52 protein-coding genes, 2 tRNA genes and 1 pseudogene (1 of these 55 only partly in view) are annotated in these 55,779 nt (G+C 71.8%); 11 read left to right on the forward strand and 44 right to left on the reverse strand.

The genetic code is table 11. The features are described 5' to 3' along the window. Window positions 1–300: 300 nt before the first annotated feature. The 11 genes from ABZZ38_RS15300 to ABZZ38_RS15350 form a co-directional block, all read right to left on the reverse strand. The gene (locus tag ABZZ38_RS15300) at window positions 301–1,080 is read right to left on the reverse strand and encodes an AAA family ATPase (protein ID WP_356739666.1); all 780 of its coding nucleotides are present in this window, start codon (window positions 1,078–1,080) and stop codon (window positions 301–303) included. Window positions 1,081–1,195: 115 nt separating this feature from the next. Next, window positions 1,196–1,636, reverse strand: coding sequence for a type II 3-dehydroquinate dehydratase (locus ABZZ38_RS15305; protein ID WP_356739668.1), 441 nt, complete (start codon window positions 1,634–1,636; stop codon window positions 1,196–1,198). After that, window positions 1,633–2,727 carry a 3-dehydroquinate synthase gene (gene aroB / locus ABZZ38_RS15310; protein ID WP_356739670.1) on the reverse strand — a complete coding sequence of 365 codons (1,095 nt, stop codon included), beginning with the start codon at window positions 2,725–2,727 and terminating at the stop codon, window positions 1,633–1,635. The genes ABZZ38_RS15305 and aroB overlap by 4 nt, the downstream gene beginning before the upstream one ends. Further along, window positions 2,724–3,242, reverse strand: coding sequence for a shikimate kinase (locus ABZZ38_RS15315; protein ID WP_356739672.1), 519 nt, complete (start codon window positions 3,240–3,242; stop codon window positions 2,724–2,726). Before ABZZ38_RS15315 ends, aroB begins: the two co-directional genes overlap by 4 nt. After that, the gene (gene aroC / locus ABZZ38_RS15320; RefSeq protein ID WP_356739674.1) at window positions 3,239–4,423 is read right to left on the reverse strand and encodes a chorismate synthase; all 1,185 of its coding nucleotides are present in this window, start codon (window positions 4,421–4,423) and stop codon (window positions 3,239–3,241) included. Before aroC ends, ABZZ38_RS15315 begins: the two co-directional genes overlap by 4 nt. A 189-nt stretch (window positions 4,424–4,612) precedes the next feature. Next, complete coding sequence (locus ABZZ38_RS15325) at window positions 4,613–5,455, reverse strand: shikimate dehydrogenase (protein WP_356739676.1); 843 nt, start codon at window positions 5,453–5,455, stop codon at window positions 4,613–4,615. Then, window positions 5,433–7,121 (reverse strand): endolytic transglycosylase MltG, encoded by a 1,689-nt coding sequence (gene mltG, locus ABZZ38_RS15330; protein ID WP_356739678.1) that lies wholly within the window; start codon window positions 7,119–7,121, stop codon window positions 5,433–5,435. The genes ABZZ38_RS15325 and mltG overlap by 23 nt, the downstream gene beginning before the upstream one ends. A gap of 101 nt (window positions 7,122–7,222) precedes the next feature. Next, window positions 7,223–7,687, reverse strand: a complete 465-nt coding sequence (gene ruvX, locus ABZZ38_RS15335) for a Holliday junction resolvase RuvX (protein ID WP_356739680.1) — start codon at window positions 7,685–7,687, stop codon at window positions 7,223–7,225. Further along, entirely contained in the window at window positions 7,687–10,356 is a 2,670-nt protein-coding gene (gene alaS / locus ABZZ38_RS15340) for an alanine--tRNA ligase (RefSeq protein ID WP_356739682.1), read from the reverse strand. The genes ruvX and alaS overlap by 1 nt, the downstream gene beginning before the upstream one ends. Beyond that, window positions 10,356–10,688 carry a DUF6167 family protein gene (locus ABZZ38_RS15345; protein ID WP_356739684.1) on the reverse strand — a complete coding sequence of 111 codons (333 nt, stop codon included), beginning with the start codon at window positions 10,686–10,688 and terminating at the stop codon, window positions 10,356–10,358. The genes alaS and ABZZ38_RS15345 overlap by 1 nt, the downstream gene beginning before the upstream one ends. A 7-nt stretch (window positions 10,689–10,695) precedes the next feature. Then, complete coding sequence (locus ABZZ38_RS15350; protein WP_356739686.1) at window positions 10,696–11,133, reverse strand: DUF948 domain-containing protein; 438 nt, start codon at window positions 11,131–11,133, stop codon at window positions 10,696–10,698. Between the two features lie 156 nt (window positions 11,134–11,289). Here ABZZ38_RS15350 and ABZZ38_RS15355 point away from each other — a divergent pair, with 156 nt between their 5' ends. Further along, the gene (locus ABZZ38_RS15355; RefSeq protein ID WP_356739688.1) at window positions 11,290–13,392 is read left to right on the forward strand and encodes a regulator; all 2,103 of its coding nucleotides are present in this window, start codon (window positions 11,290–11,292) and stop codon (window positions 13,390–13,392) included. A gap of 313 nt (window positions 13,393–13,705) precedes the next feature. Here ABZZ38_RS15355 and rpsD read toward each other — a convergent pair whose 3' ends face one another. After that, window positions 13,706–14,320: a 30S ribosomal protein S4 gene (rpsD, locus tag ABZZ38_RS15360; protein WP_356739690.1), complete on the reverse strand. Its 615-nt coding sequence runs from the start codon at window positions 14,318–14,320 to the stop codon at window positions 13,706–13,708. 194 nt (window positions 14,321–14,514) lie between these two features. On the opposite strand from rpsD, the gene ABZZ38_RS15365 reads away from it, so the two are divergent. Continuing rightward, window positions 14,515–15,216 (forward strand): DUF2470 domain-containing protein, encoded by a 702-nt coding sequence (locus tag ABZZ38_RS15365; protein ID WP_356739692.1) that lies wholly within the window; start codon window positions 14,515–14,517, stop codon window positions 15,214–15,216. Here ABZZ38_RS15365 and ABZZ38_RS15370 read toward each other — a convergent pair whose 3' ends face one another. From ABZZ38_RS15370 to ABZZ38_RS15385, 4 genes are all read right to left on the reverse strand, one after another. After that, a complete protein-coding gene (locus ABZZ38_RS15370) occupies window positions 15,217–16,575 on the reverse strand; it encodes a replication-associated recombination protein A (protein WP_356739694.1) in 1,359 nt (452 codons plus the stop codon). A 45-nt stretch (window positions 16,576–16,620) separates the two neighbouring features. Beyond that, the gene (locus tag ABZZ38_RS15375) at window positions 16,621–17,241 is read right to left on the reverse strand and encodes a vitamin K epoxide reductase family protein (RefSeq protein WP_356739696.1); all 621 of its coding nucleotides are present in this window, start codon (window positions 17,239–17,241) and stop codon (window positions 16,621–16,623) included. Window positions 17,242–17,388: 147 nt separating this feature from the next. Next, the gene (gene hisS / locus ABZZ38_RS15380) at window positions 17,389–18,651 is read right to left on the reverse strand and encodes a histidine--tRNA ligase (protein ID WP_356739698.1); all 1,263 of its coding nucleotides are present in this window, start codon (window positions 18,649–18,651) and stop codon (window positions 17,389–17,391) included. A gap of 12 nt (window positions 18,652–18,663) precedes the next feature. Continuing rightward, window positions 18,664–19,371, reverse strand: a complete 708-nt coding sequence (locus tag ABZZ38_RS15385; RefSeq protein ID WP_356739699.1) for an MBL fold metallo-hydrolase — start codon at window positions 19,369–19,371, stop codon at window positions 18,664–18,666. A 140-nt stretch (window positions 19,372–19,511) separates the two neighbouring features. Between ABZZ38_RS15385 and ABZZ38_RS15390 the strand changes: the two genes are divergently transcribed. Together ABZZ38_RS15390 and ABZZ38_RS15395 are read left to right on the forward strand one after the other, a co-directional pair. After that, window positions 19,512–20,297 carry a peptidylprolyl isomerase gene (locus tag ABZZ38_RS15390; protein WP_356739700.1) on the forward strand — a complete coding sequence of 262 codons (786 nt, stop codon included), beginning with the start codon at window positions 19,512–19,514 and terminating at the stop codon, window positions 20,295–20,297. A 184-nt stretch (window positions 20,298–20,481) separates the two neighbouring features. After that, window positions 20,482–21,711 (forward strand): DUF349 domain-containing protein, encoded by a 1,230-nt coding sequence (locus ABZZ38_RS15395; protein ID WP_356739701.1) that lies wholly within the window; start codon window positions 20,482–20,484, stop codon window positions 21,709–21,711. A gap of 137 nt (window positions 21,712–21,848) precedes the next feature. Here ABZZ38_RS15395 and ABZZ38_RS15400 read toward each other — a convergent pair whose 3' ends face one another. From ABZZ38_RS15400 to pgsA, 16 genes and pseudogenes are all read right to left on the reverse strand, one after another. Further along, the gene (locus ABZZ38_RS15400; RefSeq protein WP_356739703.1) at window positions 21,849–24,338 is read right to left on the reverse strand and encodes a bifunctional (p)ppGpp synthetase/guanosine-3',5'-bis(diphosphate) 3'-pyrophosphohydrolase; all 2,490 of its coding nucleotides are present in this window, start codon (window positions 24,336–24,338) and stop codon (window positions 21,849–21,851) included. A gap of 186 nt (window positions 24,339–24,524) precedes the next feature. Further along, entirely contained in the window at window positions 24,525–25,067 is a 543-nt protein-coding gene (locus ABZZ38_RS15405; protein WP_356739705.1) for an adenine phosphoribosyltransferase, read from the reverse strand. Continuing rightward, entirely contained in the window at window positions 25,064–26,176 is a 1,113-nt protein-coding gene (gene secF, locus ABZZ38_RS15410) for a protein translocase subunit SecF (RefSeq protein WP_356739707.1), read from the reverse strand. Before secF ends, ABZZ38_RS15405 begins: the two co-directional genes overlap by 4 nt. Before the next feature lies 1 nt (window position 26,177). Beyond that, a complete protein-coding gene (gene secD, locus ABZZ38_RS15415; protein ID WP_356739709.1) occupies window positions 26,178–27,905 on the reverse strand; it encodes a protein translocase subunit SecD in 1,728 nt (575 codons plus the stop codon). Window positions 27,906–28,054: 149 nt separating this feature from the next. After that, on the reverse strand, window positions 28,055–28,537 hold the full coding sequence (gene yajC / locus ABZZ38_RS15420; protein ID WP_356739711.1) for a preprotein translocase subunit YajC: 483 nt from the start codon (window positions 28,535–28,537) through the stop codon (window positions 28,055–28,057). A 164-nt stretch (window positions 28,538–28,701) separates the two neighbouring features. After that, window positions 28,702–29,781, reverse strand: a complete 1,080-nt coding sequence (gene ruvB, locus ABZZ38_RS15425) for a Holliday junction branch migration DNA helicase RuvB (protein ID WP_356739713.1) — start codon at window positions 29,779–29,781, stop codon at window positions 28,702–28,704. 19 nt (window positions 29,782–29,800) lie between these two features. Continuing rightward, window positions 29,801–30,409: a Holliday junction branch migration protein RuvA gene (ruvA, locus tag ABZZ38_RS15430; protein ID WP_356739715.1), complete on the reverse strand. Its 609-nt coding sequence runs from the start codon at window positions 30,407–30,409 to the stop codon at window positions 29,801–29,803. Then, window positions 30,406–30,939: a crossover junction endodeoxyribonuclease RuvC gene (gene ruvC / locus ABZZ38_RS15435; protein WP_356739717.1), complete on the reverse strand. Its 534-nt coding sequence runs from the start codon at window positions 30,937–30,939 to the stop codon at window positions 30,406–30,408. The genes ruvA and ruvC overlap by 4 nt, the downstream gene beginning before the upstream one ends. Before the next feature lie 110 nt (window positions 30,940–31,049). Then, window positions 31,050–31,802 carry a YebC/PmpR family DNA-binding transcriptional regulator gene (locus ABZZ38_RS15440; RefSeq protein ID WP_356739719.1) on the reverse strand — a complete coding sequence of 251 codons (753 nt, stop codon included), beginning with the start codon at window positions 31,800–31,802 and terminating at the stop codon, window positions 31,050–31,052. A gap of 62 nt (window positions 31,803–31,864) precedes the next feature. Continuing rightward, window positions 31,865–32,458: a pyridoxal 5'-phosphate synthase glutaminase subunit PdxT gene (gene pdxT, locus ABZZ38_RS15445; protein WP_356739721.1), complete on the reverse strand. Its 594-nt coding sequence runs from the start codon at window positions 32,456–32,458 to the stop codon at window positions 31,865–31,867. Then, window positions 32,455–33,369 carry a pyridoxal 5'-phosphate synthase lyase subunit PdxS gene (gene pdxS, locus ABZZ38_RS15450; RefSeq protein WP_031078311.1) on the reverse strand — a complete coding sequence of 305 codons (915 nt, stop codon included), beginning with the start codon at window positions 33,367–33,369 and terminating at the stop codon, window positions 32,455–32,457. The genes pdxT and pdxS overlap by 4 nt, the downstream gene beginning before the upstream one ends. Window positions 33,370–33,673: 304 nt before the next feature. Beyond that, the gene (locus tag ABZZ38_RS15455) at window positions 33,674–34,219 is read right to left on the reverse strand and encodes a hypothetical protein (RefSeq protein ID WP_356739858.1); all 546 of its coding nucleotides are present in this window, start codon (window positions 34,217–34,219) and stop codon (window positions 33,674–33,676) included. A 273-nt stretch (window positions 34,220–34,492) separates the two neighbouring features. Further along, window positions 34,493–34,840: pseudogene (locus ABZZ38_RS15460) on the reverse strand (MBL fold metallo-hydrolase); the annotation flags it as partial. 274 nt (window positions 34,841–35,114) lie between these two features. After that, window positions 35,115–36,278 (reverse strand): glycosyltransferase family 4 protein, encoded by a 1,164-nt coding sequence (locus ABZZ38_RS15465; protein ID WP_356739723.1) that lies wholly within the window; start codon window positions 36,276–36,278, stop codon window positions 35,115–35,117. Beyond that, entirely contained in the window at window positions 36,275–37,189 is a 915-nt protein-coding gene (locus ABZZ38_RS15470; protein ID WP_356739725.1) for a phosphatidylinositol mannoside acyltransferase, read from the reverse strand. Before ABZZ38_RS15470 ends, ABZZ38_RS15465 begins: the two co-directional genes overlap by 4 nt. Then, complete coding sequence (gene pgsA, locus ABZZ38_RS15475; protein WP_356739727.1) at window positions 37,186–37,845, reverse strand: phosphatidylinositol phosphate synthase; 660 nt, start codon at window positions 37,843–37,845, stop codon at window positions 37,186–37,188. The genes ABZZ38_RS15470 and pgsA overlap by 4 nt, the downstream gene beginning before the upstream one ends. Before the next feature lie 350 nt (window positions 37,846–38,195). Between pgsA and ABZZ38_RS15480 the strand changes: the two genes are divergently transcribed. Both ABZZ38_RS15480 and ABZZ38_RS15485 read left to right on the forward strand, forming a co-directional pair. Then, window positions 38,196–40,397 carry an elongation factor G-like protein EF-G2 gene (locus tag ABZZ38_RS15480; protein WP_356739729.1) on the forward strand — a complete coding sequence of 734 codons (2,202 nt, stop codon included), beginning with the start codon at window positions 38,196–38,198 and terminating at the stop codon, window positions 40,395–40,397. Between the two features lie 290 nt (window positions 40,398–40,687). Further along, a complete protein-coding gene (locus ABZZ38_RS15485) occupies window positions 40,688–42,328 on the forward strand; it encodes a hypothetical protein (protein ID WP_356739860.1) in 1,641 nt (546 codons plus the stop codon). Here the strand turns inward: ABZZ38_RS15485 and ABZZ38_RS15490 are convergent, their stop codons facing one another. From ABZZ38_RS15490 to ABZZ38_RS15505, 4 genes are all read right to left on the reverse strand, one after another. Next, window positions 42,329–42,895 carry an HIT domain-containing protein gene (locus ABZZ38_RS15490; protein ID WP_356739731.1) on the reverse strand — a complete coding sequence of 189 codons (567 nt, stop codon included), beginning with the start codon at window positions 42,893–42,895 and terminating at the stop codon, window positions 42,329–42,331. Between the two features lie 78 nt (window positions 42,896–42,973). After that, complete coding sequence (gene thrS / locus ABZZ38_RS15495) at window positions 42,974–44,956, reverse strand: threonine--tRNA ligase (RefSeq protein WP_356739733.1); 1,983 nt, start codon at window positions 44,954–44,956, stop codon at window positions 42,974–42,976. A 108-nt stretch (window positions 44,957–45,064) separates the two neighbouring features. Next, complete coding sequence (locus tag ABZZ38_RS15500) at window positions 45,065–46,408, reverse strand: hypothetical protein (RefSeq protein WP_356739735.1); 1,344 nt, start codon at window positions 46,406–46,408, stop codon at window positions 45,065–45,067. Further along, window positions 46,408–46,974 (reverse strand): DUF4365 domain-containing protein, encoded by a 567-nt coding sequence (locus ABZZ38_RS15505; protein WP_356739737.1) that lies wholly within the window; start codon window positions 46,972–46,974, stop codon window positions 46,408–46,410. Before ABZZ38_RS15505 ends, ABZZ38_RS15500 begins: the two co-directional genes overlap by 1 nt. A 159-nt stretch (window positions 46,975–47,133) precedes the next feature. Between ABZZ38_RS15505 and ABZZ38_RS15510 the strand changes: the two genes are divergently transcribed. Continuing rightward, window positions 47,134–47,862, forward strand: a complete 729-nt coding sequence (locus tag ABZZ38_RS15510; RefSeq protein WP_356739739.1) for a 3'-5' exonuclease — start codon at window positions 47,134–47,136, stop codon at window positions 47,860–47,862. 71 nt (window positions 47,863–47,933) lie between these two features. On the opposite strand, the gene ABZZ38_RS15515 is transcribed toward ABZZ38_RS15510, so the two are convergent. Next, window positions 47,934–48,005: transfer RNA gene (locus ABZZ38_RS15515), tRNA-Val, on the reverse strand. A gap of 52 nt (window positions 48,006–48,057) precedes the next feature. Continuing rightward, complete coding sequence (locus ABZZ38_RS15520; RefSeq protein ID WP_356739741.1) at window positions 48,058–48,507, reverse strand: SRPBCC family protein; 450 nt, start codon at window positions 48,505–48,507, stop codon at window positions 48,058–48,060. A gap of 91 nt (window positions 48,508–48,598) precedes the next feature. On the opposite strand from ABZZ38_RS15520, the gene ABZZ38_RS15525 reads away from it, so the two are divergent. Beyond that, complete coding sequence (locus tag ABZZ38_RS15525) at window positions 48,599–50,935, forward strand: hypothetical protein (RefSeq protein ID WP_356739743.1); 2,337 nt, start codon at window positions 48,599–48,601, stop codon at window positions 50,933–50,935. Between the two features lie 62 nt (window positions 50,936–50,997). On the opposite strand, the gene ABZZ38_RS15530 is transcribed toward ABZZ38_RS15525, so the two are convergent. Together ABZZ38_RS15530 and ABZZ38_RS15535 are read right to left on the reverse strand one after the other, a co-directional pair. Next, a tRNA-Val gene (locus ABZZ38_RS15530) sits at window positions 50,998–51,072 on the reverse strand. Between the two features lie 75 nt (window positions 51,073–51,147). Continuing rightward, entirely contained in the window at window positions 51,148–51,624 is a 477-nt protein-coding gene (locus tag ABZZ38_RS15535; RefSeq protein ID WP_356739745.1) for a TIGR02611 family protein, read from the reverse strand. Between the two features lie 190 nt (window positions 51,625–51,814). Between ABZZ38_RS15535 and ABZZ38_RS15540 the strand changes: the two genes are divergently transcribed. Beyond that, window positions 51,815–52,228, forward strand: a complete 414-nt coding sequence (locus tag ABZZ38_RS15540; protein WP_003959770.1) for an SsgA family sporulation/cell division regulator — start codon at window positions 51,815–51,817, stop codon at window positions 52,226–52,228. A 287-nt stretch (window positions 52,229–52,515) separates the two neighbouring features. After that, complete coding sequence (locus ABZZ38_RS15545; protein WP_356739747.1) at window positions 52,516–53,085, forward strand: CGNR zinc finger domain-containing protein; 570 nt, start codon at window positions 52,516–52,518, stop codon at window positions 53,083–53,085. Between the two features lie 41 nt (window positions 53,086–53,126). Here ABZZ38_RS15545 and ABZZ38_RS15550 read toward each other — a convergent pair whose 3' ends face one another. Together ABZZ38_RS15550 and ABZZ38_RS15555 are read right to left on the reverse strand one after the other, a co-directional pair. Further along, window positions 53,127–53,276, reverse strand: coding sequence for a hypothetical protein (locus ABZZ38_RS15550; RefSeq protein ID WP_356739749.1), 150 nt, complete (start codon window positions 53,274–53,276; stop codon window positions 53,127–53,129). A gap of 110 nt (window positions 53,277–53,386) precedes the next feature. Beyond that, complete coding sequence (locus tag ABZZ38_RS15555) at window positions 53,387–53,827, reverse strand: hypothetical protein (RefSeq protein ID WP_356739751.1); 441 nt, start codon at window positions 53,825–53,827, stop codon at window positions 53,387–53,389. A 183-nt stretch (window positions 53,828–54,010) separates the two neighbouring features. On the opposite strand from ABZZ38_RS15555, the gene ABZZ38_RS15560 reads away from it, so the two are divergent. Next, window positions 54,011–54,532, forward strand: a complete 522-nt coding sequence (locus ABZZ38_RS15560) for a DsbA family protein (RefSeq protein WP_356739753.1) — start codon at window positions 54,011–54,013, stop codon at window positions 54,530–54,532. On the opposite strand, the gene ABZZ38_RS15565 is transcribed toward ABZZ38_RS15560, so the two are convergent. Together ABZZ38_RS15565 and ABZZ38_RS15570 are read right to left on the reverse strand one after the other, a co-directional pair. Beyond that, window positions 54,529–55,368 carry a GNAT family N-acetyltransferase gene (locus ABZZ38_RS15565; protein WP_356739755.1) on the reverse strand — a complete coding sequence of 280 codons (840 nt, stop codon included), beginning with the start codon at window positions 55,366–55,368 and terminating at the stop codon, window positions 54,529–54,531. The two genes, ABZZ38_RS15560 and ABZZ38_RS15565, sit on opposite strands and share 4 nt — an antisense overlap. A gap of 33 nt (window positions 55,369–55,401) precedes the next feature. Next, window positions 55,402–55,779: the final stretch of an aminodeoxychorismate lyase gene (locus ABZZ38_RS15570; RefSeq protein WP_356739757.1), read on the reverse strand. The gene runs 435 nt beyond the window's last position; only the last 378 of its 813 coding nucleotides appear in the window; the start codon falls outside the window, past its right edge — the gene reads right to left on this strand; it ends in the stop codon at window positions 55,402–55,404.

A 55,779-nucleotide genomic window follows, 5' to 3' on the forward strand; every position in this document is an offset into this window, starting at 1 on the left:
GGGCACCCCCACGGAGCCGGCGGTCGCAAGAACGTTGCATTGAGTGCCCAGCCCTCGCCGCCGGCTCGCTGCGGGGACGACCCCGCACGGCCCCACCCCTGCGCCGTCTGCCGGGTGCGGGTGAGCGGTGGTGGGGGGCCGCCGGTGCCGGGAAGGGCCTGACGGCGAGTGAGCCGAAGGGGCGCGGCTGTGTCGAAAGGGATGGGGGTCCCCCCGCCGAAGGCAGGGGGGGAGCGCGGAGGGTCCCGAGGAACGAGGGACCCGAGCACTCTTTGGCGCCCCGGAGGCGAACCGAGCCCCTCAGGAGCCGGCCAGCGTCCGGGCGAGCACGTCGTCGAGGACGCGGGCGGTGGTTTCGACGTCGTACGTGGAGTTGTCGATGATCGGGAGTCCGGAGCCGTACCAGCCGGCCATGCGGCCGTGGATGCCGGCGACCTCGTCGTCGGAGAGGCGGCGGTTGCCGGTGCGTTCGGCGTTGCGTTCCAGGACGATCTCGAGTCCGGGGAGGAGCACGACGGGGAGCAGTCCGGGGCCGACGTGTCGTTTCCAGCCGCCGAGGCCGACGACGGGGCGGTCGGGGAAGACGGCGTCGTCGAGGATGCAGGAGATGCCGTTGGCGAGGAAGTTGCGGGCGGCGAAGCCACAGGTGCGGCGGGCGAGGCGGTACTGGGCCTCGGATTGGTCGTTCCAGCCGTCCTGGGGGTCGGCGAAGCCGGCGCAGACCCATTCGCGTACGTCGTCGAGGCTGATGTGCGCGGTGGGTACGCGGCGGTTCCGCGCCCAGTACCGGGCGACGGTGGTCTTGCCCGCGCCGGCCGGGCCGATGAGCAGGACGGCGAGGGTGGCATTGCCGGTGCCGGTGGGTGGTGCGGCGGGGACGGGCACGGGGCCGCCGGGGGGCAGCGGGATGTGGCCGGTGGTGTCCCGGGGAGGGGTGCTCCATCCCGGGGCGGGCGGGATGGGCGGTGGCGGCCCGTGGGGGGTGGGTGGCTGGGGAAGCGGTGGATGGGCCTGGTGGGTCCAGGTGGCCGCGTGCCCCGGCTGGTGGGGCGGCAGCGGAGCCCCCACTGCGTGCTGCATCCGGTGCCACTCCGTCTCGTCCGATTGGCGCTGGTCGGGCGGGCGTTCGGGTCGCCCGTTACCGAACCGTACCCTTACCGGCCGCCTCTGTGGGAAACGGCCGGGTGGGGTCCGGTCAGCCGTTGAGCTCGTCGGCGAGGGCGCGCAGGGCGAGGCGGTAGGAGCCGATGCCGAAGCCGGCGATGGTGCCGCTGGCGACGGCGGCGACGACGGAGGTGTGCCGGAACGCCTCACGGGTGTACGGGTTGGAGATGTGGACCTCGATGAGGGGGGCGGTGCGCTGGGCGGCCGCGTCCCTCATTCCGTACGAGTAGTGGGTGAAGGCCCCCGGGTTGAGGATGACCGGAATCGAACCGTCGGCCGCCTCGTGGAGCCAGCGGATCATTTCGCCCTCGTCGTTCGTCTCCCGTACGTCGACGTCGAAGCCGAGTTCCTTGCCGAGGGTCCGGCAGGCGGAGATGAGTCCGGTGTACGAGGTGGAGCCGTACACGTCCGGTTCGCGCGAGCCGAGGCGGCCGAGGTTGGGTCCGTTGAGGACGTACACCGTGCGGCTCACGCGGCGACCTCCCCGTAGGCGGCGACGAGGACGGCCGGGTCGGGGCCCTCGAGAACGGTCGGCTTGGCGAGGCCGTCGAGGACGATGAAGCGCAGCAGGTCGCCGCGGGACTTCTTGTCGACCTTCATGGTCTCCAGCAGCTTGGGCCACTGGTCGCCGCGGTAGGTGAGCGGGAGGCCGACGGACTCCAGGACGGTGCGGTGGCGGTCGGCGGTGGCGTCGTCGAGCCGTCCGGCGAGGCGGCCGAGTTCGGCGGCGAAGACCATGCCGACGGAGACGGCGGCGCCGTGGCGCCACTTGTAGCGCTCGTTCTTCTCGATGGCGTGGGCGAGGGTGTGGCCGTAGTTGAGGATCTCGCGCAGGCCGGATTCCCTGAGGTCGGACGAGACGACGTCGGCCTTGACGCGGATGGAGCGTTCGATGAGCTCGGCGGTGTGCGGGCCGGTGGGAGTGCGGGCGGCGGCCGGGTCGGACTCGATCAGGTCGAGGATCACCGGGTCGGCGATGAAGCCGGCCTTGATGATCTCGGCCAGTCCGCTGACGTAGTCGTGGACGGGCAGCGAGTCGAGCGCGGCGAGGTCGCACAGGACGCCGGCCGGGGGGTGGAAGGCGCCGACGAGGTTCTTGCCCTCGGCGGTGTTGATGCCGGTCTTGCCGCCGACGGCCGCGTCGACCATCGCCAGGACGGTGGTGGGGACCGCGATCCAGCGCACGCCGCGCAGCCAGGTCGCCGCGACGAACCCGGCGAGGTCGGTGGTGGCGCCGCCACCGACACCGATGATGACGTCGGTGCGGGTGAACCCGGTCTGGCCGAGCGCCTTCCAGCAGTACGCGGCGACCTCGGCGGTCTTGGCCTCCTCGGCGTTCGGCACCTGGATGGCGACCGCCTCGTACCCCTGGTCGGCGAGGTCGGCGCGCAGGGCCTCGCCGGTCTCGGCGAGCGCCTCGGGGTGGATGACGGCGACGCGCTGGGCCCTGGGGCCGACGAGGGCGGGGAGTTCGCCGAGCAGCTGCCGGCCGACCAGTACCTCGTACGGGTCGGTGCCGGCCGTGCCGCCGACCTGGATACGGGTCACTGCCTGGTCAGTCATACGTCCTTCAATTCGAGTGCGTCGAGGATCGCCTGGGCGACCTCTTCAGGGGTCCGGTCGTCGGTGGCCACGACGACCCGGGCGACTTCGGTGTACAGGTGCCTGCGGGCCTCCATCAGCTCGCGCCACTGGCGGCGCGGGTTGACGGCGAGCAGCGGGCGGGCGGTGTTGAGGCCGACGCGCCGGACCGCTTCCTCGACGTCCATCGACAGGTAGACGACCGGCAGCCCGGCGAGCAGCGCGCGGGTGGAGGGGGCGAGGATGGCGCCGCCGCCGAGGGCGAGGATGCCCGTGTGCTCGGCGACGGCGGCCCGTACGGCTTCCCGCTCCAGCGCGCGGAAGTGCTCCTCGCCGTCCTCCACGAAGATGTCGGAGATCTCGCGTCCCTGGGCGGCCACGATGTCGGCGTCCGTGTCCCGGTAGGGCGCGCCGAGCCGCTCGGCCAGCAGCGCGCCCACGGTGGACTTGCCGGAGCCCATGGGCCCGACCAGGACGATCAGCGGGCCGGTGCTCACCGGATCTGGAGGTTGTCGAGGTAGGAGCGGACGTTGCGGCGGGTCTCGGGGACGGAGTCACCGCCGAACTTCTCCGCGACGGCGTCCGCGAGGACGAGGGCGACCATCGCCTCGGCGACGATGCCGGCGGCCGGGACGGCGCACACGTCGGAGCGCTGGTGGTGGGCGGCGGCGGGCTCGCCGGTGGCGACGTCGATGGTCTTGAGCGCGCGGGGCACGGTCGCGATGGGCTTCATCGCGGCCCGTACGCGCAGCAGCTCGCCGGTGGTCAGGCCGCCTTCGGTACCGCCGGAGCGGCCGGAGGCGCGCTTGATGCCCTCGTCGGTGGCGAGGATCTCGTCGTGCGCCTTGGAGCCGGGCACGCGGGCCAGGTCGAAGCCGTCACCGACCTCGACGCCCTTGATGGCCTGGATGCCCATGAGCGCGGCGGCCAGCCGGGCGTCCAGACGGCGGTCCCAGTGGACGTGCGAGCCCAGGCCGACGGGCACGCCGTACGCGAGGACCTCGACGACGCCGCCGAGGGTGTCGCCGTCCTTGTGGGCCTGGTCGATCTCGGCGACCATCGCCTTCGACGCGTCGGCGTCCAGGCAGCGCACCGGGTCGGCGTCCAGCTTCTCGACGTCGGCGGGCGTCGGGTACACGCCGTACGGGGCCTTGGCGGCGGCCAGCTCGACGACGTGCGACACGATCTCGATGCCGGCCGTCTCCTTCAGGTACGAACGGGCCACCGCGCCCAGCGCGACGCGGGCCGCCGTCTCACGGGCGCTGGCGCGCTCCAGGATCGGGCGTGCCTCGTCGAAGCCGTACTTCTGCATGCCCGCGAGGTCGGCGTGGCCGGGGCGCGGGCGGGTCAGCGGGGCGTTACGGGCCAGTTCGGCGAGCTCGGCCGGGTCGACCGGGTCGGCCGCCATGACCTTCTCCCACTTGGGCCACTCGGTGTTGCCCACCATCACGGCGACCGGTGAGCCCATGGTCAGCCCGTGGCGCACGCCGCCGAGGAAGGTGACCTCGTCGCGCTCGAACTTCATCCGCGCGCCGCGTCCATAGCCGAGGCGGCGCCGGGCCAGGTGGTCGGCCACCATCTCCGTGGTGATCGGGACACCGGCGGGGAGGCCCTCCAGCGTCGCCACCAGTGCGGGGCCGTGCGACTCCCCCGCGGTCAGCCAGCGCAACCTGCTCAACGGTGCTCCTCATGCTTCGCGCCTCGACTGCAACGGCGCGACCGGGTGCGCGGCCTGGCCCGCCTCACCCCTGATCCTCCCACGTCCCGGCCCCGTACCTGGTGCCGGTCCAGCAGTCGGACGCCGACTTCGCCGGGAAGGGACGGTCCCGAGGCCCCCTAACGCGGGAAAGGCCCCATGGCCCGGCGCTCACCCGCCGTGCAGGGCCCGCTCTCCGGCCGTCCTCATGGCCGCGATCGGCGCGGGCGCCCATCCGGTCATCTGCTCCACCTGGAGCACGGCCTGGTGGACGAGCAGGTCGAGGCCTCCGACGACGGCCCCGCCGCGCGCCGACCAGGCGGCCGCGAGCGCCGTCGGCCACGGGTCGTACAGCACGTCGAAGAGGGTGCCGGGCCGCTCGGGGACGGCGGCGGTGAGCGCGTCGGTGGTCCCGGCGGGCGTCGTGGCGATGACGAGCGGCGCCCGCAGCGCCTCGGCGGCCCGGTCCCAGCCGGCCGTACGGACCGCCACGCCCAGCCGCTCCCCCCAGCCGCGCATCTCGGCGGCCCGGGTCTCACTGCGTACGTACGCGGTCACCGGCCCCGTACAGACTCTGGACAGCGCGGCGAGCGCGGACGACGCGGTGGCGCCCGCGCCGAGGACGGCGGCGGTCTCCACCTTCTCCACCCCCCGCTCGTACAGTGCGGCGATCATGCCGGGGATGTCGGTGTTGCCGCCGATGCTGCGGCCGTCGTCGGTGAGGACGACCGTGTTGACGGCCTCGACGGAGCGGGCCGTCGGGGTGATCTCGTCGAGCAGCGGGATGACGGCCCGCTTCAGCGGCATGGTCAGCGACAGTCCCGCCCAGGACGCGTCCAGCCTCTCGAAGAACCCGGGCAGCGCGGCCTCGTCCACCTCGTACCGGTCGTACGTCCAGTGGGTGAGGCCCAGCTCCGCGTAGGCCGTCCGGTGCAGGACCGGGGAGAGGGAGTGGGCGATGGGCGATCCGAGGACGGCGGCCCTCCGGGCGTCAGTCGCTGCCCTGGTTGTCATTGAACTTGTCCTTCAGTTTCAGGAATTCGGCGTGCGTCTTCGCGAACTCCGTCTTGTGCATGCCGTCGGTCGCGACGAAGTACATCCAGCCGTCCTTCGTCGGGTTCATGGCGGCGTTCAGCGCCTCCTCACCCGGGTTGCTGATGGGGCCGGGGGTGAGGCCCTTCTGGGTGTAGGTGTTGTACGGGTCCTGGTTGCTGTTGATCTCGGATTCGCTGATCTCGATGTTGCTCTCGCCCTTCAGATAGTTGAAGGCCGAGTCGAACTGGAGCAGCTGGTTGGTCTCCGTGTTGGTGGGCTTGAGCCGGTTGTAGACGACCTCGCCCATCTTGCGGAAGTCGTCCTTCGTCTTGCCCTCTACCTGGACGAGGCTGGCGACCGTGAGGAGCTCCCACGGGCCCTTCAGGCCCAGGGCCTTGGACTTCGCCTGGAGGTCGTGCTTCTCGTACTCCGCGTTCGCGCGGGCGACCATCTTCTTGAGGACGTCTTCCGGCTTGTTGCCCTTGGCGACCGGGTAACTGGCCGGGAAGAGGAACCCTTCCAGCGGGTCCTTGACGTCGGGATGGCCGGTGGCCCACTCCGGCAGGCCGAGGTTCTCGACCTTCGCCCTGGCCACCGACTTGGTGGTGCCGGGTTCGAGCTGAAGACGCTTGTCGATCTCCTCGTACACCCACGCGTTGCGCCGGCCCTCGGCGATGATGAGGGAGTTGTGGCTGGACGGCTTGAGCATCAGTTCGACGGCGCTCGCCGCGGACATGCCCTTCTTGAGGGTGTAGACGCCGGCCTGGATCTTCTTGCCGTCGGGGTTCCGGTCCTGGGCGGAGACGAAGGCGCCCTGGCTCTTCACGACGCCGTTCTTGACCAGGATGCTCGCGATCTCGTAGCCGCCGGCGCCCTGCGGGATCTCGACCTCGACGGTCTCGTCGGTGCCCGTGCCCTCGAAGTCGGGGGCCGCGCCGAACTGGCTCTGCCAGAACTGGTAACCGAAGTACGCCACGCCGCCCGCGCCGCCCACCAGGACGAGCGCCACGACCAGGCAGGCCACGCCGTTGCGGCTCTTCTTCTTGGGCTTCTTCGGCTTGCCGCGGCGCTCCCGCCGGGTCCCCGCCGGCTCGGCGTCGTCACCCTCGCGGTCGTCACCGCCGCCCCCGAAGAAGGGGTGATCGTCCTCCTCCGGCTCCTGGGACCGCTGCGGCTCTTCGTACGCCGGTTGCGGCTCGGCCGGCCGCCGCTGGCCCGGGGGCTGCGGCGGCGGGTAGGCATCGGGCGTCCCGTAGTGGTCGGGGCCCTGGTCGGCGTAGGGGCCGGCGGGGGCGGGCGGCGTTCCGTACGGCATCGCGGCCTGCTGGCCGGTGTCCCAGCCGCCCTCGTACTCCTGCCCGCCGTAGTGCTGCTGGGCCTGGTAGCCCGGCGAGGCGTATTCCTGCTGATGCTGCTGGTGCTGCTGGTCGCCGCCGTAGGGCTGGTCGGCGTGCTGCTGGTCGGCGTGCTGCTGCTCGCCGTACTGTCCGCCGCCGTACTGCTGCGGCGACTGCCGCTGTGACTGCTGCTGCTCGTAGTACTGCCGGCCGTCGGCTGCCTGCTGACCTCCCCATCCCGGGTCCCCGTACAGCGGGTCCTCGGGATGCCACGGTTCGGAGCCGGGGCCCCGTCCATATCCAGTCATCGATCCCCAAACGGCCGCGAGGCTTCCGGACGATCCGCCTCTACGCTGTGCGGCGGCTGTTCGAACGCCGCCGCATCGCGCGGAACGTTACCGTATCGCGATCAGATGACCACTTCGACGCTCTCTCCGGGCGGATTACCGGATACCCGTTCAGACTCAAGAGCGTTCTGAAGGATGATCACAGCGGCTGCCTGATCGATGACAGACCGTCCCTTTTTGGACTTCACACCCGAGGCGCGCAGGCCCTGACTGGCCGTCACTGTGGTCATCCTCTCGTCGACCAGCCGCACCGGCACCGGTGCGACGGAGCGGGCGAGCTCCTGGACGAAGGCCCGGACCTTGGCCGCGGCCGGGCCCTCGCCCCCGCTGAGGGAGCGAGGCAGCCCGACCACGATCTCGATCGGTTCGTACTCCTCGGCGATCTGTTTCAGCCGCCGGTGGGCGGCCGGGACGTCCCGTCCCGGCACGGTCTCCACCGGCGTCGCGAGGACCCCGTCGGGGTCGCACGAGGCGACCCCGATCCGGGCGTCCCCGACGTCGATCGCGAGGCGACGGCCCCGTCTCATCAGGCGGTTTCCTCGATGAGGCGCTCGACGGCGTCGATGGCCTCGCCGATGGCCGCGGGGTTCTGACCGCCGCCCTGGGCGACGTCCGGCTTGCCGCCACCGCCGCCCCCGAGGGTCTTGGCGGCCGTACGGACCAGCTCGCCGGCCTTCAGACCGCGCTCGCGGGCCGCCTCGTTGGTGGCGATGACCGTGAGCGGGCGGCCGTTCGCCGTGGTGAACAGGGCGACGACGGCCGGGCGGTCGCCCGGGATGCGGCCGCGCACGTCGAGGACCAGCTTGCGCAGGTCGTCGGCGGAGGTGCCGTCCGGCACCTGGCCGGTGACGACGGCCACGCCACGGATGTCCTTGGCGCCCTGGACCAGGCCGGCGGCGGCCTGGAGCACCTTCTCGGCGCGGAACTTCTCGATCTCCTTCTCGGCGTCCTTCAGCTTGCCGAGCATGGCGGAGATCTTTTCGGGCAGCTCCTCGGGGCGGCCCTTGACCAGCTCCTGGAGCTGGGCGACGACCGTGTGCTCCCGGGCGAGGAAGTTGTACGCGTCGACGCCGACGAGGGCCTCGATGCGGCGCACGCCGGAGCCGATCGACGACTCGCCGAGCAGCTTCACCAGGCCCAGCTGGGCGGTGTTGTGGACGTGCGTACCGCCGCACAGCTCCTTGGAGAAGTCGCCGATGGTGACGACGCGGACCTTCTCGCCGTACTTCTCGCCGAACTCGGCGATGGCGCCCTGCCGCTTGGCCTCGTCGATCGGCATGACCTCGGCGTGGACGTCGAGCTCCCGGGCGAGGACCTCGTTGATCTTCTGCTCGACGTCGGTGAGGACCGTGCCGGGCACGGCGGACGGCGAACCGAAGTCGAAGCGGAAGCGGCCCGGGGCGTTCTCGGAGCCGGCCTGGGCGGCCGTGGGGCCGAGGGCGTCGCGCAGCGCCTGGTGGGTGAGGTGGGTGGCGCTGTGGGCGCGGGCGATGGCGCGGCGGCGCGTGACGTCGATGGTGGCGTACGCCGTGGCGCCGACCGTCACCTCGCCGACCTGGACCGAGCCCTTGTGCACGGAGACGCCGGGGACCGGCTGCTGGACGTCGCGGACCTGGATGACCGCGCCGCTGTGCAGCTTGATCCGGCCGGTGTCGGCCTGCTGGCCACCGCCCTCGGCGTAGAACGGGGTGCGGTCGAGGACGACCTCGACCTCGTCGCCCTCGGTGGCGGCGGGCGAGGGGACACCGTTGACGAGCAGGCCGACGACGGTGGTCTCGCCCTCGGTGTTGGTGTAGCCGGTGAACTCGGTGGCGCCGTTGCCGTCGGCGATCTCGCGGTACGCGGAGACGTCGGCGTGGCCGGTCTTCTTGGCCCGGGCGTCGGCCTTGGCGCGCTCCCGCTGCTCCTTCATCAGGCGGCGGAAACCGTCCTCGTCCACGGACAGCCCCTGCTCGGCGGCCATCTCCAGGGTGAGGTCGATCGGGAAGCCCCAGGTGTCGTGGAGCAGGAACGCCTTGTCGCCGGGCAGGACCTTGCCACCGGAGGCCTTGGTCTCCGTGACGGCGGTGTCGAGGATGTTGGTGCCGGCCTTCAGGGTCTTGAGGAAGGCGGCCTCCTCGGCGAGCGCGACGGTCTCGACGCGCTTGCGGTCGGTCTCCAGCTCGGGGTACTGCTCGCCCATCGTGCGGATGACGGTGTCGACGAGCTCGCCGACGACCGGGCCGGAGGCGCCGAGCATGCGCATGTTGCGGATGGCGCGGCGCATGATGCGGCGCAGCACATAGCCGCGGCCCTCGTTGCCCGGGATCACGCCGTCGCCGATGAGCATCACGGACGTCCGCATGTGGTCGGCCACCACGCGCAGGGAGACGTCGCTCTCATGGGCCTGGCCGTAGCGCACACCGGTCAGTTCGGTGGCCTTGTCGATGACGACCTTCAGGGTGTCGGTCTCGTACATGTTCTGTACGCCCTGGAGGATCATCGCGAGACGCTCGAGCCCGAGGCCCGTGTCGATGTTCTTGCTCGGCAGGTCGCCGAGAATCTCGAAGTCGTCCTTGCCGGTGCCCTGGCCGCGCTCGTACTGCATGAAGACCAGGTTCCAGATCTCCACGTAGCGCTCGTCGTTGACGGCCGGGCCGCCCTCGGCGCCGAACTCGGGGCCGCGGTCGTAGTTGATCTCGGAGCAGGGGCCGCAGGGGCCGGGGACGCCCATGGACCAGAAGTTGTCCTTCTTGCCCAGGCGCTGGATGCGCTCGGCGGGGACGCCGACGACGTCGCGCCAGATCTGCTCGGCCTCGTCGTCGTCCTGGTAGACGGTGATCCAGAGCTTCTCCGGCTCCAGGCCGTAGCCACCGTGCTCGACGGAGCCGGTCAGCAGCTCCCAGGCGAGCTTGATGGCGCCTTCCTTGAAGTAGTCGCCGAAGGAGAAGTTGCCGCACATCTGGAAGAACGTGCCGTGGCGGGTGGTCTTGCCGACCTCCTCGATGTCCGGCGTGCGCACGCACTTCTGGACGCTGGCGGCGCGCGGGTACGGAGGCTTGACCTCACCCAGGAAGTACGGCTTGAACGGGACCATGCCCGCGGGGACGAGGAGCAGAGTCGGGTCGTCCGCGATGAGCGACGCCGAAGGGACGACGGTGTGCCCGCGCTCCTCGAAGAAGCTCAGCCAGCGGCGGCGGATTTCAGCCGACTCCATCAGTGGTCCTCATTCCGGTTGTACGAGTGGTTGTGGGGGTTCGGGTCCTGGGCGCGCCCCAGCGCGGCGGCGCGGCGCGGCGCGGGGAGCGCGGGGTCGTCCGCCGGCGCCCGCAGGCCCAGCGCCTCGCCCAGTTCGGCTTCGCGCTGGAGCATGCCCGCGCGGACGTCGAGCGCGAACTCCTTGAGCCGGTGGCCCGTCTCGATCGCCTTGTCGGCGGCCTGCGCGGCCAGGCTCTCGGGGGTCAGCTGCTTGAGCTTGCGATTGACCTTGGTGGTGGCCCACACGCCGGCAGCGGCGCCCGCGGTGAACCAGAAAGCACGGCGGAACATCCCTGCGTCAGCCCTTCCGCTTCTTCCTGCCGGTCCGGGCGGACGGCACCGTACGGCCGACGATGACCGTACGCCCGGGCTGCTCGGCAGGCTTGTCGTTCCCGTTCCGGCTCATCGCCCGGCGTACGCCGTAGCCGAACGCCGCGACCTTGACCAGCGGGCCGCCGAACGTCGAGGCGACCGTGGTGGAGAGCGCGGAGGCGTTGGAGGTGACCTCCTGGACGTCCGTCGTGATGGCGTCGACCCGGTCGAGCTGGGTCTGCGCGGAGCGCACGGTCGCGGACGCGTCGGTCAGCAGCGGAATCGCCTGCTCCGTCACCTCCGCCACGAGCCGGGTGGTCGCCTTGAGCGTCTGTGCCAGCCTCACCAGCACCACGGCCAGGAAGGAGACCAGAATCGCCCAGAAGACGGCCACCAGGATCCCGGCAACCTCTCCACCGGTCACTGCGCACCGCTCTCTGCTCGTCGGACGTCTTGAAAAGTCGTCCTCCGAGCCTATCGCGACGGCGCTCGCTCCCCGTACCGCATTAAGGCCGGGCGGAGCCGGAGTTGTGCGGTCCGATTGTACGGAGTGCTCCCCTGTGAGTACGCTCCGTGTTCCATGCGACGGAGCAATCTCCCGGCGGAGCTGAACCGGTTCGTCGGACGCGACGGCGAACGCGAGGAGCTGACGCGGCTGCTGGCGGAGTTCCGGCTCGTCACGGTGGTGGGTGTCGGAGGGGTGGGGAAGTCCCGTCTGGCGGTGCGTACGGCCGCAGCGGTGGAGAAACGCTACTGCGATGGGGTTTGCTTGGCGGAGCTCGCCCCGCTGCGCGATCCGCGACTGCTGGAGCACACCCTGCTGGACGCGCTCGGGCTGACGGACCATACGCTCCGCCCGCCGCGGGAGGTGCTGGTCGAGCACCTCGCCGGCCGGCGGCTGCTGCTCGTCCTGGACGGGTTCGAGCATCTCGTGGAGGAGTGCGCGGGGCTCGTACGGGAGTTGCTGCGCGGCTCCCCCGGCCTGACCGTGCTCGGCGTGGCCCGCCGCCCGCTGCGGCTCGACGGCGAGGCCGTGATGGCGCTGGCGCCGATGTCCGAAGAGGACGCCGTGCGGCTGTTCACCGACCGCGCGACCGCGGCGCTGCCCGGCTTCCACGCCGAGGACGCGGGCGCCGTACGGGAGCTGTGCCGCCGCCTGGACGGGATTCCGCTGGCGCTGGAGCTGGCCGCGGGCCGGCTGCCGGTCCTCACCGTGGAACAGGTGCTGCACCGGCTCGACGACCGGTTCCGGCTGCTGACCGCCGGTGCGCGCGGGGCGCTGCCCCGGCACCGGACGCTGCGGACGGCCATCGGCTGGAGCCATGAGCTGTGCACGCCCGAGGAGCGGTTGCTGTGGGCACGGCTGTCGGTCTTCGCGGGCCCGTTCGACCTGGAGGCGGTGGAGTACGTGTGCGGCGGCCCGGAGTTGCCGGCCGACGAGGTGCTGGACGTCCTCGGCGAATTGCTGGCGCAGTCCGTGGTGGCGCGGGAGGAGACCCCCGCGGGCACGCGCTACCGGATGCTGGACACGGTCCGGGCGTACGGGGCGGAGTGGCTGGCCGCGCTGGGCGACGAGGAGCGGATGCGGCGGCGCCACCGCGACTGGTACATGGGGCTGGCCACCTGGTGCGAGCTGGAGTGGTTCAGCCCGCGCCAGGCCGAGGTGGCCGCCTGCGCCGACGGCGCGCTGCCCAATCTGCGGGCGGCGCTGGAGTTGTGCCTGGAGGCGCCGGACGACGCGCACCTGGCGCAGCACCTGGCCGGGACGCTCTGGTTCTCCTGGGTGGGGTGCGGCCGGCTCGCGGAGGGGCGGCACTGGCTGGACCGGGCGGTGGCGCTGGAGTCGGGGCATGACGAGGCGCGGCTGCGGGCGCTGTGGGTGCTGGGGTACGTGGCGATCCTGCAGGGCGACTACACGGCGGCGGTGGCGGCGCTGCACGAGTGCGGCGAGGGCGCGGCCCGTACCGGCAACGCGCTCGCCGCCGCGTACACGACCCACCGCATGGGCTGTCTCGCGCTGCTGTCGGACGACATGTCGCGCGCGGAGGAACTGCTGGGGCGGGCGCTGACCGCGTACCGCGAGCTGGGCGAGCTCAACAGCCAGGTGCTGATGGGGCAGGTCGAACTGGCGATGGCGAAGGTCTTCCTGGGCGAAGTGGGGACGGCCGTGGCGCTGTGCCGGGAGGTGCGGGAGATCTGCGAGGACCGGGGCGAGCGGTGGACACGGGCGTACGCGCTGTACGTCCTGGCGTATGCGGCGTGGACCCGCGGCGAGCACGGGGAGGCCCGCGAGCTGCTGGGCGAGTGCATCACCATCGACCACACGTTCAACGACCTGGTGGGGCTGGTCCTGGCCATCGAGCTGCTGGCCCTGGTGACGGCCGGCGAGGGCGACCCGGCGGAGGCGGCGGTCCTCCAGGGGGCGGCCGGGCCGATGTGGGAGGCGGTCGGCCTGCCACTGTTCGGCTCCGGCTACTTCGGCGCGCCCCGCGCCCTGTGCGAACAACGGGCGGGCGAGGAGCTGGGGCCCGAGCGTTTCCGGTCGTACGTCGCGGAGGGCGGCGCCCTGTCCAAGGACGCGGCGGTGGCCCGGGCCCTGGCGGGGCGCCCCGCGAAGCGGGTGGTCCCGCAGTCGTGCGTGGACTCCGCGCCTGCGCGCCGCGGGGGCCGCGACTCGCGGTGAGCGGGGGCGGTGCGCGGACAAGGCCGGGTTGGTTGCCGTTTCCCGGGGCGCGGTCACCGTCCGGTGGTCGGCGGCCCCTCGGGCACGCCGGATGGGGAGCCCTTCCAGCGCCGCCGACCGCCTGCGGGGACCCCGCACGGCCGCGCCACGGGCCGGAGTGCCGACCGCGGGTCATCCGAGGAACGGGCCGGCGCGACCGGCCGACAGACGAACCGGGCCGGGCAGAAGCCCCGGAACGCGGAAGCCCGCCGCTTCGGCGCCCGGAGAGGGCGCGAAGCGGCGGGCTGGAAACCGCGGGAGTGCTACGCCGGGGTCAGCGGGCGTAGTACTCGACGACCAGCTGCTCGTCGCAGATGACCGGGATTTCCTTGCGGTTCGGGTCGCGGTCGAGGCGGAAGGCCAGGGCCTTCAGGTTGACCTGCAGGTAGCGCGGGGTCTCACCGTCGGCGGCGAAGCCACCCTCGCGGGCGACCTGGAACAGGGTCTTGTCACGGCTGCGCTCGCGGACCATCACGACGTCGTCGGGACGGACGCGGAACGACGGCTTGTCGACCTTCTGGCCGTTGACCTCGATGTGGCCGTGGACGACCATCTGGCGGGCCTGGTAGATGGTGCGGGCGATGCCCGAACGCAGGACCAGGGCGTCGAGACGGCGCTCGAGCTCGACGACCAGCGCCTCACCCGTCTTGCCCTCGGCCTTCTTGGCGCGGTCGTAGGCGCGGGCCATCTGGCGCTCGCTGATGTCGTACTGGGCGCGCAGACGCTGCTTCTCGAGCAGACGGACCTTGTAGTCCGAGTTCTGCTTGCGGCCACGGCCGTGCTCACCCGGCGGGTAGGGACGAGCCTCGAAGTACTTGACAGCCTTCGGCGTCAGCGCGATACCGAGCGCACGCGACTTCTTGACCTTGGGACGCGACTGGTTAGGCACGTTCTCCAGACCTCCGATATAGGTTAGGTTAGGCTTACCTTAATCAAAGAGATCGCATGTCGAGCCCTGGGAACACCACGCGCATCACAGACGACAACACAAAGAGCGACGCTCACGCAGCGCGGAGCATCGATGTGACGGAGGTCCGATCAGCTCATGGTCAGCCGCGTCCCAGCGGGCTTGAAACCGCCCGGATGCCGTCAGCAGCCGAGCGCACACGAACTCTCGTACAGAGTACATGCTCCGCGACGCTCGTCGTGCCGGGGACGGAGGGGGCCCGCCCCGACCAGCTGGCCCCGGACGCCCGGACCGTCTCCGCGGACGGCGAGGTCTTCCTGCTCTTCCCCGCCGGCTCCCCGCCCGTGCGGGCCGCCACCCATGCCCGGGCGGACGAGCTGCCCGCCGTACTGGAGCTCACCGACGTCGCACCGGTCGCCGTCCCCCACCGCATCCGCGGCCGGGCCCGGATCTCCGGCCGGCTGACCTGCGCGCCCGGCATCGCCGCGCCCGGCCACATGATGCTGCGCCTGGAGGTCGGCGAGGTGTACGTCGACGACCTGTGGGGGGACGAAGTCGTCGACCCCGACGACTTCGCGCACGCCCGGCCCGACCCGCTCGCCGCGTACGAGACCGAACTGCTCCAGCACCTGGCCGCCGCGCACGACGAACAGGTCCGGTCGCTGAGCACCCTCCTCGGCCACCGCGCGGGCGACGGTCCGCACGCCGTGCGACGCGTGGTGCCACTGGCGCTGGACCGGTTCGGGCTGCGGGTGCGGTGCCGGGACGCGGCGGGCGCCTCCTTCGACGCGCGCTTCGACTTCCCCGAGCCCGTACGCGACATCCAGGGGCTGCGCCGCTCCATGCACACGCTCTTCGAGGCGGCGGCACACGACTGACTACGCGGTGGACTCACCGCGCAGCCGCTCGCGGACCTTCTCCACCACGTCCGCGTACCGCGCCTCCGTGCCGTACCGCGTCGGTTCGTAGTACCGCTTGCCGTGGATGGCGTCCGGCGCGTACTGCTGGGCGGCGATACCGCCCGGGACGTCGTGCGGGTACACATAGCCCTGGGCGTGGCCCAGCTTCGCCGCGCCCTTGTAGTGGCCGTCGCGCAGATGCGAGGGGACCGGGCCCGCCAGCCCGTTCCGTACGTCCGCCCGGGCGGCGAAGATCGCCGTGGTCGCGGCGTTCGACTTGGGGGCGAGCGCCAGCGCGATCGTCACATGGCTGAGGGTGAGCGCCGCCTCGGGGAAGCCGATCATGGCGACGGCCTGGGCCCCGGCGACCGCGAGGGGCAGCGCCGTGGGATCCGCGAGGCCGATGTCCTCGCTCGCCGAGATCATCAGGCGCCGGGCGATGAACCGGGGGTCCTCCCCCGCCTCGATCATCCGCGCCAGATAGTGCAGCGCCGCGTCCACGTCCGAGCCGCGGATCGACTTGATCAGCGCGCTGGCCACGTCGTAGTGCTGGTCTCCGTCGCGGTCGTACTTCACCGCCGCCCGGTCGACCGTCTCCTCCACGGTGGCGAGGGTGATCTCCGGCTCGCCCTTGGCGAGGGCGGCACCGGCCGCCGCCTCCAGCGCGGTGAGCGCCCGGCGGGCGTCGCCGCCCGCGATGCGCAGCAGGTGCGCCTCGGCGTCCTCGGGTAGCGCGACCGCGTCGCCCAGGCCCCGTTCCTCGGTCAGCGCCCGCTTCAGCAGCGCCCGTACGTCGTCGTCCGTGAGCGGTTCCAGCGTGAGCAGGAGGGAGCGGGAGAGCAGCGGCGAGATCACCGAGAAGTACGGGTTCTCGGTGGTGGCCGCGATCAGGGTCACCCACCTGTTCTCGACGGCGGGCAGCAGGGAGTCCTGCTGCGCCTTGCTGAAGCGGTGGATCTCGTCGAGGAAGAGGACGGTTTCCTTGCCGAAGCCGCCGGAGGCGCGACGGGCGCCTTCGATGACCGCGCGGACCTCCTTGACGCCCGCGGTGATCGCGGAAAGCTCCACGAAGCGCTTGTTGGTCGCCTTGGAGACGACGTACGCGAGGGTCGTCTTGCCCGTGCCGGGCGGGCCCCAGAGGATCACGGAGGAGGCGCCGGCGGGGCCGCCCGCGCCTTCACCGACCAGCCGGCGCAGCGGTGACCCCGGCTTGAGCAGGTGCTGTTGGCCGACGACTTCGTCCAGGGTGCGCGGGCGCATCCGGACCGCCAGGGGGCTGCTGGACGGGTCCTTCTCCTGGCGCTCTTCGGCGGCGGCGGTAAAGAGGTCGGGCTCCACGTCGAGAAGCCTATGTCAGCCCACTGACAGTGCCGACGGAGTCGGTCAGCTCGTCCAGAAGTCCCACCAGCGGGTCAGGATCAGCATGCCGATGATCCCGATGTGGAGGACGGGCAGGACCCAGGTGAACTCGTCCAGGAAGGCGCGCAGCGCGCGCGGCGCGGGCAGCAGTCCCTTGCGGACGTTGTGCGAGGTCACGTACCAGAACATGACGATGGTCGCGACCCAGGCCAGGCAGCACCACAGGCACAGCGAGTTGATCTCGTACAGCGACTGGTACATGAGCCACATGCAGAACCCGACGCCGAAGAGCGTGCCGGCGTTCAGGCCGAGCCAGTACCAGCGGCGGTAGCGCGCGCCCGCGAGCAGGGCCACACCGATCGCGGTCACCATGCCGTACGTGACCAGGCCGAGCATCGGGTTCGGGAAGCCGAAGACGGCGGCCTGCTCACTCTTCATGATGTTGCCGCAGGACACGATCGGGTTCAGGCTGCAGCCCGGGGTGAAGTTCGGGTCCTCCAGCAGCTTGAACTTGTCCAGCGTGATCACCCACGCGGCCAGCAGCCCCGCCGCGCCCGTCACCACCAGCATCCACGCGAACGCCCGGCCCGCCCCCGTGCCCGTGCCGTGTTCCGGGGAGACGTCGTGAGCCGTCGTAGTCGTCATAGGTGTCGTTCCATCGTTCCGTCGCGGGCGGGGGCAGGGGCCATTTTGCCGCACGCGCCCCTCTGTCCGCCGTTCGGTGGACATAAGGACCACGGGAAAGGGCGGGAACCGGCCGTCCCGGACCCCGCCCTGTCGCCTTCCGACCGGTCAGGCGTACCTGGCCCGCAGGACGGTGACGATCTCGTCCAGCGCGACCGCCTCCTGCTCGCCGGACACCATGTCCTTGAGCTGGACCACGCCGTCGGCGAGGTCGCGCTCACCCGCGACGATCGCGTACCGCGCGCCCGACCTGTTGGCGTTCTTCATGGCGCCCTTCAGGCCCTTCCCGCCGTACGCGAAGTCCGTGGCGACGCCCGCGCGGCGCAGCTCGGTGACGACGCCGAACAGCACCCGGCGCGCCTCCTCGCCCAGCGGTACGGCGTACACGGTGGTGGTGGCGGGCAGGTCGAGGGCGATGCCCTCCGCTTCCAGGGCCAGGACCGTGCGGTCCACTCCCAGCGCCCAGCCGACGGACGGCAGCGCCGGGCCGCCGATCATCTCGGACAGGCCGTCGTAACGGCCGCCGCCGCCCACCGCGGACTGCGAGCCGAGACCGTCGTGGACGAACTCGAAGGTCGTGCGGGTGTAGTAGTCCAGGCCGCGCACCAGCTTCTCGTCGTCCTCGAAGACCACGCCCGCCGCCGTCAGCAGCGCGCGCACCTCCTCGTGGTACGCCTTGCAGGCGTCGCACAGGTAGTCGCGCAGCATCGGAGCGCCCACCAGCTGCTTCTGCACCTCGGCGCGCTTGTCGTCGAGGACGCGCAGCGGGTTGATCTCGATGCGGCGGCGGGTGTCGTCGTCCAGGTCCAGGTCGCGCAGGAACCCCTGGAGCGCCTCGCGGTAGACCGGGCGGCACTCGCGGTCGCCGAGCGAGTTCAGCAGGATGCGGAAGTCGCTGAGGCCGAGCGAGCGGTACGCCTGGTCGGCGAGGATGATCAGTTCGGCGTCGAGCGCCGGGTCCTCCGCGCCGATCGCCTCGGCGCCGACCTGCGAGAAGTGCCGGTAGCGGCCCTTCTGGGGGCGCTCGTAGCGGTAGTACGAGCCGGAGTACCAGAGCTTGACGGGGAGGTTGCCCTGCTTGTGCAGGTTCGCCTCCAGCGCCGCGCGCAGCACGGACGCGGTGCCCTCGGGGCGCAGGGCCAGCTTGGAGCCGCCCTTGGTGGTGAGGGTGTACATCTCCTTGGTGACGATGTCGGTGGACTCACCGACACCGCGCGCGAACAGCTCGACGTCCTCGAATCCGGGGGTTTCGACATAGCCGTACCCGGAGTTCCTCAGCGGCGCGGCGATGGCCTCGCGTACCGCCAGGAACTTCGCGGAGTCCGGCGGGAGCAGGTCGTAGGTGCCCTTGGGGGCCTGGAAGGTCGTCACGGAAGTCTCTCGTCACATTCCTCGTCGGGGAGCGTCGGGGCTCCCGAGGCCGGCGGCCACGTCCCGGAGGTACGGGTTGGTGGCGCGCTCGCGGCCGATGGTCGTCTGGGGGCCGTGGCCGGACAGCACCACGGTCGAGTCGTCGAGCGGCAGGCACACGCGGGCCAGCGACGCGAGCATCTCGTCCATGTCACCGCCGGGCATGTCGGTGCGTCCGATGGAGCCGGCGAAAAGCAGATCGCCCGAGAAGAAGACGGGCGGGATGTCCGCCGCCTCGGGCATCGCGAAGGTCACCGACCCCTTGGTATGGCCGGGCGCGTGCGACACGGTCAGCTCCAGGCCCGCCAGCTTCAGCGCGGCCCCGTCGTGGAGCTCGTGGACGTCGTCCGGCTCCCCCACGGTCAGCTCGCCCATGAGCGGCATCCCGATGGAGCGGCCGAGGGCCTTCTCCGGGTCGCTCATCATGTACCGGTCGGCGGGGTGGATCCACGCGGGTACGTCATGGGCACCGCAGACCGGGACGACGGAGGCGACGTGGTCGATGTGGCCGTGGGTGAGCACGACGGCCACGGGCTTCAGCCGATGCTTCCTGAGCGTCTCCTCGACCCCCTGGGCGGCCTGGTGGCCCGGGTCGATGATGACGCACTCCTCGCCCGCGGCGGGGGCGACCAGATAACAATTGGTCCCCCAGGCCCCGGCCGGGAACCCGGCAATAAGCACGATCGTCCTCGAATAAGTCGTCCGGCGGAAGAATGCAGCAGATCAGAGCCTACCGGCGCTGCTCATTCCACAGCCAACCCGTATACGGTACGGGCACACTCCGCCAGGACAGGTAGGACGAGCGACAAGGAGAAGACCCGGTGGTCAGCAGCGATCAGCGGCGGCGGCAGCTCGCCAGGGAGAAGTACGAGCGGCAGATGAGGCGCCGTGAGGAGGCCCGTAAGAAGGCCAAGCGCCGCAACGCGATCATCGCCTCCGTCCTCGCCGTGGTGCTGGCCGCGGGCGCCGCCGCGTACGCCTCGGTGGGGCTCTCGGACGGGGACACCGGGAGCGACGCCGCGCCGGCCTCCGACAGCCCGACGCCAACCTCCGCCGAGAGCTCCTCGCCGGAGCCGAAGATGGCCGTGGACGCCAAGGCGAAGTACACGATGGCGCTCAGGACGAACCACGGTGACGTCGCGGTCGCGATGGACGCGGCGAAGACGCCCCGCACGGTGAACTCGTTCAAGCACCTCGCCGACAAGAAGTACTTCGACAACACGAAGTGCCACCGCCTCACCACCGCCGGCATCTTCGTGCTCCAGTGCGGCGACCCGACGGGCAAGGGCACGGGCGGGCCCGGCTACAACATCCCGGACGAGAACCTGGGCTCGCTGGGCAAGGCGGGCGCCGACGGCAGCGTGACCTTCAAGGCCGGCACGGTGGCCATGGCCAACACCGGGCAGCCCGGTACCGGCGGCAGCCAGTTCTTCCTCGTGTACAAGGACACCAAGCTGCCCCCTCAGTACACCCCCTTCGGCACGATGGACGCGGCCGGCCTGAAGGTCGTGCAGGACATCGCCAAGGCGGGGGTCGAGGGCGGCGCCCGGGACGGTGCGCCCAAGAAGGCGGTCACCATCGTCGAAGCCACCGTCGACAAGGCGTGAACCGGGGCACGAACCGCTGAATTTCGGTCGTGCTGAGTGCGGACAGCCGGGCTGCCGGTCGCCTAGATTGGCGTTGTGCAGCGCGGCTCTCTTCGCGTTGTGGAGGGCGGGCGAGGCCCGCCGGGAAACTGTGGACGATGCCCAGGGGGAACCCCCTCACTCGGCATCATGTGGAGGAGGCGCTGTGAGCAGCGACCCGTGGGGCCGCGTCGACGAGACGGGCACCGTGTACGTGCGTACAGCCGACGGCGAGAAGGTCGTCGGATCGTGGCAGGCCGGATCTCCCGAGGAGGCGCTGGCCTACTTCGAGCGCAAGTACGAGGGCTTGGTGGTCGAAATCGGCCTCCTCGAGAAGCGGGTGAAGACCACCGACCTGTCGGCCAAGGACGCGATGGCCGCGATCGACCACATCCGCCATCAGCTCGACGAGCACCACGCCGTCGGTGACCTCGACGCGCTGCGCAAGCGGCTCGACAAGCTGGTCGAGACGGTGGAGGCGCGGCGCGAGGAGCGCAAGGCCCAGAAGGCCAAGCAGACCGACGAGGCCCGGCACGCCAAGGAGGCGCTGGTCGCGGAGGCCGAGGAGCTGGCGCAGAGCGAGCAGTGGCGCTCCGCGGGCGAGCGGCTTCGGGCGCTGGTGGACACCTGGAAGGGCCTGCCCCGGCTCGACCGGAAGTCCGACGACGAGCTGTGGCACCGCTTCTCGCACGCCCGGTCGGCGTTCTCCAAGCGGCGCAAGGCGCACTTCGCGTCGCTGGACGCGCAGCGTGAGGAGGCCCGCCGGGTCAAGGAGCGGCTGGTCGCCGAGGCGGAGGCGCTGTCCGGCTCCACCGACTGGGGTACGACGGCGGCGCGCTACCGCGAGCTGATGGCGGAGTGGAAGGCGGCCGGGCGGGCCCAGCGCGAGCACGAGGACGACCTGTGGAACCGCTTCCGCGGCGCCCAGGACGTGTTCTTCGCGGCCCGCAGCTCGGTGTTCGCCGAGCGGGACGCCGAGCAGAACGAGAACCTCAAGCTGAAGGAGGAGCTCGCCGCCGAGGCCGAGAAGCTGGTGCCGGTGGCGGACCTGAAGGCGGCCCGGGCGGCCTTCCGCTCCATCAACGAGCGCTGGGAGGCCATCGGTCACGTGCCGCGCGACGCCCGCCCGAAGGTCGAGGGCCGGATGCAGGCGGTGGAGCGGGCGATCCAGGAGGCCGAGGAGGCCGAGTGGCGCCGGACGAACCCGGAGGCACGCGCGCGTGCGGCCGGTCTGACGGGTCAGCTGCAGGACGCGGTCGACAAGCTGCAGAAGCAGATCGACGCGGCCCGTGCGGCGGGCAACGACGCGAAGGCCGACAAGCTGGCGCGTGAGCTGGAGGGCCGCCAGGCTCTGCTGGACCAGGCGCTGAAGGGCCTGCAGGAGTTCGGCGGCTGAAGGCCGTAACCCGCGAAAGCCGTAACCCGAAAGCCGTCACGCGCCAAAGTCGTGCCACCGGAAATGCCGTGGCACCGGAAATGCCGTGGCACGGGAAAAGGGCCTCCCGCTCGGGAGGCCCTTTTCGTATGGCGCCGTCAGGGGCGGCGCGCCGAGGTCACGCGGTAGACGTCGTACACGCCCTCCACGCCCCGTACCGCCTTCAGGACGTGTCCCAGGTGCTTGGGGTCGCCCATCTCGAAGGTGAAGCGGGAGGTGGCCACCCGGTCGCGGGAGGTCTGGACGGCCGCCGACAGGATGTTGACGTGCTGGTCGGACAGGACCCGGGTGACGTCCGACAGGAGGCGGGAGCGGTCCAGGGCCTCGACCTGGATGGCGACCAGGAAGACCGAGGACTGGGTGGGCGCCCACTCGACGTCGAGCATCCGCTCGGGCTGCTGCGAGAGCGAGTCCACGTTGACGCAGTCGGCACGGTGCACCGACACGCCGCTGCCGCGGGTGACGAAGCCGATGATCGGGTCGCCCGGCACCGGCGTACAGCAGCGGGCGAGCTTGACCCAGACGTCCTCGACGCCCTTGACGACCACACCGGGGTCGGCCTTGGCGCGGCGCTTGGCCCGGCCGCGCGAGGGCGGCGCCGACTCGGCGATGTCCTCGCTGGCGGCCTCCTCGCCGCCGAGGGCCTGCACCAGCTTCTGGACGACGCCCTGGGCGGCTACATGGCCCTCGCCGATCGCGGCGTACAGCGACGAAATGTCCGGGTAGCGCATCTCGTGCGCCAGCGTGACGAGCGAGTCACCGGTGAGAATGCGCTGGATCGGCAGGTTCTGCTTGCGCATGGCGCGCGCGATGGCGTCCTTGCCGTGCTCGATCGCCTCTTCGCGGCGCTCCTTGGAGAACCACGCGCGGATCTTGTTCCGGGCACGCGGCGACTTGACGAAGCCGAGCCAGTCCCGGGAGGGCCCGGCTCCGGCCGCCTTGGAGGTGAAGACCTCCACCAGGTCGCCGTTGTCGAGGGTCGATTCGAGCGGTACGAGCCGCCCGTTGACCCGCGCTCCTATGGTGCGGTGGCCGACCTCGGTGTGGACCGCGTACGCGAAGTCGACCGGCGTGGCACCGGCGGGCAGCGCTATGACGTCACCCTTGGGAGTGAAAACGAAGACCTCGTTGCGGGAGAGGTCGAAGCGCAGCGATTCGAGGAACTCGCTGGGGTCCTCGGTCTCCTTCTGCCAGTCCAGCAGCTGGCGCAGCCACGCCATGTCGTTGATGTGGTCGTCCTTGCCGGCCTTCTTCGGCACGTCGGTGCGCACCTTGGAGGCGCCGGCGACGGCCTCCTGCTTGTACTTCCAGTGCGCGGCGATGCCGTACTCGGCGCGGCGGTGCATGTCGAAGGTGCGGATCTGCAGCTCGACGGGCTTGCCGTTGGGGCCGATGACCGTCGTGTGCAGCGACTGATACATGTTGAACTTCGGCATCGCGATGTAGTCCTTGAACCGGCCGGGGACCGGGTTCCATCGCGCGTGGACGGTGCCGAGGGCGGCGTAGCAGTCGCGGACCGTGTCGACGAGGACGCGGATGCCCACCAGGTCGTAGATCTCCGCGAAGTCACGGCCGCGGACGATCATCTTCTGGTAGACGCTGTAGTAGTGCTTGGGCCGGCCGGTGACGGTGGCCTTGATACGGGCGGCGCGCAGGTCGGCCTGGACCTCGTCGGTCACTATGGCGAGGTACTCGTCACGCTTGGGGGCCCGCTCGGCGACGAGGCGGACGATCTCGTCGTACATCTTGGGGTAGAGGATCGCGAAGGCGAGGTCCTCCAGCTCCCACTTGATGGTGTTCATGCCCAGGCGGTGGGCCAGGGGCGCGTAGATCTCAAGGGTCTCGCGGGCCTTCTTCTCCTGCTTCTCCCGCTTGAGGTAGCGCATGGTGCGCATGTTGTGCAGGCGGTCGGCCAGCTTGATGACCAGGACGCGGGGGTCCTTCGCCATGGCGACGACCATCTTGCGGACCGTCTCGGCCTGCGCGGCCTCGCCGAACTTGACCTTGTCCAGCTTGGTGACGCCGTCGACGAGCAGGGCGACCTGGTCGCCGAAGTCCTTGCGCAGCTGCTCCAGGCCGTACTCGGTGTCCTCGACGGTGTCGTGGAGGAGGCCCGCCATCAGCGTGGCGGGGTCCATGCCCAGCTCGGCGAGGATGGTGGTGACGGCGAGCGGGTGCGTGATGTACGGGTCGCCGCTCTTGCGCTTCTGGCCGCGGTGCCAGCGCTCGGCGACCTGGTAGGCGCGCTCGATCTGGCGGAGCGTCGACGTCTCGATCTTCGGGTCGTTGCTGCGGACTATGCGCAGCAGGGGCTCCAGGACCGGGTTGTACGGCGACGAGCGCTGCACGCCGAGCCGGGCGAGGCGGGCGCGCACACGGTTGGAGGAGCCGCCGGAGCGGGGGGCGGCGGACGGGGCGGGCTTGGGGGCCGAGACGGGTGCCGGGCCGGTCGCGCGCTGCGGGGCCGCGGGCCTGTTCGGGGGCGTGCCCTCCGCGGACTCGTTCTGGGGCGTGGCCGGGCCCGCCGCGGCCTTGTCGGCCCGCTCGTCGGGTTTCGCGGCGGAGAGTGGCTGGGCCTCGTCTGGCAAGAGCGCTCCTCGTGCGGGTCCGGGTCCCCCGGTCGAGCCCGGACACCCATGGTATCGACCCGCGCCGCCCGGTGCTCACGAGCCCGCCGGGCCTGGACGGAGACGGGCGCCCCGGGAGTGTTCCCGGGGCGCCCGTGCCGTTTCGTGCGGTGCCCGTAGGTGGCCGTCACCGGCCGTCCGTGGGCGTCAGAGCGTGATCAGGGCCTCCAGCGGCGCGCCCCGCAGGGCGGGCTCCAGGCGGGCCCGGCCGCCCAGGAAGCCGAGCTCCATCAGCACGGCGACGCCCGCGACCTCGGCGCCGGCCCGGCGGATGAGCTCCAGGGAGGCCTCGGCGGTGCCGCCGGTGGCGAGGACGTCGTCGATGACCATCACGCGGTCACCGGGGGCGAGGTCCTCGGCGTGCACCTCGATCTCCGCGGAGCCGTACTCCAGGTCGTACGCCTGGCTCAGCGTGGCTCCGGGGAGCTTGCCCGCCTTGCGTACGGGGATGAAGCCCAGCTTCGCGGCGACGGCGACCGGGGCGGCCAGGATGAAGCCGCGCGCCTCCAGGCCGACGATCTTCGTCGCGCCGTGCCGGACGCACAGCTCCGCCAGCTCGCCGGTGAGCGCGGCGAACGCCTCCGGGTCGGCGAGCAGCGGCGTGATGTCCTTGAACGTCACCCCGGAGACGGGGTGGTCCGGGACGTCACGGATGCGGCTGAGCAGGAGGTCCCGCGTGGTGACGGTCATCGGCGCTTCCCCCGGCCGCGGGTCGGCTGGCGGCGCTGGCCGACGACCGCCCCGGCGGGGGCGGTGTCCCCGTCCTCGGTGTCCTGGGGTTCGTACCCGTCCGGGCCCTCGGTGGGGCCGCCGTCGGAGGGGCCCTTCTCGGCGTCCTGGGCGCGCTTGGCGAGCACGCGCTTCTTCAGCGCCTTCATCCGCGGGTCGCGTTCCTTGAGGTCGGCGACGAGCGGGGTGGCGATGAAGATCGACGAGTAGGCGCCGGCGGCGAGGCCGACGAACAGCGACAGCGAGATGTCGTTCAGCATGCCCGCGCCGAGGAAGCCGCCGCCGATGAAGAGGAGACCGGCCACCGGCAGCAGCGCCACCACGGTGGTGTTGATGGAGCGGACCAGGGTGCTGTTGAGGCTGCGGTTGGCGATCTCGCTGTAGGTCCAGCGGGTCTGCTTGGTGATGTCCTTCGACGCCTCCTTGAGACCGTCGAAGACGACGACGGTGTCGTAGAGGGAGTAACCGAGGATGGTGAGCAGACCGATCACGGTGCCGGGGGTGACCTCGAAGCCCACCAGGGCGTAGATGCCGACGGTGATGGTGAGGTCGTGGATGAGGGCGATCAGCGCGGCGACGGCCATGCGCCACTCGAAGGCGATCGCGAGGTAGACCACGACCAGGACCATGAAGATGCCCAGGCCCGTCCAGGCCTTGTTGGCGATCTGCTCGCCCCAGCTGGGGCCGACGAGGTCGGCGTTGAGCTGGTTCTCGTCGACCTTCAGGTCGTCGGCGAGCTCGGTCTTGATCTTGTTGGCCTCGGCGGTGTCCACATCGCTGATCTGGATGCGCAGCTCGCCGTCGCCGAGACCCTGGACGATCGCGGGGTGCCCGGAGGCCTCCTCCACCGCGTGGCGGGCGTCATCGACGGACACCGAGGTCCGGGGCGTCGTGATGACGACACCGCCCTTGAACTCGATGCCCATGTTGAGGCCCTGTACCGCCAGGCCCACGATGGCCGTGATGGTGATCAGGATGGAGACGCCGTACCAGATCATCCGCTTGCCGACGAAGTCGTAGCCGACCTCGCCGCGGTAGAGGCGTGCGCCCATGCTGCCGAGTCGTGACATCTCACGCCTCCTTCGGTGCGGTAGTGGCGGAGACACGCCGCGAGCGGCGCAGCGGGGGCTTCGCCCCCAGCCGGGTCGGGTCCAGCCCGGACCACGGGTGGCCGCTGCTGAAGAACTTCGTGCGGGCGAGCAGCGTCATGAGCGGCTTGGTGAAGAAGAACACCACGACGACGTCGAGGAGGGTCGTCAGGCCGAGCGTGAACGCGAAGCCCTGGACCTTTCCGACGGTGACGAGGAACAGGACGGCGGCGGCGAGGAACGACACGAAGTCGGACACCAGGATGGTGCGCCGGGCACGCGGCCAGCCCCGCTCGACGGCCGGACGCAGGGTGCGGCCTTCCCGGATCTCGTCGCGGATGCGCTCGAAGTACACGATGAACGAGTCGGCGGTGATACCGATGGCGACGATCGCGCCGCAGACGGCGGGCAGGTTGAGCGCGAAGCCGATGGCCGGGCCCAGCAGCGACATCAGCGCGTAGGTGAGGACCGCGGACGCCATGAGGCTGAGGATCGCGATGAGCGACAGGCCCCGGTAGTAGACCACCAGGTAGATCACGACGAGGGCGAGACCGATGGCTCCGGCGATGAGGCCCGCCTTGAGCTGCTCGGCGCCGAGCGCGGCCGTGACCGTGGTGACGCTCTCCTGGCTGAACGACAGCGGGAGCGCGCCGTAGGACAGGATGTTGGCCAGGTCCGTGGCGGACTTCTGGTTGAAGCTGCCGGAGATCTCGGCGCTGCCGCCGGTGATCGCGCTGCTGACGGACGGGGCGGAGACCACCTGGCCGTCGAGCGTGATCGCGAACTGGTTCATCGGCTGGGTCTGGGCGGCCAGCTTGCCGGTCGTCTCGGCGAACTTCTTGGTGCCCTTGTCGGTGAATCCGAGCTGGACGATCCACATACCGCGCTGCGGGTCGAGGACGCCCTTGGCCTCGTCGACGTCCGTGCCCGCGACCTCGGCCGGGCCGAGGATGTACTTGGCGTCACCCTCGGTGCCGCAGGCCACGGTGGGCTTGGCCGGGTCGGCGATCTTCGCCGGGTTGGGCACGTTCCTGGTGCCCTTCTTCGGCGTGCAGTCCAGAGTGGTGAACTGCTTCTCCAGCGCGGCGGTGCCCGCGTCGGCGCCGGGGGGCGTCGGGGTCGGCGAGGTCGCCGGCTTGTCCGAGCCGCTCGCCGTGGGCGACGGGGCCTTCTTCAGGCCGTCGGTGACGGCGCGGCCCTGCGTGGTGGCGCTCGCCTTCGGGGACGGCGAGGACGAGGCCTTGCCGCTCGGCGTGGCGCTCGGGGTGCCGGGGGCGGAGGGGTCGGGGAGCGGCGCGCTGCCGGCGACGGCCAGGACCGGCCGGAAGTACAGCTCGGCGGTCGTACCGACCTGCTCGCTGGCCTGCTTCGAATCGGTCGCCCGGGGAATGTTGACGATGATGTGATCGGTGCCCTGCTGCTGGACCTCGGCCTCCGACACACCAAGACCGTTCACGCGGCGCTCGATGATGCCGATCGCCGTTTCCATGTTGGTCTTGTTGATGGCGTCCGGCTTGCCGGGCTGGTTCTCGGCCTTGAGCGTGATGCTCGTGCCGCCGGCGAGGTCGATGCCCAGGCGGGGGGTGACCTCCCCCGACCAGAACATCCCGCCCACCAGGGCGCACATGACGATCAGGAACAAGGCCAGGGCACGCCCCGGCTTGCCCTGGCCCCCCGTCGCCGGCCCTCTGCCCTTCTTGGGTGCTGCCACCTTCTCGTTTCTCCCTGTCCAACCGCCACGCGCCGGGTGAGCGTCGAGGCGGCCACGAAGTGGTGTGGGGATTCCCCCGCGTGTGTCGGCGCGGACGCGCGGACCGCGCCACGCCGTCGAGCGGCGTCTCGCGGTCCCCGGATGCTGCCTTACTTCGCGTCGGTGTCGCCGTCGCTCTTGTCTTCGGTCTTCGCGTCCTTGACCTCGGCAGTGGCGCCGACCTGGTCGGCCGTCTCCTTCTTGCCCAGGTCGATCTTGTCACCCTCGGTGCCGGTGACACCGCTGTCCCCGTCCGCCGTCAGCGAGGAGGCGTCGTCCGGGACGATCGGCGCGTCGTCCTTGAGGTCGGTGTCACCGTGGACGATGCGGTTGTACTCCTCGTCGTCGAGGACCGCACCGATCGCGTTCTTCGCGTAGACGGCGTGGACGCCCGGGGCGACCTCGAGGAGGACCCTGTCGTCACCGACCTCCTTGACCGTGGCGTACATACCCCCGATCGTCCGCACGCCGGTGCCGGGCTGCATCTGGTTGCGCATGGCAACCGCCTGCTGCTGCTTCTTCTTCGCGGAGCGCGTCATCAGGAACATGGCCCCGATGAGGACGATGAACGGGAGGAGAGTCATGATGCTCACGGGACGACAAATCCTTCACACGGTCGCGGGGAACCGCGGCCTGATCTTCGGGGGTGGGTACGCCGACCGAAGGGTCGGCATCGGCGGAGTCTAGGCGAGTCCGCATCATTGGAACAACGCCCAGCATGGCACCGTGGTTCCTGCCCCGGCGACTGACATCGCCGTCACGCCCCGAAGAGCCCCTGTTGTCCGCCTCCCGGCCCGCCCGCCTGCGGGGGTACGAGGCCGAGGTGCGCCCATGCGGCGGGCGTCGCCACCCGGCCGCGGGGCGTGCGGGCCAGCAGCCCCTCCCGTACGAGGAAGGGCTCGGCGACCTCCTCGACCGTCTCGCGCTCCTCCCCCACGGCGACCGCGAGGGTGGACAGGCCGACCGGGCCGCCGCCGAACAGCTTGAGCAGGGCGTGCAGGACGGCCCGGTCGAGGCGGTCCAGGCCGCGGCCGTCCACTTCGTACACCTTCAGGGCGGTGGCGGCGATGTCGCGGGTGATCAGGCCGTCCGCCTTGACCTGGGCGTAGTCCCGGACACGGCGCAGCAGTCGGTTGGCGATACGGGGCGTGCCCCGGGAGCGGCCGGCGATCTCGGCGGCGCCGTCGGGCTCGATGTCGAGGTCGAGGAGGTGGGCGGAGCGGTGGATGACGCGCTCCAGCTCGGCCGGTGCGTAGAACTCCATGTGGGCGGTGAAGCCGAAGCGGTCGCGCAGCGGGGGCGGCAGCAGGCCGGCGCGGGTGGTGGCGCCGACCAGGGTGAAGGGCGGGAGCTCCAGCGGGATGGCGGTGGCGCCGGGGCCCTTGCCGACGATGACGTCGACGCGGAAGTCCTCCATCGCCATGTAGAGCATCTCCTCGGCGGGCCGGGACATCCGGTGGATCTCGTCGAGGAAGAGGACCTCGCCCTCCTGGAGGGAGGAGAGGATCGCCGCGAGGTCACCGGCGTGCTGGATGGCGGGGCCGGAGGTGATCCGGATGGGGGCTCCCATCTCGGCGGCGATGATCATGGAGAGGGTGGTCTTGCCGAGACCGGGGGCTCCGGAGAGCAGGACGTGGTCGGCGGTGGCGCCGCGCGCCAGGGCCGCCTTGAGGACCAGGTCCAGTTGCTCCCGCACCCGCTCCTGGCCGACGAACTCGTCCAGCGACTTGGGGCGCAGGGCGGCCTCGACGGCTTGGTCCTCGCCGTCGGCGGACGCGCCGACCAACCGCTCGGCGGCGGTGTCGTCGCTGGTGGGTGCGGTGTCGTCCCAGTTCACAGTGGAATGCCTCGCGGGGTCAGCGGGTGCGGTTGAGGGTCTGGAGGGCGGCCTTGAGGAGCTGCCCGATCTGCGGGGTGCCGCCCGCCGCCTCGGCCTGCGGGGTCACGGCGGCGACGGCCTCGTCGGCCTCGCGGGTGGCGTAGCCGAGGCCGATCAGCGCGGCGTGCAGCTGGTCGCGCCACGACCGGCTGACCGGTGTGCCGACGGCGGGGGCCGAGCCGAGGGGCTCGCCGAGCCGGTCCTTCAGCTCCAGCAGCAGTTTCTGGGCGCCCTTCTTGCCGATGCCGGGTACGGCGGTGAGCGCCTTCTCGTCGCCGGTGGCCACCGCGACGCGCAGCGCGTCCGGGGTGTGCACGGCGAGCATGGCCTGGGCGAGGCGTGGGCCGACGCCGCTGGCCGTCTGGAGGAGCTCGAAAACCTGGCGCTCGTCGTCGTCGGCGAAGCCGTACAGGGTGAGGGAGTCCTCCCGCACCACCAACGACGTGGCGAGCCGCGCTTCCTGACCGATCCTCAGCTCGGAGAGGGTGTTGGGGGTGCACTGCACGGCCATGCCGATGCCGCCGACCTCGATCACGGCCGTGGTCGGGGCGAGTGCGGCGACGGGGCCGCTCACGAAGGCGATCATGCGGTACGGCCTTTCATGGCTCGATGGGCGGCGACGGCTTGCTGGAGCCGGTTCTGGGCGGGGGCGCGCCAGATGTGACAGATGGCGAGGGCGAGGGCGTCGGCGGCGTCGGCGGGCTTGGGCGGGGCGTCGAGCCGCAGCAGCCGGGTGACCATCGCGCCCACCTGCGCCTTGTCGGCGCGGCCACTGCCCGTGACGGCGGCCTTGACCTCGCTGGGCGTGTGCAGGGCGACGGGCAGTCCGCGGCGGGACGCGCACAGCATGGCGACGGCGCTGGCCTGGGCGGTGCCCATGACCGTACGTACGTTGTGCTGGCTGAACACCCGCTCCACGGCGACCATGTCGGGCCGGTGCAGATCCAGCCATTCCTCTATGCCGCGCTCGATGGCGACGAGGCGGTGCCCGGTCTCCGCGTCCGCCGGTGTGCGGACGACTCCGACGCCCAGCATCGTCAGCGGGCGGCCCGCGACCCCTTCGACCACGCCGACGCCGCACCGCGTCAGGCCTGGGTCCACCCCGAGAACGCGCACGCCGCCCCTCCTTCGTTCATCTGTTTGTGCAGGCTAGCGGGTGGCACCGACAACGACGCGACGGGCCGACGGGGTGTGTTCCCGTCGGCCCGTCGCGGTGGGTGCGTGGGTCAGGCGTCGACCTTCGCCATGACGTCGTCCGAGACGTCGAAGTTCGCGAAGACGTTCTGCACGTCGTCGCTGTCCTCCAGCGCGTCGATCAGCTTGAAGATCTTGCGAGCGCCCTCCTCGTCCAGCTCGACCTGCATGGTCGGGACGAAGTTGGCGTCGGCCGAGTCGTAGTCGATGCCGGTCTCCTGGAGGGCGGTACGGACCGCCACCAGGTCGGTGGCCTCGCTGATGACCTCGAAGGACTCCCCGAGGTCGTTGACCTCCTCGGCGCCCGCCTCCAGGACCGCGGCCAGGACGTCGTCCTCGGTCAGCTCGCCCTTGGGGACGATCACCACGCCCTTGCGGTTGAAGAGGTAGGACACGGAGCCCGGGTCGGCCATGGAGCCACCGTTGCGGGTCATGGCGACGCGTACGTCGGAGGCGGCGCGGTTGCGGTTGTCGGTGAGGCACTCGATGAGCACCGCGACGCCGTTCGGGCCGTAACCCTCGTACATGATCGTCTCGTAGTCGGCGCCACCGGCCTCCAGGCCGGCGCCGCGCTTGACCGCGGAGTCGATGTTCTTGTTCGGAACGGAGCTCTTCTTCGCCTTCTGGATGGCGTCGTAGAGCGTGGGGTTACCGTCGGGGTCGCCGCCACCGGTGCGGGCCGCGACCTCGATGTTCTTGATCAGCTTCGCGAAGAGCTTGCCGCGCTTGGCGTCGATCACGGCCTTCTTGTGCTTCGTCGTAGCCCATTTAGAGTGGCCGGACATCTGCCTGTCTCCTTCGCGTAACCCATTTCTGAACGAACCCCAGAGATCCTACCGGGGCCGGATCAGCGCGCGGCCCGCACCATGTCGACGAACAGGGCGTGGACCCGGTGGTCGCCCGTCAGCTCCGGGTGGAACGACGTGGCGAGGGCATTGTCCTGCCGTACGGCGACGATGTGGCCGCCGTGCTCGGCGAGCACCTCGGCGCGGGCGCCGACCGACTCGACCCAGGGGGCGCGGATGAAGACGCCCTCGACGGGGCCGCCGTCGATGCCCGTGACCTCGACGCCCGCCTCGAAGGACTCGTTCTGCCGTCCGAAGGCGTTGCGGCGCACGATCATGTCGATGCCGCCCAGGGTCTCCTGACCCGAACGCGGGTCGAGGATCTTGTCGGCGAGCATGATCAGCCCGGCGCAGGTGCCGTAGACCGGCATGCCCGCCCCGATGCGCTCCCGCAGCGGTTCCATGAGGCCGAACAGCACGGCCAGCTTGGAGATGGTGGTGGACTCGCCGCCGGGGATGACGAGACCGTCGACCTCGGCGAGCTCTTCGGGGCGCCGGACCGGCCTGGCCACGGCGTCCGCCGCGGCCAGGGCGATCAGGTGCTCACGTACATCGCCCTGGAGGGCCAGGACACCGATGAGCGGAGTGGTCATCACCAGCCCCGGTTCGCGTAACGCTCGGCCTCGGGGAGGGTGTCGCAGTTGATGCCGACCATGGCCTCGCCCAGGTTGCGGGACGCGTCCGCGATGATCTTCGGGTCGTCGTAGAAGGTGGTGGCCTTCACGATGGCGGCGGCCCGCTTGGCCGGGTCGCCCGACTTGAAGATGCCCGAGCCGACGAAGACGCCCTCGGCGCCCAGCTGGCGCATCAGGGCGGCGTCGGCCGGGGTGGCGACGCCACCGGCGGAGAACAGCACGACCGGCAGCTTGCCGAGCTCGGAGACCTCCTTGACGAGCTCGTACGGGGCGCGCAGCTCCTTGGCGGCGGCGTACAGCTCGTTGTTGTCGAAGCCGCGCAGCTTGGCGATCTCGTTCTTGATCTGGCGCAGGTGGCGGACGGCCTCGACGACGTTGCCGGTGCCGGCCTCACCCTTGGAGCGGATCATGGCCGCGCCCTCGGCGATGCGGCGCAGGGCCTCGCCCAGGTTGGTGGCGCCACAGACGAAGGGGGTGGTGAAGGCCCACTTGTCGGAGTGGTTGACCTCGTCGGCCGGGGTGAGGACCTCGGACTCGTCGATGTAGTCGACGCCGAGGGACTGCAGGACCTGGGCCTCGACGAAGTGGCCGATGCGGGACTTGGCCATGACCGGGATGGAGACCGCGTCGATGATCTCCTCGATCATGTTCGGGTCGGACATCCGGGCCACGCCGCCGTCCTTGCGGATGTCGGCGGGGACCCGCTCGAGGGCCATGACGGCGACGGCGCCGGCGTCCTCGGCGATCTTCGCCTGCTCGGCGTTGACCACGTCCATGATCACGCCGCCCTTGAGCTGCTCGGCCATACCGCGCTTCACGCGCGCGGTGCCGGTCTCGGGGGACTGCGGGGTGGTGGGGAGCGTGCTGGACACGAGGGACCTCACTCGAAAAAGAACGGGGGTTTCGACATCAGTGAGGAAACCTGGCCGGGCCAGTCCACATCAAGGGCCAATAGGGAGCCGGTGGCTCGTTTTCGGAGGTCAGCCGACCGGTTGGCCGGCGGGTCGTGTGCCGCGGGGGCCTGTGGACGGGTGGCGCGGACGCCGTGGGAGGAGGCCGGTGCGGAGTCTCGATGCCGGTCCCTGGCGGCGGGAGGCCGGTGCGGAGTCTCGATGCCGGTCCCTGGCGGCGGGAGGCCGGCGCGGAGTGCCGATGCCGGTCCCTGGCGGCGGGAGGTCAGGTGCCGGGGCGGTCGGCGAGGGCGGTGGGCGGCTGGTCGTCCATCTCGAAGGCCAGCGGGAACGGTGCGTGCCCGGCCAGCCGGAACCAGCGCACCGTACGGTGCCGGCGCAGCGCCCGCGCCGCGCGGACGGAGTCGTTGTGGAACCGCCGGGCCATCGGCACCCTGCGGACCGCCGCCGCGAGCTCCATGGCCGCCTCCTCGCCGCCGGGGGCCTCCCGGACCGCCTCGACCTGTTCCGGCTCCCCGAACACGGCCCGCAGCGCCTGGCTGAGCTCGCTCTCCGCGACCTCCCGGTGCTCCTCCTCGGCCTGCCGGGCCGCGTGCGCCGCCTCGTACAGCACGATCGACGCCGCCGGGTCCAGCACCTTGGAGGTGGCCAGTTCCTGGGCGACCGAGGCGCGGCGTACGAGCTGGGCGTCGAGCGCGGCGCGGGCGGCGTCGATGCGGGCGTGCAGCCGGTCGAGCCGCCCGGCGGTCCAGCTCAGATAGAGGCCGATGGCGACCAGGGCGACGACGATCCAGATGAGGGTTTCGATCACGGGCGGAAAGGCTACCGGGGCGCCGGCATGGTCCCTTCCCAGACGGAGCGGTCGTGCGCGAAGGCCACCCGCCGCGGCCCGAACCGCGCGAGCCGGTCCAGCCACGGCGGGTACCGGCCGTCGAAACCGGCGGCGCGCCATCTCGTCCGTGGCGAAGTGGGAGGCGAAGTCGTACGCCTGTCCCGCCAGGACGGTCACCCCCTCGCTCCCCGAGACGACAAGGGACTGGTGTCCCGCCGTGTGACCGGGCGTCGGCACGACATGGACACCGGGCCGGACCTCGGCCTCGCCGTCGAGCTCTTCGTACCGGGCGCCGGGAAAGTCGACCAGCGGGTCGATCGTGTGGCCACCGGCGCGCGCGGTGGCGAGTTCGGTGCGCTGCACGAGGACGGGCCGGCCGGCCAGGAGCGGGTTGCCGCCGCAGTGGTCGAAGTGGAGGTGGCAGTTCACGACGACGTCGATGTCGTCCGGTGCGACGCCCTCCGCGGCGAGGGCGGTGGCGAGGACGTTGCGGCGGGGCCGGTAGTACGCGTCGGCCTCGGCGTCTCCCTCGCCGACACCCGTGTCGAAGAGCAGGAGCCCGGCCTCGTGCCGTACGAGATACGCGAGCACCGGTTCCACGCGCGGATGTTCCGTGCCCGCCTCGGTGGCGGGCCGGACTGGATCCGGGCGCGGGCGCCTCGGACTGGGCGCCCGGGGCGCGGACGCCGCTCAGCTGTGGGTACCGGCACGCGCTCCGCCGCGCGGGTGCGGGGGCGGCCGGTGGCGCCGTGTACGCCGGGCTCGCCTCCGCCGCCTACCGCTACGGCGCGAGCCGGCGCCGACGCGGCGCCTTCATACCGCCGGGGGCCCTCTCGGGCCGGGCGCGCCCCGCCGGCGTCGGGGCGGGCACCGGCTAGTCCCGCGCCAGTCCCCACCGCGCCCGCAGGCCGCCCACCCGTTCGTCCGTCGCCACCGACGCGGCGCCGTCCGTCACCGTCTCGTAGACCGCGAGGATGTCCGCGCCGACCGTCGACCAGTCGAAGCGCCGCACATGCGCGCTCCCCCGCTCGCGCAGCTCCTGGCGACGGGCCGGGTCGCCGAGCAGGCGGATCGCGGCGTCGGCCAGCGCGTCCGCGTCCTCGTTGGCGAACAGCTCGCCCGCCGCGCCCTGGTCCAGTACCTGGGCGAACGCGTCGAGGTCGCCGGCGAGCACCGGCGCGCCCGCCGACATCGCCTCGACCAGGATGATGCCGAAGCTCTCGCCGCCCGTGTTGGGCGCCACGTACACGTCCACGCTGCGCAGCAGCCGCGCCTTGTCCTCGTCGCTGACCATGCCGAGGAACTCGACGCGCTCCCGCATGTCCACGGGAAGCGACGCGACGGCCTCCTCCTCGTCGCCGCGGCCGGCCACGAGCAACCGGGTCTCCGGGCGGGCGGCGAGGATCCTCGGCAGCGCCTTCATAAGCACCGGCAGGCCCTTGCGCGGCTCGTCGATGCGGCCGATGAAGCCGAGGGTGTCGCCCTGCCACTCCGCCTTGGGCTCCGCCTTGGCGAAGAAGTCGACGTCCACCCCGTTGGGGATGACCACCGCGTCCCCGCCCAGGTGCTCCACGAGTGTGCGGCGGGCGTACTCGCTCACCGCGATTCGCGCGCTGATCTTCTCCAGCGCGGGCTGGAGGATCGGGTACGCGGCGATCATCGCCCGGGACCGCGGGTTGGAGGTGTGGAACGTCGCGACGATCGGGCCCTGCGCCGCCCAGCAGGCCAGCAGCCCCAGGGACGGGGATGTGGGCTCATGGATGTGGATCACGTCGAACGTGCCGTCGTGCAGCCAGCGCCGCACCCGCGCCGCCGACAGGAACCCGAAGTTCAGCCGGGCGACCGACCCGTTGTACGGCACGGGCACCGCGCGCCCCGCCGACACCACGTACGGCGGCAGCGGCGTCTCGTCGTCGGCCGGGGCCAGGACGGAGACCTCGTGCCCGAGCCGGATCAGGTGGTCGGCGAGGTCACGGATGTGGAACTGGACGCCGCCCGGTACGTCCCAGGAGTAGGGGCAGACGATGCCGATCCTCACGCCGTGCGTCCCTTCGCGGAATCCAGGTCCGCCAGCCACAGCCGCTGCAGCATGTGCCAGTCCTCCGGGTGCTCGGCGATTCCGGTGGCGAAGGCGTCGGCCAGCGCCTGGGTCATGGAGGACATCTTCTCGGCGCGCGTACCCGTCTCCGGTACGTCGACGGGCGGATGCACCCGCCCCTTCATCACGGGCGAGTCGTCGTACCAGAGGGACACCGGCAGCAGCAGCGCCCCCGTGTGCTGGGCCAGCATGGCCGGCCCGCCCGGCATCCGTGCAGCCTCCCCGAAGAACTTCACCTGGACGCCCGACGCCGACAGGTCCCGGTCGGCGACCAGGCACACCACCCCGCCCGCCCGCAGCCGGCGTGCCAGTGTCCCGAACGCCGAGCCCCCCGTGTGCGGCAGCACCTCCATGCCGAGGGACTCGCGGTAGGCGACGAACCGGTCGTACAGCGACTCCGGCTTCAGCCGCTCGGCGACGGTCGTGAACGGCACCCCCTGCGCCCGGGCCAGGTAGACGCCCGCGAGGTCCCAGTTGGCCAGGTGGGGCAGGGCGAGGATCACGCCCTTGCCGGCCGCCATGCCGTCCATCAGGCGGTCCAGGTCCTGGATCTCGACGCCGTCCTTCACGCGCTGCGCGCTCCACGCCGGCAGCCGGAAGGACTCCATCCAGTACCGCATGTACGAGCGCATCCCGGCCTGCGACAGCTCGGCGAGCCGCGCGGGCGTGGCGTCCGGCACCACGCGCGCGAGGTTGGCCTCCAGCCGCAGCACACCCTGGCCGCGCCGCTTCCACGCGGTGTCGGCGATACGCCGGCCCAGCCCGGCCGCCACCGGCTCGGGCAGTCTTCTGACCGTGCTCCAGCCGAGCCCGTACAGCGTCTCCGTCAGCCGGTCACCCCATGTGCTCATACGGCCTCGCTCCCCCTCGGTCCGGCCGCGTCCGCCTCGGCGGACTCGCGCCGCACCGTCACGACCCGCTGCCCCAGCGTCACCGCGCTGCCCACGGCGACCACCCACAGCGCGATCGGCAGCAGCACCTGCACGCCCGGCACACCGAACCCGTGCAGCCCGGCCAGACCGGCCGCGACCAGGGAGATCACCAGGCGCTCCGCCCGCTCGACCAGTCCGTTCACCGCCACCGGCAGGCCGATCGATTCGCCGCGGGCCTTGGTGTACGACACGACCTGGCCGCTCGCCAGGCAGAAGATGGCGACGGCGCAGAGGACGTTGTCATTGCCCGTGCCCGCGTACCACAGCGCGAAGCCGCCGAAGATGGCCCCGTCCGCGACCCGGTCCAGGGTCGAGTCCAGGAACGCGCCCCAGCGGCTGGAGATCCCGGCCTGACGGGCCATGTTGCCGTCGACCAGGTCCGAGAACACGAACAGCGTGATGACGATGGTGCCCCAGAAGAACTCGCCCCGCGGGAAGAAGACCAGCGCACCTGCCACCACCCCGGCCGTGCCGATGAGCGTGACGGCGTCGGGACTCACTCCGCGGCGGAGCAGAAACGCGGCGAACGGTGTGAGAACACGCGTGAAGAACGCACGCGCGTACTTGTTCAGCATGGCCTTCCCGAGGGTCGGTGTGCCGCGCGGCCCCATCGGCCACCGGCTGGCCCATCGTAGCCAGCGCCGTCCCGCTCTCATCGCCCCCTACGCCCTCACACCCCCGGCGACCGCCGTCAGGCCCCCCGCCGGGTCCGCCCGCCGGGGGTGCCGCACCCTCGTGCCGGGCGCACGCCGGACCTGTACTGGGCGTATGTCCGTCGTATGGACGCGGCCCGATGGGAGTGGAAAGCTCGAAAGACCACCGCGGGCACCGCAGGCGCTGCCCCCAGGAAGGGCCGCTCCCCCGCGCCCGCGCCCCCACCTCCACCGCGCACTCCCGGTGCGCCGGCGACGCAGGAGGAAGAATCATGGGCGACAAGGCGAACACCCACCCCGGAGCCGCCGGCAGGGCTCCTACGGCCGACCAGCCCTCATCGGTACGGAATGTCGTGCTGGTCGGCCACAGCGGATCCGGCAAGACCACCCTGGTCGAGGCCCTCGCGCTGACCGCGGGAGCGGTCAACCGGGCCGGCCGCGTCGAGGACGGCGCCACGATCTCCGACTACGACGAGATCGAGCACCGTCAGCAACGGTCCGTACAGCTCTCGCTCGTCCCCCTCGAATGGGACGGCTACAAGATCAACGTGCTGGACACACCCGGATACGCCGACTTCGTCGGTGAGCTCAGGGCCGGTCTGCGCGCCGCCGACGCGGCCCTCTTCGTCGTGTCGGCCGCCCAGGAGGCCGACGCCGTCGCCGGCTCCTGCCGCGCGGTGTGGGAGGAGTGCGCGGCGGTCGGCATGCCCCGCGCCATCGTCGTCACCCACCTCGACACGGCCCGCGTCGACTTCGACGAGCTGACCCGGGTCCTCGCGCGGATCTTCGGTGGGGACGACCCCGACGCCATTCTTCCGCTCTACGTGCCCGTGCTGGGCCCGCAGACGCCCGACGGACACGCCCCCACGACCGGGCTGGTCGGGCTGCTAAGCCAGAAGATCTTCGACTACGCCTCGGGCGAGCGGAAGGAGAACCCGCCCGACGACGCCCAGCTCCCGCTCATCGCGGAGGCCCGCAACCGGCTGATCGAGGGGATCATCGCCGAGAGCGAGGACGAGACCCTCATGGACCGCTACCTCGGCGGTGAGGACATCGACCTCAAGACCCTCATCGAGGACCTGGAGAAGGCCGTCGCGCGCGGCACCTTCCACCCCGTCCTCGCCGCCGCCCCCGCCGCGGCCGGCGGCAAGCAGGGCCTCGGCACCGTCGAGCTGCTGGATCTCATCACCCGCGGCTTCCCCACCCCGCTGGAGCGCGAGGCGCCCACCGTGACCACCCCGCAGGGCGCGCCGGGGCCGCTGATCGGCTGCGACCCGGACGGGCCGCTGGTCGCCGAGGTCGTCAAGACCTCCTCCGACCCGTACGTCGGCCGGATCTCACTGGTGCGGGTCTTCTCCGGCACCCTGCGCCCGGACGAGACCGTCCACGTCTCCGGACACGGACTGGCCGACCGGGGCCACGAGGACCATGACCTCGACGAGCGGATCGGGGCCGTGACCGCGCCGTTCGGCAAACAGCAGCGGCAGATGAGCCACTGCGTCGCCGGCGACCTCGCGTGCGTCGCCAAACTGGCCCGCGCGGAGACCGGCGACACGCTGTCCTCCAAGGACCAGCCGCTTCTCATGGAGCCCTGGACGATGCCCGAACCGCTGCTGCCGCTCGCCATCCAGGCGCACAGCAAGGCGGACGAGGACAAACTCTCCCAGGGCCTCGCGCGCCTCGTCGCCGAAGACCCCACCATGCGCCTCGAACAGAACCAGGACACCCACCAGGTCGTCCTGTGGTGCCTCGGCGAGGCCCACATGGACGTGGCGCTGGAACGTCTGCGCAACCGCTACGGCGTCCAGGTCGACGCCGTACCCCACAAGGTCGCCCTCCGTGAGACCTTCGCCGACAAGGCGGCCGGGCGTGGGCGGCACGTGAAACAGTCCGGCGGGCACGGCCAGTACGCCATCTGCGAGATCGAGGTCGAACCGCTGCCGCCCGGTTCGGGCATCGAGTTCGTCGACAAGGTCGTGGGCGGTGCGGTGCCGCGCCAGTTCATCCCCTCCGTCGAGAAGGGCGTACGGTCCCAGGCGGCCCGTGGCGTCGCCGCGGGTTACCCCCTCGTCGACGTGCGCGTCACCCTCGTCGACGGCAAGGCGCATTCGGTGGACTCCTCCGACGCGGCCTTCCAGACGGCCGGCGCCCTGGCGCTGCGCGAGGCGGCCGCCGACGCCCGCATCCACCTCCTCGAACCGGTCGCCGAAGTGCGGGTGCTGGTGCCCGACGAGTACGTCGGCCCGGTCATGAGCGACCTGTCGGGCCGCCGCGGCCGGGTCGTCGGCACCGACCAGGCGGGGCCGGGCCGCACCCTCGTACGCGCCGACGTGCCGGAGCTCGAGGTCGGACGGTACGCCGTCGACCTGCGCTCCCTCACCCACGGCACGGGCCGCTTCGACCGCGGTTACGCCCGCCACGAGCCGATGCCCTCGCACGTCGCGGAGAAGATCCGCGAACGCGCGGAGAGCTGACCGCACCCCGGCCCGAGGTCCGACAGGTCCCACCGGGCCCCGGCCGGAGGTCTGACCGGAAGTCACCCCTGCCGCCCGCCCAACGCCGTTGTGGTGGGCGGCATTCAGCCGTCTCCTGACGCACCGCGCGCCGCCCCGATAGGCTGTGGTGCCCGGCTCGGCAGAGCTTCGGCCGCGCTCAGCAGGTGTGCGCGACGCGGTCGTTGGGAAGGCCTGGGTAGGCCGCGGAGCGGACGGACGCGCTCCGGCGGCAGCGGTACGACGCGGCAATGGGGGCGGCGGCAGTGACAATGGACAGTTTCAGCCCCGGGGCGCAGGTCCCGCTCCAGGGCTCGGCCGGACAGACGGTGGCGACGCACGCGCTGGCCTCCGCCGCCTACCGCGACGACAAGCTGGAGAAGATCCTCGAAGCCAACAACGAATGGCACCAGTCGACGGTCACGAAGGGCAAGTTCTCGCTCTTCGAACCGAACCTCGGCGAAGCCTTCTCCCGCGCCGTGCAGGTCCGCATGCTCGGCGGCGCCCGCAAGCCCCTCATCCAGTCCTTCGGTGCCGAGCCGCAGACGGTCGTCGAGCACTGCCTGGCCGCCACCCGCATCCGCAAGCAGCGCGACAAGCTCCTGACCCTCATCACCCTCGTCTTCGGGGTGCTCTTCCTGCCCGGCATGCTCGTCTGGGTGGCCGTCTTCCAGCTGCGGCGCACTCTGGCCGGCTCCTCCGGCAAGCGTTCCGGCGCGCTGGGCACCGCCCTCCTCGCCGCCGTCGGCGTCCTCGGTGTGATCTTCCTGATCCAGTTGCCCTTCACGGGCCTCGTGGCGATCTATCTGCGCGCCATGGTCGTCGCGCCGGTCGTCGGCTGGTTCCTCGCCAAGCGGGTCTGCGAATCCACCGCCAAGGACCTGCGCGCCCGCTGGGACTCCCTGCTGAGCGGCGGAGGCGGCATCGGCCCCAAGATCCCCGAGGCCGTGCCGCACGACCCCAACGAGGCCGCCGCCGAAGCGCTGCGCCAGTCCCTGGAGAAGCTCACCGCCGAACAGCGCTCCAACGTCGTCTTCTACGCCGGGCCCAAGGGCATACTCGGCATGGGCACCCGCTGGGGCAGCTGGCACCTCGCCGAGGAGCTGATCCCCCGGAACGGCAGGGAGATCCACGCCTTCCGCACCTGGGACGTCATCCGCCCCATCCACGACCAGCTCAAACTGCTGGAGCGGGGCAGCCTCAAAACCGGCTTCCCGACCCCGTCCGTCAGTCACTGGATCGTCTCCCCCGTCGGCGAGGGCGCCAAGGAGGTCGCCAGGCCGGAGGGCGAGAACGTCGTCGCCTTCCAGGTCAAGCCGCATGAGATACAGCGCGTCTGCAACGAGAACCAGTTCGGCAAGGGCAACCGGCACTACCTGGGCGTGCAGTTCGTCCTCTGGGACGGCCAGCTGGTCCTCACCATGATGGTCACCGTCACGGCGCTCCTGCACACGCTCCGTATCGAGGTCACGGGTCACGCCCTCGGGCCGGTCCACTCCCTCTTCACCACCAAGCCGGAGCCCAAGAAGAGGGAGGTCTCCAAGACCATCCGGTTCTGGGAGACCAAGGAGATCATGCTCCCGCTGGTCGGGAACGACGAGGTCGTCCGCCTCGCCGTCCGCGCACCCCTCACCTGGTTCCCGCCGGTGCTCGACTTCCTCGGCGGCAAGCTGGTCCTGCCCGAGCCCTTCGGCCTGCGGCACGCCTGGGCCGCTCAGCCCTGGCGTCACCGCTTCATGGCCGATGACGCCATCCGCGCGGCGACGCCCGTGCTGCGGGCGGTGCACTCCGCGACCATCAAAATGCTTCAGGACCACGGTGTGGACACGGAGCGCTTCACCAACCGCTCGATGGTGATCAGCGGGTTGGTCCAGGACTCGGCGCCGAAGAAGGCCGACGTGTACGACGCGTGATCAGGCGCGCGACCCGGGCCAGGCGTCGGCCAGCATCTTCCGGGTGTCGGCGAGGAGTTGCGGCAGCACCTTGGTGTGTCCGACGACGGGCATGAAGTTGGTGTCACCGCCCCAGCGCGGCACGATGTGCTGATGCAGGTGGGCGGCGATCCCCGCGCCGGCGGACGCGCCCTGGTTCATGCCGATGTTGAACCCGTGCGCTCCGGACGCGGTGCGCAGCGCGGCCATCGCCTGCTTGGTGAGCAGCGCCAGCTCGGCGGTCTCGGCGTCGTCCAGCTCCGTGTAGTCGGCGACGTGCCGGAAGGGGACGACCATCAGGTGCCCGCCGTTGTACGGGTAGAGGTTGAGCACCGCGTAGACCTTCTCGCCCCGGGCGATGATCAGGCCGTCCTCGTCCGACTTCGCCGGGATCGTGCAGAACGGACAGCCGTCGTCGGCCCCCGGGCCGGTCGGCTTGTTCTCCCCCTGGATGTACGCCATCCGGTGGGGCGTCCACAGTCGCTGGAACGCGTCAGGCGTCCCGACTCCGATCTGCTGCTCCGGCTCAGTCGTCATGCGGGCCAGCATATTCGCTGCGGGTGACACGGGACGCGGCGAGGGGCGGCCCCGGCTGGAACCGCCCCTCGGCCTCCGGTCAGGCCCGGATCACACCTGCGCCCGGCGCTCCACCACGTCGACAATCTTGGCGATGGCCTCGTCCTTCGGGATGCCGTTCTCCTGCGATCCGTCCCGGTAGCGGAACGACACCGTGCCGGCGTTCATGTCGTCGTCACCGACGATGATCATGAACGGCACCTTCTGCTTCTGCGCGTTCCGGATCTTCTTCTGCATCCGGTCCGAGGAGCCGTCGACCTCGACCCGCAGGCCCTTCTTCTTCGCCTCGGCGGCGAACTCCTCCAGGTAGGTCACGTGCGCGTCGCCGACCGGGATGCCGACGGCCTGCACCGGGGCCAACCACGCCGGGAAGGCGCCCGCGTAGTGCTCCAGGAGCACCGCGAAGAAGCGCTCGATCGAGCCGAACAGCGCGCGGTGGATCATGACCGGACGCTGCTTGGAGCCGTCGGCGGCGGTGTACTCCAGGTTGAAGCGCTTCGGCTGCTGGAAGTCGACCTGGATGGTCGACATCTGCCAGGAACGGCCGATGGCGTCCTTGGCCTGTACGGAGATCTTCGGGCCGTAGTACGCGGCGCCGCCCGGGTCCGGGACCAGCGGCAGGCCCTGCTTCTCGGCGGCCTGGCGCAGCGCCTCGGTGGCCTCCTCCCACTCGTCGTCCTCGCCGATGAACTTGTCGGACTCGGGGTCGCGGGTGGACAGCTCCAGCTCGAAGTCGGTCAGGCCGTAGTCGCGCAGCAGGTCCAGGACGAAGGTGAGGAGCGAGTCGAGCTCCTGCGGCATCTGCTCCTTGGTGCAGTAGATGTGCGAGTCGTCCTGGGTGAAGCCGCGGGCGCGGGTCAGGCCGTGCACGACGCCGGACTTCTCGTACCGGTAGACCGTGCCGAACTCGAAGAGCCGCAGGGGCAGCTCGCGGTAGGACCGGCCGCGGGCGCGGAAGATCAGGTTGTGCATGGGGCAGTTCATCGCCTTGAGGCGGTAGTTCTGCCCGTCGAACTCCAGCGGCGGGAACATCCCGTCCGCGTAGTTCGGCAGGTGCCCGGAGGTCTCGAAGAGCTGCTCCTTCGAGATGTGCGGGGTGTTGACGAACTCGTAGTCGGCGTCCTCGTGGCGCTTGCGCGAGTAGGTCTCCATCTCGCGGCGGACGATGCCGCCCTTGGGGTGGAAGACCGCGAGGCCGGAGCCCAGCTCCTCGGGGATGGAGAACAGGTCGAGCTCGGTGCCCAGCTTGCGGTGGTCGCGCTTCTCGGCCTCGACGAGGAAGTCCAGGTACGCCTTCAGCTCGTCCTTGGACGGCCAGGCGGTGCCGTAGATGCGCTGGAGCTGCGGGTTCTTCTCGCTGCCGCGCCAGTAGGCGGCGGCGGAACGCATCAGCTTGAACGCCGGGATGTTGCGGGTGGTGGGCAGGTGCGGGCCCCGGCAGAGGTCCTTCCAGCACAGCTCGCCGGTCTTGGCGTCGAGGTTGTCGTAGATGGTCAGCTCGCCGCCGCCCACCTCGGCGTCGGCGCCCTCGGCGGCCTGCGCGGCGTTGCCCTTGAGGCCGATGAGCTCCAGCTTGTACGGCTCGTTCGCCAGCTCCTCGCGCGCGGCCTCGTCGGAGGTGACCCGGCGCGAGAACCGCTGCCCGCGCTTCTGGATCTCCTGCATCTTCTTCTCGATGCGCTTGAGGTCCTCGGGGGTGAACGGCTCGTCGACGTCGAAGTCGTAGTAGAAGCCGTCCTTGACCGGCGGACCGATGCCCAGCTTGGCCTCGGGGAAGAGCTCCTGCACGGCCTGCGCCATGACGTGCGCGGTGGAGTGGCGCAGGATGTTCAGGCCGTCCTCGGAGGAGATCCCGACCGGCTCGACGGTCTCGCCGTCCTTGATCTCGTACGCGAGGTCCTTCAGCTCGCCCGCGATCCGGGCGGCCACGACGGTGCGCTCACCGGCGAAGAGGTCGGCGGCGGTAGTGCCCGTCGTCACCACGCGCTCTTCCCGCTCGGAATCGCGTTGGATGATCACACGGACGTCTGACACCGGTCTCTCCTGACTGAAGGGGAAGCGTCGCGTTTGTATCGCGCACGCCGTACCGCATGGTACCGAGCCGCCCGCCCGGCCCGCGAAACGGTTTCCGCCTCCCCTCTGTCAGTCGCCCGGCCCGCCCGCCTCCCCGAAGAAGCCCAGGTTCTCCTGGAGGGACTTCATCAGCCGGTCCCGTTCCGCCTCGTCGACGTGCACGGGGACGACCCCGGAGGCGTCGGTCAGCCGGCGGAAGCCGCCCCGGCTCTCCAGGCGCCCCGCGACCCTGATCGGCAGGCCCAGCAGGTGGGCCCGGCCGGCGGTGCGGTACGCCTCCTCGTCCAGCGCCACCCGTACGTGCGGCACCTCCGCCCCGGCCAGGACCCGCAGCCGTACGGTTCCGTCGCCGCGCGCCGCCGACCGGCGCATCCGTACGACCGCGCCGGTGATGCGGACGGGCACGGACGGCTCGTCCCTCAGGTAGCGGGCGCCGGCCTCGCGCAGCGCCGGCAGGTCACCGGGCGAGAACTCGACGGGCTCGGGCCGGGCGGCACAGCCGTCCGGTACGCCGGCGGCGGGCGCCCACTCAAGGGCGATCCGGGCGCCCTCGGCGCCGCGTACGAGCGCGATGAGCGCCTCGGTCAGTTCGCGGCTGACACCCGCCTCGACGGCGGCGTCGAAGGCCTCGTGCCCGCCCGTGGCCCGCTGGTAGTCGACGGCCTCCCGGGCGGCGTACAGCGCGCGGTAGAGCCGTTCGGTGACCTTCCGCCCCGGTTCGACGGGGACGAAGGCGGTGAGCCCCTGTCCGCCCGGCGCGGCGGCCACGAGGACGCCCTCCACCATGGCCTGGGCCTGGCGCCGGTGGCGGGCGCCGTGGTAGCCGGCGCGGCCGCGGACCCCGAGGGCGCCGGCGAGGAGGAGCTGCCGGGCGGCGGAGCGCAGTTGTTCCTGCGCGGTCCAGGAGGCGGTGCCGGAGGGTCCCGGCGGCACGTCGCGGAACCAGCGGACCTCGTCGCTCGGCACGGTGAGGCCGACCAGCACCTCACGCGCGAAGGGCGCGGGGCAGCGGGCGAGTGCGGTGAGCGCTTCGCCGAGCAGGTCCTCGCAGTCGGGGAAGGCGCGGCTCTCGGGCACGAGCAGGCTGAGGGGGACGGTGCCGGGCCCGGGCGGCGTCCAGCGGCTGTACCGCCCGGCCGCGCCGCCGCGCCGCCGCCAGCCGTGCCGTCCGAGCAGCGCGGCCAGCACGAGCGGATCGACGGCCGAGGGGTCGACGACGGCGGGGTCGGCGGTCGCGGAGCCGTACCCTCCGGGGCCGTGGGGGCCGTGGCCGTCGCTCCCGCCGCCGTACGACGAAGGTACGGACGACAAGGGGGCGGACGACACAGGGGCTGGGACGTCCCGGGGGCCCGGAGCCTCGCCCAGGGGAAGGGGATGCGGCCGCATCGGCGGCTCGTCGGTCGGCCGGTGCATCAGGGGGTTCCTCCCGCCCCGACCCGGGTCATGATCTCGCAGAGCGCCCGGTCGTCGAAGATCCGCGTCGTGGGGACGCGCACGGTGGTGCGGCGCCGTCCGGTGACCGGATGGCCCGCGAGATTGGTCCAGTAGCAGCAGTGCCGCAGGTCGAGCCCGTCGTGGTCGGCGCGCAGCCACTCCTCCCGGACCCGGGGCACGATCATCACGACCAGGATCTTGTGCACGGAGACGGGGGTGCGCGCGAGCTTCACCAGGTGGTCGTTGTCCAGGGTGAAGGAGAACGCGGGCCCCGCGGGGTGGGGCGAGATCTGGTACGTGGCTTTGAGCTGCACCTTGATCGTGACTTCGTCGTCCACCGCGTGCCCGGGGGCGCTGTGGCTGACGTGCCAGTCGATGCCGTTGTCCGGAAACGGCTGGGAGAGCGAGCAGCCGGCGGCTGCCGCGACCGCGTGGAGGTAGCCCACCTGGAGCGTCTCCATGCAGGCGGTGGTGGCGAGTGCGCCCCGCAGCGGTGCGATCTGCTGGGGAAGCAGCCCCCCGGGTTCGGGCTGCGTGAGCGCCATGGCTCTTCGTGCCTTCCGGTGTGCTGTCCACGGAGCGTCAGATGGGTCGCTCCTCACCTGTGTTGTCACCGACCTGCGTACGGTGCAAACGGCGCGGGTATCACCGATTCGGGCAGGGGGACCACGCCATCTGCCCGGTACGGGCGAGGAGTTCGGGCTATGACGCTGTGGTATGAGGGGCCCCTGGCCGCATTCGATACCGAGACCACGGGAGTTGACGTCGAACGGGACCGGATCGTGTCGGCCGCCGTCGTCGTCCAGGACAGGGCGGGCGGGCGCGTCCGGGCCACCCGCTGGCTGGTGAATCCGGGCATACCGGTGCCGCGTGCGGCGACCGAGGTGCACGGCCTGACGGACGATCACCTCCAGCGCAACGGCCGCTGGCCGGCGCCCGTGATGGAGGAGATAGGCCGCGCGCTCGCGGAGCACGCGGCGGCGGGGCGCCCCCTGGTGGTGATGAACGCGCCGTTCGACCTGACGCTGCTGGACCGGGAGTTGCGCCGCCACCGCGCCTCGTCGCTCTTCCGCTACCTGGAGAACGTGCCCATGTCGGTGCTGGATCCGCGGGTGCTGGACAAGCATCTGGACCGGTACCGCAAGGGCCGGCGCACGCTGACGGATCTGTGCGCGCACTACGAGGTGACACTGGAGGGCGCGCACGACGCGGCGGCGGACGCGACGGCGGCGCTGGAGGTCGTACGGGTGCTGGGGCAGCGGTTCGCAGCGCGGCTGGACCGGCTGTCCCCGGCGGAGCTGCACTCGTTGCAGGCGGTGTGGCACGCGGCGCAGGCGCGCGGTCTGCAGGCGTGGTTCGCGCGCAACGGTTCCGAGGATGCGGTGGACCCGGCGTGGCCGCTGCGTCCCGAGGTGCCGGCGGCTGCGGCCTGAGGCCCCCGCGGCCGACACGCCTCCGACATGCGCGAAGGCCGGTCCGCGCGTGACGGACCGGCCTTTCCCGGTGGGCGATACTGGGTTCGAACCAGTGACCTCTTCGGTGTGAACGAAGCGCTCTCCCACTGAGCTAATCGCCCGGGAACGCACTGAACCATACAGGTCCGGGCGCCTTTCCTTCAAACCGCTTCCTCACGCCCCCCGCAGGTGCGCGGCCAGTCCGCGGCGTCCGGCACGCATCATCAGCGCGTGGTTGGCGACGAAGAAGGGCCGGCCGGGGAGGGCGAGCCCCCGCATCAGGGGTTGCCGGACCTCCACCTCCTGGTCGTACCGCGCGCGGGCGCCGTCCACCCCGTCCGCGGTGACGGTCCAGCGCAGCCAGCCTTCGAGGTCGCCGTCGAGCGCGGCCTCCAGCACGCGCGCGTGCGGGTCGCTGCGGCCTTCGGTGACGGTGACGAGGATGTCGTACGGGAGGAAGGAGCGCAGACGGGCGACGCCGCGGTGCTGGTCGAGGCGGACGGCCCGGCGCACCTGCGGCCACCAGCGCGGGTACGTGTCGGGCTCCGCGAGGGCCGCGTAGACGGTGTCCGGCGGGGCGGGCAGTTTCCAGACGCTGCGGAAGCGGTAGTGGCACCAGTTCATGGTTCGAGTCTGCGCCGTACGCGCGTACTCACACCGGATCTGAGTACCCGCGCCCATGCCGGGCGGTGTGGTGACGGCCACACTCCACCGTATGAACAACGTTCCGCCACCCGCTCAGGAGCTGGCGCTCCTTGAGCGCGAGCTGGCTCAACTCGACGCGCGACGCACGCAGTTGCTGGCCCGCAGGGCTTGGCTGCTGGGTGTGCTGCACCCGCCGGTCCCGTCCGCTCCGGCCCCGTTCGCCCGCAAGTCGCCCGTGGAGGCCACACCCCGCAGCGCCCAGAACGTCCTGCTGACGCTCGGCGGCCTGCTGCTGGCGGTGGCCGCGGTGGCGTTCACACTGGTCAGCTGGGGTCATCTGGGTATCGGTGGCCGTGCGGCGGTGCTCGGTGCCGTGACGGCCGGGACGCTGGCGGCGCCCGTCGCGCTGCTGCGGCGGGGGCTGGTGTCGACGGCCGAGTCGGTGGCGTCGGTGGGTCTGGTGCTGATGGTGCTGGACGCCTACGCGCTGCATCGCGCGGTACTGCCGGAGACCGACGGTGTGGGGTACGCGGCGGTCGCGTCGGGTGCCCTGGCCGCGCTGTGGGCAGTGTACGGCCTGGGGGTCGGCGACCGGCTGCGCGTTCCGCTGCCGGTGGCGGTGGTGGCCGGTCAGCTGCCGCTGCTCCTGGGCGCGTTGGCGGTCGACGCGGGTGCGCTGGGGTCGGCGTGGGCGGTGCTGGTGACGGCCGGTGCGGACGCGGCGTTGGCGATGTGGGCGCGGCCGTCGGTGGCGGTGCGGAGGGTGGCCTGCGTCGGGGCGTGGGTGACGGGTGCCTGGGCGGTACTGGCGGGGGGCGGGCTGTCGGTGGTGGAGGGCGGCGCCGGCCCGGCCGTGCTGCTGTCGGCCGCGGCGGGCCTGGCGCTGTGGGCGGCGTGGCGTGCCCCGGCCCTGGCCATGGCGGCGGCGTGCGGTGCGGTGGCCGGTCTGGCCGCGGTGGCGGGCGCGGGCGGGTTGCTGCGGGAGGCGCTGCCGCAGGGGTGGACGGTGCCGGGGTATCTGCTGAGCGCGGTGGTCGTGGCGGCGGTGGCCGTACGCGGCGGGGCGGTGCCGCGCGGTGTGCGGTGGGGGCTGCTGGGCGCGTCGGCGGCGGTGCAGGGGCTGTCGGTGGCATGGGCGGTGCCCCCGCTGGTGGTGGAGCTGGCGCGGCCGGGCCACGGGGTGGAGTGGCCGACCCCGGTGGTGCTGCTGACGGTGGCGGCGACCCTGGCGGTGCCCCGGTCCACGGTGGCACGGGGCGGGGTGCCGGCCCTGGCGTGGGCGGCGGCGGTGTCCTGCGGGGCGGCGCTGTCCCTGCCGTACGCGGTGACGTCGGCGGTCCAGCTGGTGCTGACCGGGGCGCTGCTGGCGGTCGCGGTGCGCCCGGCCCCGCTGACGTGGCGGCTGCCCTCCCGGGCGGAGGCCGGGGAGGTGCTGGGGGCCGCCGCGCTGGCCTGCGCCCTGGTCTCGGCGGGGAGCGTCGCGTGGGCCGCCCGTGCCGGCGGGGTGGCGACGCTGGTGGTCCTGGGCGTGCTCACCGCGCTGTTCGCGGGCGCCGCGCTCGTGGCCCGGACGCCGGCGCGGGCGTCGCGCACGGTTGCGGCGTGCGTCGCGGTCGTCGCGGTCGTCGCGGCGACCGGCTTCGTGGGCGCGGCCGCCGACCTGACCGGGCTGTCCGCGCCGGGTGCCGCGCTCGCGCTGCTCGCCGTGCCGGTGGCGACCGCCTCGGTGGGAGCCCGGCTGCGGCGGCACCCGGTGGCGCTGCCGGTCGAGGTCGCCGGTGGGGCTGCCGCGCTCGTGGCGGTGGGGCTCGCGGCGGCACACCCCGCGCACCTGGCTCTGGTACTGGCTCTGTGCGGCGTCGTCGCGGCGGCCACGGCCGTGCGCCCCGAGCGGCGCCCCGTCGCCGGGTACGCGGCCGCGGCGCTCTTCGTGGCGGCGACCTGGGTGCGGCTGGCCGCCTCCGGGGTGGCCGTTCCGGAGGCGTACACGCTGCCGGTGACGGTGCCCGCGCTGGTGGTGGGCGTGGTGCGCGGGCGGCGCGACCCGGAGGTGTCGTCGTGGACGGCGTACGGCCCGGGCCTCGGCGCGACTCTGGTGCCGAGCCTGGCCGCGGCGTGGGGCGACCAGGACTGGCCGCGTCCGCTGCTGCTCGGGGCGGCGGCGCTGGCGGTCACCGTGGCGGGGGCGCGGCTGCGGCTGCAGGCGCCGCTGGTGCTGGGCGGTGCGGCGCTGGGGCTGGTGGGGCTGCACGAGCTGGCGCCGTACGTCGTCCAGGTCGTCGGCGTACTGCCCCGCTGGCTGCCGCCGGCTCTGGCGGGCCTGCTGCTGCTCGCCCTGGGGGCGACGTACGAGCAGCGGCTGCGGGACGCGCGGCGCCTGCGGGACTCCGTGGGCCGGATGCGCTGAGCGGCGGGGCGAGGACGCCGAAGGCCCGGAGACCGTTTCGGTCTCCGGGCCTTCGGTCCGGGTGGTGGGCGATACTGGGTTCGAACCAGTGACCTCTTCGGTGTGAACGAAGCGCTCTCCCACTGAGCTAATCGCCCGGGCGCACCGCAAACATTACCGCATGTCAGCGGGTCCCCCCGACCGGGCCGGCCGGGCGTTGAGGCCGGCTTTCGTCACCGGGCGATCTTCCACGGCATGACGATCCCGTACTTCCACACATAGATGCCGACGAGCACCGCGACGATCACCAGACCCACTGTGGTGAGGATGATGTTGCGCCTGCGCACCTTCGGATCGAGAGCGCGCTGCGCCGCCTCGGTCACCTTCCGCTTCGTCCAGCGCAGGACGAGCTGCGCCCAGACGAACTCGGTGGCCCAAATGGCCATGCCGGCGAAGATCACCAGCCAGCCCGGGCCGGGCAGCGGCAGCATGACCACGCCTGTCCCGACCACGGCGAGGCCGACGATGAACACGCCGACCTGCCAGCTGAGGTGCAGTGTGCGCCGCGCCTTGATGAAATCGGGAGCGCGCGACCCGAGCTCCGGTTCGGCCCCCGGTTCGGCCGTCGCGCGCTCCGTCACGTCCCCCGTGGCGGGGCTCGGGTTCACCGGCTCGGCGACTTTCCCCCGCTCGTCACTCTCCGCATTCATGAGACCCAACCTACCCGACCGGAACGCGTCACCGGAATGGCCGTATAACCACCGGTAACGCACCGCCAAACGAGGTACCTCAACAACCACAAAACAGACAGAGGGGTTTACAACGGCACCGTAGGTGGCATGTCGATTTCGCCGACGTGCGAATCCCCGAGCGCACACTGAGCGAAAGGCCCTGGCGCTTATGAACACCACGGTCAGCTGCGAGCTGCACCTGCGCCTCGTTGTATCGAGCGAGTCCTCACTGCCTGTACCGGCGGGCCTGCGGTATGACACGGCCGATCCCTATGCCGTGCACGCCACCTTCCACACCGGAGCCGAGGAGACGGTCGAGTGGGTGTTCGCCCGCGACCTTCTCGCCGAGGGGCTGCACCGCCCCACCGGCACCGGCGACGTCAGAGTCTGGCCGTCTCGCAGCCACGGTCAGGGCGTCGTCTGCATCGCGCTGAGCTCCCCGGAGGGCGAAGCCCTGCTCGAGGCCCCGGCGAGGGCCCTGGAGTCGTTCCTGAAGCGGACCGACGCCGCGGTGCCACCCGGCACCGAACACCGTCACTTCGATCTCGACACGGAGCTCTCGCACATCCTGGCCGAAAGCTAGCCGCCGCGCCGGACCGAGAACCGCACGGCGCCGTCCGACTCGGGGCGACGGCGCCGCGCGGCCACCCCCCACGGCCCGCTGTGGGGCCCTGGGGCGAACACCTGCGCCGTCACCGCGGACACCACCGCGGTGACGGCGCTGCCGCGGGCCGGCCGCCCCTTCCGTCGCAAATCCGGCACGAACCCGGCATGAACCCGGCACGAACCCGGCACGGCGAGGGCGAGCCGCTAGAGTCGGCGCACATTCGGCGGGCGCCCGCCCGCGGCAGCAGCCCAGGGAGCGAATTCGTGCTGATCCCCCACGACACCCGGATCGCCCTCGACACCGTCGTCGATCTGATGAACACCGCGCCGGAGGCCGGGCGCGGCGAGGAGCTCGGGGACATCGCGGCGCTGTACGCGTTCGTACGAAGCCACGACGTCAGCGGCGTGGGCGAGCTGGGCGAGCAGGACCTGAAGGCGGTACTGAACGTACGGAAACGGTTCGCCGAGGTGTTCGCGGCGCCGGACGCCCGTACCGCCGCCGAGTCGATCAACCGGCTGGTGGCCGCCGCCGGCACCACACCGCAGCTCACCGACCACGACGGCTACGACTGGCACGTGCACTACTTCGCGCCGGGCGCGTCGGTCGCCGACCACCTGGCCGCCGACTGCGGCATGGCGCTCGCCTTCATCGTGGTGGCGGGCGAGCGGGAACGGCTGCGCCGCTGCGAGGCGCCGGACTGCGGGCGCGCCTTCGTCGACCTGTCACGGAACCGCTCGCGCCGCTACTGCGACAGCCGCACCTGCGGGAACCGCCTGCACGTGGCGGCGTACCGGGCGCGCCGCAAGGAGGCCGCGGAGTCGACGGCGGGCTGAGCCGCCCCGACCGCCCGCGGCGCGGGGGCTCCCACGTCGGCTCACAGCAGGAACAGATCGTGGACGGCCGCCATCAGCAGCAGACAGCCGATCACCCCGAGGAAGATCATCAGCGGGGGCTGGGAGAGTGCGAAAAGGCAGCCGCGCGGCTCTTCGGTGGCGGGGGGTCGCTCCCGCGAGGTATCCAGCATCTCGGGCCCGATCATGGCGCACGCGGCGGCCCGGTGATCGGTCAACACTCGTACGAGGGACGCCCGTTCCCCGGGTTGCCTCTCGGTGTCGCGTCCTCGTCAGACTCTCGTCAGATGCCGTGCTTCTTGAGGATGGCCTCGATGTCGCTGAAGTCGTCGGCGGACGAGTCGGCCCCGGGCTTCCGCGCCGACCGTCCCGCGGCCGGCTCGGCGCCGGAGCCGCCCGAACCCCCGCCGCCCCCGAGCGAGGGCGCGGAGGCACCCGGCACGACCGCCTCAGGCCGCGCGCGCCCGGCGCGGCGCCGCTCGACGGCCCCGGTGATCATGAACAGCAGCCACGCCACCCCGAGCACCCCGAAACCGGCCCAGGCCACGGGGCTGAAGGCGGTCCTCGCCAGCCACTCCACGGCACCGGTCATCACCAGCCCGACGGGCACGAGCGAGTAGGCCGCGAGGCGGGCGGCGGCGAGGAACTTCCTGCGGTACGCGGTGATGGCCGCGATACCCAGCCCGGCCGCGGACACCGCGGAGCAAATGGTCTCGGCAAGCATCCGGTCCTCCAGGCGGGGGCGGGGCGATACGTCCCTTCCATCCTGCACCGGGTGGCGGTGCCGCGGCCATGGCGCGGGGCGGACTCATGGACGATCTCCGGGAGATCTCCGGGACCGCCCTCCTCCCCAGGTCGCATCCGGTACGGGTTGGGGCCGCGGCGGTCCTGCTGAAAGACTGCCCCCATGAACGACTCCACCACCGACCGCACCGCCGCCCCCGTCGTCCTGGACGTCTGGTGCGAGCTCCAGTGCCCCGACTGCCATGCCGCCCTGGAGGACCTGCGCGCCCTGCGCGCCCGGTACGGGGACCGGATGGAGGTGCGGCTGCGGCACTTCCCGCTGGAGAGGCACAAGCACGCCTACGCGGCGGCGCAGGCCGCCGAGGAGGCGGTGGCGCAGGGCAAGGGCTGGCCGTACGCGGAGGCGGTGCTGGCCAGGACCGAGGAACTGGCGTCGAGGGGCGAGCCCCTGCTGGTGGAGGTCGCGGACGAACTCGGCCTGGACGCCGAGGAGTTCGACACGGCCCTGATCGACGGCCGCCACCTGCTGATCGTGGACGCCGACCAGGCGGAGGGCAAGGCGATCGGTGTCACCGGCACGCCCACCTATGTGATCGGCGGCGAGCGCCTGGACGGTGGCAAGAGCCGCGAAGGGTTGCGCGAGCGCGTCGAGGAGATCGCCGACCGGCTGCTCGCCCAGTCCTAGAGCAGCGGCTTGAAGCTGTTGATGTGGGTCGTCCCGTAGCCGAGGGACTCGTACAGCCGGAGGGCCGGGGTGTTGCCCGCGAAGACGTGGAGCCCGATCCGGGCCGTCCCCCACTCGTGGGCGATCCGCTCCGCGAAGAGCATCAGCGCCCGGCCGTACCCCCCGCCCCGCTGCGTCTCGGCGACCTCGATGTCGTACACGTACGCCGCCTGTTCGCCGGGGACCAGCTCGCGCCGTCCGGTCCACAGGTGGCCGGCGGCCACGCCGTCGCGCACCGCCACGTGGAACGCGGCGCCCTCGGTGGCGAGCCCGTCCGGCAGGTTCTCCCGGCGGCTCGCCTCCGCCTTCGCCCTGGCCGCGGCCTCCGGTACGCCCTGCTCGACCCAGTTGCGGGTGAAGGTCACGTGGGCCGTGGCGTCCCACGCCCGGAACTCCGCCTCCGTCATGGGCCGGATCTCCACCCCCTCGGGCAGGGCCGGCGCCGGCCCCGGGAGCTCCTTGGCCATGTTGCGGCTGCGCTCGGTGTAGCCGAGGGCCCGTGCCATGCGGAGGGCGACGGTGGCGTCGGCCGGGACGGAGACCTGGATCTGACGGCAGCCCCAGCCGCGCAACACCTCCTCCGCGGCGAGCGCCGCGACCGTGCCACGCCCGCGCCCCCGGTCGGCCTCGTCGATGCTCAGCGAGCGGATCACACCGATCACCGGCCCGAATCCGGGCATGGTGCCGAGGTCGACCCTTCCCACACGGCGGCTGTTCACACACACGTCGTAGGAGCGTGACCGGGTGCCGTCGGAGGCCTGCTGAAGCGGCCCGCCGGGCCGCAGGGTGGTGGTCATCAGGTCTGTCCTACCCACCCCGCGGCCCCGGTGTCACATCTGTGCGGCGCGCTCCGCGAAAACCCGCATGGCCTTCGCGGTGACCGGACCCGGGGCGCCGGGCAGGTCGCGTCCGTCGACGCGGTGGACGGCCTGGACGTCGCGGAGGGTGGAGGTCAGGAAGATCTCCTCGGCCGTCTCCAAAACCTCCATCGGCAGGTCGGTCTCCTGGGCCCCGGTCCACTCCACGGTCAGGGCGCGGGTGATACCGGCCAGGCAGCCGGAGGCGAGCGGCGGGGTGTGCGGCTGCCCGTCCAGGACGACGAAGACGTTGGACCCGGTGCCCTCGCAGAGCTGCCCGACGGTGTTGGCGAACAGCGCCTCCGAGGCGCCCTGCTCGTGCGCCTTGGCGAGGGCGACGACGTTCTCCGC

It is taken from the genome of Streptomyces sp. NPDC006368, from assembly GCF_040612535.1.
In the GTDB taxonomy this organism is placed as follows: Bacteria; Actinomycetota; Actinomycetes; order Streptomycetales; family Streptomycetaceae; genus Streptomyces.

Bases quoted from the DNA above. Each gene is read 5' to 3' on its own strand.
- ABZZ38_RS15520 (WP_356739741.1), bottom strand. From the start codon at position 48,507: ATGAACTGGTGCCACTACCGCTTCCGCAGCGTCTGGAAACTGCCCGCC.
- ABZZ38_RS15565 (WP_356739755.1), bottom strand. From the start codon at position 55,368: ATGACCACCACCCTGCGGCCCGGCGGGCCGCTTCAGCAGGCCTCCGAC.
- ABZZ38_RS15510 (WP_356739739.1), top strand. From the start codon at position 47,134: ATGACGCTGTGGTATGAGGGGCCCCTGGCCGCATTCGATACCGAGACC.
- ruvA (WP_356739715.1), bottom strand. From the start codon at position 30,409: ATGATCGCCTTCGTGAGCGGCCCCGTCGCCGCACTCGCCCCGACCACG.
- ABZZ38_RS15540 (WP_003959770.1), top strand. From the start codon at position 51,815: ATGAACACCACGGTCAGCTGCGAGCTGCACCTGCGCCTCGTTGTATCG.
- mltG (WP_356739678.1), bottom strand. From the start codon at position 7,121: ATGACTGGATATGGACGGGGCCCCGGCTCCGAACCGTGGCATCCCGAG.
- alaS (WP_356739682.1), bottom strand. From the start codon at position 10,356: ATGGAGTCGGCTGAAATCCGCCGCCGCTGGCTGAGCTTCTTCGAGGAG.
- ABZZ38_RS15525 (WP_356739743.1), top strand. From the start codon at position 48,599: ATGAACAACGTTCCGCCACCCGCTCAGGAGCTGGCGCTCCTTGAGCGC.
- secF (WP_356739707.1), bottom strand. From the start codon at position 26,176: ATGTCACGACTCGGCAGCATGGGCGCACGCCTCTACCGCGGCGAGGTC.
- ABZZ38_RS15535 (WP_356739745.1), bottom strand. From the start codon at position 51,624: ATGAATGCGGAGAGTGACGAGCGGGGGAAAGTCGCCGAGCCGGTGAAC.
- ABZZ38_RS15365 (WP_356739692.1), top strand. From the start codon at position 14,515: ATGCCGTCAGCAGCCGAGCGCACACGAACTCTCGTACAGAGTACATGC.
- ABZZ38_RS15405 (WP_356739705.1), bottom strand. From the start codon at position 25,067: ATGACCGTCACCACGCGGGACCTCCTGCTCAGCCGCATCCGTGACGTC.
- ABZZ38_RS15345 (WP_356739684.1), bottom strand. From the start codon at position 10,688: ATGTTCCGCCGTGCTTTCTGGTTCACCGCGGGCGCCGCTGCCGGCGTG.
- ABZZ38_RS15505 (WP_356739737.1), bottom strand. From the start codon at position 46,974: ATGGCGCTCACGCAGCCCGAACCCGGGGGGCTGCTTCCCCAGCAGATC.
- ABZZ38_RS15555 (WP_356739751.1), bottom strand. From the start codon at position 53,827: ATGCTTGCCGAGACCATTTGCTCCGCGGTGTCCGCGGCCGGGCTGGGT.
- pgsA (WP_356739727.1), bottom strand. From the start codon at position 37,845: ATGCTGAACAAGTACGCGCGTGCGTTCTTCACGCGTGTTCTCACACCG.
- ABZZ38_RS15355 (WP_356739688.1), top strand. From the start codon at position 11,290: ATGCGACGGAGCAATCTCCCGGCGGAGCTGAACCGGTTCGTCGGACGC.
- ABZZ38_RS15300 (WP_356739666.1), bottom strand. From the start codon at position 1,080: ATGCAGCACGCAGTGGGGGCTCCGCTGCCGCCCCACCAGCCGGGGCAC.
- ABZZ38_RS15550 (WP_356739749.1), bottom strand. From the start codon at position 53,276: ATGCTGGATACCTCGCGGGAGCGACCCCCCGCCACCGAAGAGCCGCGC.
- ruvX (WP_356739680.1), bottom strand. From the start codon at position 7,687: ATGAGACGGGGCCGTCGCCTCGCGATCGACGTCGGGGACGCCCGGATC.
- ABZZ38_RS15325 (WP_356739676.1), bottom strand. From the start codon at position 5,455: ATGACAACCAGGGCAGCGACTGACGCCCGGAGGGCCGCCGTCCTCGGA.
- ABZZ38_RS15560 (WP_356739753.1), top strand. From the start codon at position 54,011: ATGAACGACTCCACCACCGACCGCACCGCCGCCCCCGTCGTCCTGGAC.
- ABZZ38_RS15480 (WP_356739729.1), top strand. From the start codon at position 38,196: ATGGGCGACAAGGCGAACACCCACCCCGGAGCCGCCGGCAGGGCTCCT.
- ABZZ38_RS15440 (WP_356739719.1), bottom strand. From the start codon at position 31,802: ATGTCCGGCCACTCTAAATGGGCTACGACGAAGCACAAGAAGGCCGTG.
- ABZZ38_RS15500 (WP_356739735.1), bottom strand. From the start codon at position 46,408: ATGCACCGGCCGACCGACGAGCCGCCGATGCGGCCGCATCCCCTTCCC.
- ABZZ38_RS15485 (WP_356739860.1), top strand. From the start codon at position 40,688: ATGGACAGTTTCAGCCCCGGGGCGCAGGTCCCGCTCCAGGGCTCGGCC.
- ABZZ38_RS15375 (WP_356739696.1), bottom strand. From the start codon at position 17,241: ATGACGACTACGACGGCTCACGACGTCTCCCCGGAACACGGCACGGGC.
- ABZZ38_RS15490 (WP_356739731.1), bottom strand. From the start codon at position 42,895: ATGCTGGCCCGCATGACGACTGAGCCGGAGCAGCAGATCGGAGTCGGG.
- aroB (WP_356739670.1), bottom strand. From the start codon at position 2,727: ATGACTGACCAGGCAGTGACCCGTATCCAGGTCGGCGGCACGGCCGGC.
- ABZZ38_RS15470 (WP_356739725.1), bottom strand. From the start codon at position 37,189: ATGAGCACATGGGGTGACCGGCTGACGGAGACGCTGTACGGGCTCGGC.